The 53,315-nt window shown below is 66.4% G+C and carries 68 protein-coding genes (2 of these 68 running past the window's edge); 47 read left to right on the top strand and 21 right to left on the bottom strand.

Annotated features, from left to right (window positions below; all coding sequences use genetic code 11):
* The 5 genes from SMN802W_RS16540 to SMN802W_RS0105990 form a co-directional block, all read right to left on the bottom strand.
* On the bottom strand, positions 1 to 202 hold the 5' portion of the coding sequence (locus tag SMN802W_RS16540; RefSeq protein WP_051083487.1) for a hypothetical protein. 1,256 nt of this gene lie to the left of the window's left edge; only the first 202 of its 1,458 coding nucleotides appear in the window; it begins with the start codon at positions 200 to 202; its stop codon lies off the left edge, out of view.
* Between the two features lie 95 nt (positions 203 to 297).
* Complete coding sequence (lpdA, locus tag SMN802W_RS0105975) at positions 298 to 1,692, bottom strand: dihydrolipoyl dehydrogenase (RefSeq protein ID WP_019515989.1); 1,395 nt, start codon at positions 1,690 to 1,692, stop codon at positions 298 to 300.
* A gap of 93 nt (positions 1,693 to 1,785) precedes the next feature.
* Positions 1,786 to 2,133: an acyl-CoA thioesterase gene (locus SMN802W_RS0105980; protein WP_037523426.1), complete on the bottom strand. Its 348-nt coding sequence runs from the start codon at positions 2,131 to 2,133 to the stop codon at positions 1,786 to 1,788.
* Between the two features lie 32 nt (positions 2,134 to 2,165).
* Positions 2,166 to 2,378 carry a hypothetical protein gene (locus SMN802W_RS0105985; RefSeq protein WP_019515991.1) on the bottom strand — a complete coding sequence of 71 codons (213 nt, stop codon included), beginning with the start codon at positions 2,376 to 2,378 and terminating at the stop codon, positions 2,166 to 2,168.
* A gap of 10 nt (positions 2,379 to 2,388) precedes the next feature.
* Positions 2,389 to 3,750 (bottom strand): pyruvate dehydrogenase complex dihydrolipoamide acetyltransferase, encoded by a 1,362-nt coding sequence (locus SMN802W_RS0105990; RefSeq protein ID WP_026325806.1) that lies wholly within the window; start codon positions 3,748 to 3,750, stop codon positions 2,389 to 2,391.
* Between the two features lie 144 nt (positions 3,751 to 3,894).
* Between SMN802W_RS0105990 and SMN802W_RS0105995 the strand changes: the two genes are divergently transcribed.
* Both SMN802W_RS0105995 and SMN802W_RS0106000 read left to right on the top strand, forming a co-directional pair.
* On the top strand, positions 3,895 to 4,347 hold the full coding sequence (locus SMN802W_RS0105995) for a universal stress protein (RefSeq protein WP_019515993.1): 453 nt from the start codon (positions 3,895 to 3,897) through the stop codon (positions 4,345 to 4,347).
* 56 nt (positions 4,348 to 4,403) lie between these two features.
* Complete coding sequence (locus SMN802W_RS0106000) at positions 4,404 to 5,708, top strand: M20/M25/M40 family metallo-hydrolase (RefSeq protein ID WP_019515994.1); 1,305 nt, start codon at positions 4,404 to 4,406, stop codon at positions 5,706 to 5,708.
* Positions 5,709 to 5,801: 93 nt separating this feature from the next.
* Here SMN802W_RS0106000 and SMN802W_RS16545 read toward each other — a convergent pair whose 3' ends face one another.
* Together SMN802W_RS16545 and SMN802W_RS0106010 are read right to left on the bottom strand one after the other, a co-directional pair.
* Positions 5,802 to 6,983, bottom strand: coding sequence for an RcnB family protein (locus tag SMN802W_RS16545; RefSeq protein ID WP_019515995.1), 1,182 nt, complete (start codon positions 6,981 to 6,983; stop codon positions 5,802 to 5,804).
* A 144-nt stretch (positions 6,984 to 7,127) separates the two neighbouring features.
* Positions 7,128 to 7,622, bottom strand: a complete 495-nt coding sequence (locus SMN802W_RS0106010) for a GAF domain-containing protein (RefSeq protein ID WP_026325807.1) — start codon at positions 7,620 to 7,622, stop codon at positions 7,128 to 7,130.
* A 97-nt stretch (positions 7,623 to 7,719) separates the two neighbouring features.
* On the opposite strand from SMN802W_RS0106010, the gene SMN802W_RS16550 reads away from it, so the two are divergent.
* Positions 7,720 to 8,940, top strand: a complete 1,221-nt coding sequence (locus SMN802W_RS16550; protein ID WP_019515997.1) for a hypothetical protein — start codon at positions 7,720 to 7,722, stop codon at positions 8,938 to 8,940.
* Between the two features lie 3 nt (positions 8,941 to 8,943).
* Here SMN802W_RS16550 and arfB read toward each other — a convergent pair whose 3' ends face one another.
* Complete coding sequence (arfB, locus tag SMN802W_RS0106020) at positions 8,944 to 9,342, bottom strand: alternative ribosome rescue aminoacyl-tRNA hydrolase ArfB (RefSeq protein WP_019515998.1); 399 nt, start codon at positions 9,340 to 9,342, stop codon at positions 8,944 to 8,946.
* Positions 9,335 to 9,985 (bottom strand): RluA family pseudouridine synthase, encoded by a 651-nt coding sequence (locus SMN802W_RS0106025; RefSeq protein WP_026325808.1) that lies wholly within the window; start codon positions 9,983 to 9,985, stop codon positions 9,335 to 9,337. Before SMN802W_RS0106025 ends, arfB begins: the two co-directional genes overlap by 8 nt.
* Positions 9,986 to 9,988: 3 nt before the next feature.
* Between SMN802W_RS0106025 and SMN802W_RS0106030 the strand changes: the two genes are divergently transcribed.
* Both SMN802W_RS0106030 and SMN802W_RS0106035 read left to right on the top strand, forming a co-directional pair.
* Positions 9,989 to 10,768: a M15 family metallopeptidase gene (locus tag SMN802W_RS0106030; protein ID WP_026325809.1), complete on the top strand. Its 780-nt coding sequence runs from the start codon at positions 9,989 to 9,991 to the stop codon at positions 10,766 to 10,768.
* 102 nt (positions 10,769 to 10,870) lie between these two features.
* Complete coding sequence (locus SMN802W_RS0106035; RefSeq protein WP_156818739.1) at positions 10,871 to 11,158, top strand: hypothetical protein; 288 nt, start codon at positions 10,871 to 10,873, stop codon at positions 11,156 to 11,158.
* Positions 11,159 to 11,251: 93 nt separating this feature from the next.
* Here SMN802W_RS0106035 and wrbA read toward each other — a convergent pair whose 3' ends face one another.
* Entirely contained in the window at positions 11,252 to 11,851 is a 600-nt protein-coding gene (gene wrbA / locus SMN802W_RS0106040) for an NAD(P)H:quinone oxidoreductase (RefSeq protein ID WP_019516002.1), read from the bottom strand.
* Positions 11,852 to 11,935: 84 nt separating this feature from the next.
* A complete protein-coding gene (locus tag SMN802W_RS0106045; protein ID WP_026325810.1) occupies positions 11,936 to 12,658 on the bottom strand; it encodes a pirin family protein in 723 nt (240 codons plus the stop codon).
* 95 nt (positions 12,659 to 12,753) lie between these two features.
* Between SMN802W_RS0106045 and SMN802W_RS0106050 the strand changes: the two genes are divergently transcribed.
* On the top strand, positions 12,754 to 13,641 hold the full coding sequence (locus SMN802W_RS0106050; RefSeq protein ID WP_019516004.1) for a LysR family transcriptional regulator: 888 nt from the start codon (positions 12,754 to 12,756) through the stop codon (positions 13,639 to 13,641).
* On the opposite strand, the gene SMN802W_RS0106055 is transcribed toward SMN802W_RS0106050, so the two are convergent.
* Together SMN802W_RS0106055 and SMN802W_RS17540 are read right to left on the bottom strand one after the other, a co-directional pair.
* The gene (locus SMN802W_RS0106055; protein ID WP_019516005.1) at positions 13,638 to 14,300 is read right to left on the bottom strand and encodes an HPP family protein; all 663 of its coding nucleotides are present in this window, start codon (positions 14,298 to 14,300) and stop codon (positions 13,638 to 13,640) included. The two genes, SMN802W_RS0106050 and SMN802W_RS0106055, sit on opposite strands and share 4 nt — an antisense overlap.
* An 83-nt stretch (positions 14,301 to 14,383) precedes the next feature.
* The gene (locus SMN802W_RS17540; protein ID WP_156818740.1) at positions 14,384 to 14,944 is read right to left on the bottom strand and encodes a hypothetical protein; all 561 of its coding nucleotides are present in this window, start codon (positions 14,942 to 14,944) and stop codon (positions 14,384 to 14,386) included.
* 251 nt (positions 14,945 to 15,195) lie between these two features.
* Between SMN802W_RS17540 and rpsL the strand changes: the two genes are divergently transcribed.
* The 41 genes from rpsL (at position 15,196) to SMN802W_RS0106270 (ending at position 44,794) form a co-directional block, all read left to right on the top strand.
* A complete protein-coding gene (gene rpsL, locus SMN802W_RS0106065) occupies positions 15,196 to 15,567 on the top strand; it encodes a 30S ribosomal protein S12 (RefSeq protein ID WP_019516007.1) in 372 nt (123 codons plus the stop codon).
* A 45-nt stretch (positions 15,568 to 15,612) separates the two neighbouring features.
* Positions 15,613 to 16,083 carry a 30S ribosomal protein S7 gene (rpsG, locus tag SMN802W_RS0106070; RefSeq protein ID WP_019516008.1) on the top strand — a complete coding sequence of 157 codons (471 nt, stop codon included), beginning with the start codon at positions 15,613 to 15,615 and terminating at the stop codon, positions 16,081 to 16,083.
* 236 nt (positions 16,084 to 16,319) lie between these two features.
* Positions 16,320 to 18,413, top strand: coding sequence for an elongation factor G (gene fusA / locus SMN802W_RS0106075; protein WP_019516009.1), 2,094 nt, complete (start codon positions 16,320 to 16,322; stop codon positions 18,411 to 18,413).
* 220 nt (positions 18,414 to 18,633) lie between these two features.
* Entirely contained in the window at positions 18,634 to 19,830 is a 1,197-nt protein-coding gene (gene tuf / locus SMN802W_RS0106080; RefSeq protein ID WP_019516010.1) for an elongation factor Tu, read from the top strand.
* Positions 19,831 to 20,036: 206 nt separating this feature from the next.
* Positions 20,037 to 20,345 carry a 30S ribosomal protein S10 gene (rpsJ, locus tag SMN802W_RS0106085; RefSeq protein ID WP_019516011.1) on the top strand — a complete coding sequence of 103 codons (309 nt, stop codon included), beginning with the start codon at positions 20,037 to 20,039 and terminating at the stop codon, positions 20,343 to 20,345.
* A gap of 295 nt (positions 20,346 to 20,640) precedes the next feature.
* The gene (gene rplC / locus SMN802W_RS0106090; protein WP_019516012.1) at positions 20,641 to 21,393 is read left to right on the top strand and encodes a 50S ribosomal protein L3; all 753 of its coding nucleotides are present in this window, start codon (positions 20,641 to 20,643) and stop codon (positions 21,391 to 21,393) included.
* 2 nt (positions 21,394 to 21,395) lie between these two features.
* Positions 21,396 to 22,010 (top strand): 50S ribosomal protein L4, encoded by a 615-nt coding sequence (gene rplD, locus SMN802W_RS0106095; RefSeq protein ID WP_019516013.1) that lies wholly within the window; start codon positions 21,396 to 21,398, stop codon positions 22,008 to 22,010.
* Positions 22,003 to 22,317, top strand: coding sequence for a 50S ribosomal protein L23 (locus tag SMN802W_RS0106100; protein WP_019516014.1), 315 nt, complete (start codon positions 22,003 to 22,005; stop codon positions 22,315 to 22,317). The genes rplD and SMN802W_RS0106100 overlap by 8 nt, the downstream gene beginning before the upstream one ends.
* Position 22,318: 1 nt before the next feature.
* Entirely contained in the window at positions 22,319 to 23,152 is an 834-nt protein-coding gene (gene rplB, locus SMN802W_RS0106105) for a 50S ribosomal protein L2 (protein ID WP_019516015.1), read from the top strand.
* Positions 23,152 to 23,427 (top strand): 30S ribosomal protein S19, encoded by a 276-nt coding sequence (gene rpsS, locus SMN802W_RS0106110; RefSeq protein WP_019516016.1) that lies wholly within the window; start codon positions 23,152 to 23,154, stop codon positions 23,425 to 23,427. Before rplB ends, rpsS begins: the two co-directional genes overlap by 1 nt.
* A complete protein-coding gene (rplV, locus tag SMN802W_RS0106115) occupies positions 23,427 to 23,804 on the top strand; it encodes a 50S ribosomal protein L22 (protein WP_019516017.1) in 378 nt (125 codons plus the stop codon). Before rpsS ends, rplV begins: the two co-directional genes overlap by 1 nt.
* Positions 23,804 to 24,511, top strand: a complete 708-nt coding sequence (gene rpsC / locus SMN802W_RS0106120) for a 30S ribosomal protein S3 (RefSeq protein ID WP_019516018.1) — start codon at positions 23,804 to 23,806, stop codon at positions 24,509 to 24,511. Before rplV ends, rpsC begins: the two co-directional genes overlap by 1 nt.
* Positions 24,512 to 24,526: 15 nt before the next feature.
* Positions 24,527 to 24,961: a 50S ribosomal protein L16 gene (rplP, locus tag SMN802W_RS0106125; RefSeq protein WP_019516019.1), complete on the top strand. Its 435-nt coding sequence runs from the start codon at positions 24,527 to 24,529 to the stop codon at positions 24,959 to 24,961.
* Between the two features lies 1 nt (position 24,962).
* Positions 24,963 to 25,175 (top strand): 50S ribosomal protein L29, encoded by a 213-nt coding sequence (rpmC, locus tag SMN802W_RS0106130; protein WP_019516020.1) that lies wholly within the window; start codon positions 24,963 to 24,965, stop codon positions 25,173 to 25,175.
* A gap of 13 nt (positions 25,176 to 25,188) precedes the next feature.
* Positions 25,189 to 25,461, top strand: a complete 273-nt coding sequence (gene rpsQ, locus SMN802W_RS0106135) for a 30S ribosomal protein S17 (RefSeq protein WP_019516021.1) — start codon at positions 25,189 to 25,191, stop codon at positions 25,459 to 25,461.
* 251 nt (positions 25,462 to 25,712) lie between these two features.
* Positions 25,713 to 26,081, top strand: a complete 369-nt coding sequence (gene rplN / locus SMN802W_RS0106140) for a 50S ribosomal protein L14 (RefSeq protein WP_019516022.1) — start codon at positions 25,713 to 25,715, stop codon at positions 26,079 to 26,081.
* Positions 26,081 to 26,404 carry a 50S ribosomal protein L24 gene (gene rplX, locus SMN802W_RS0106145; protein WP_019516023.1) on the top strand — a complete coding sequence of 108 codons (324 nt, stop codon included), beginning with the start codon at positions 26,081 to 26,083 and terminating at the stop codon, positions 26,402 to 26,404. Before rplN ends, rplX begins: the two co-directional genes overlap by 1 nt.
* The gene (gene rplE / locus SMN802W_RS0106150) at positions 26,397 to 26,984 is read left to right on the top strand and encodes a 50S ribosomal protein L5 (protein WP_026325811.1); all 588 of its coding nucleotides are present in this window, start codon (positions 26,397 to 26,399) and stop codon (positions 26,982 to 26,984) included. Before rplX ends, rplE begins: the two co-directional genes overlap by 8 nt.
* 18 nt (positions 26,985 to 27,002) lie before the next feature.
* Entirely contained in the window at positions 27,003 to 27,308 is a 306-nt protein-coding gene (gene rpsN / locus SMN802W_RS0106155) for a 30S ribosomal protein S14 (protein ID WP_026325812.1), read from the top strand.
* A gap of 11 nt (positions 27,309 to 27,319) precedes the next feature.
* On the top strand, positions 27,320 to 27,715 hold the full coding sequence (gene rpsH / locus SMN802W_RS0106160) for a 30S ribosomal protein S8 (RefSeq protein WP_019516026.1): 396 nt from the start codon (positions 27,320 to 27,322) through the stop codon (positions 27,713 to 27,715).
* Positions 27,715 to 28,248, top strand: a complete 534-nt coding sequence (gene rplF, locus SMN802W_RS0106165) for a 50S ribosomal protein L6 (RefSeq protein ID WP_019516027.1) — start codon at positions 27,715 to 27,717, stop codon at positions 28,246 to 28,248. The genes rpsH and rplF overlap by 1 nt, the downstream gene beginning before the upstream one ends.
* A complete protein-coding gene (gene rplR / locus SMN802W_RS0106170) occupies positions 28,245 to 28,601 on the top strand; it encodes a 50S ribosomal protein L18 (protein ID WP_019516028.1) in 357 nt (118 codons plus the stop codon). Before rplF ends, rplR begins: the two co-directional genes overlap by 4 nt.
* A 3-nt stretch (positions 28,602 to 28,604) precedes the next feature.
* Positions 28,605 to 29,417, top strand: a complete 813-nt coding sequence (rpsE, locus tag SMN802W_RS0106175; protein ID WP_019516029.1) for a 30S ribosomal protein S5 — start codon at positions 28,605 to 28,607, stop codon at positions 29,415 to 29,417.
* Positions 29,418 to 29,423: 6 nt separating this feature from the next.
* Positions 29,424 to 29,603: a 50S ribosomal protein L30 gene (gene rpmD / locus SMN802W_RS0106180; RefSeq protein WP_019516030.1), complete on the top strand. Its 180-nt coding sequence runs from the start codon at positions 29,424 to 29,426 to the stop codon at positions 29,601 to 29,603.
* A gap of 99 nt (positions 29,604 to 29,702) precedes the next feature.
* Complete coding sequence (gene rplO / locus SMN802W_RS0106185; protein ID WP_019516031.1) at positions 29,703 to 30,221, top strand: 50S ribosomal protein L15; 519 nt, start codon at positions 29,703 to 29,705, stop codon at positions 30,219 to 30,221.
* A 186-nt stretch (positions 30,222 to 30,407) separates the two neighbouring features.
* On the top strand, positions 30,408 to 31,772 hold the full coding sequence (gene secY, locus SMN802W_RS0106190) for a preprotein translocase subunit SecY (protein WP_026325813.1): 1,365 nt from the start codon (positions 30,408 to 30,410) through the stop codon (positions 31,770 to 31,772).
* Between the two features lie 43 nt (positions 31,773 to 31,815).
* Entirely contained in the window at positions 31,816 to 32,463 is a 648-nt protein-coding gene (locus SMN802W_RS0106195; RefSeq protein WP_019516033.1) for an adenylate kinase, read from the top strand.
* A gap of 427 nt (positions 32,464 to 32,890) precedes the next feature.
* Entirely contained in the window at positions 32,891 to 33,124 is a 234-nt protein-coding gene (locus tag SMN802W_RS0106205; RefSeq protein ID WP_026325814.1) for a membrane protein, read from the top strand.
* Positions 33,125 to 33,298: 174 nt separating this feature from the next.
* Positions 33,299 to 33,667, top strand: a complete 369-nt coding sequence (gene rpsM / locus SMN802W_RS0106210; RefSeq protein WP_019516036.1) for a 30S ribosomal protein S13 — start codon at positions 33,299 to 33,301, stop codon at positions 33,665 to 33,667.
* 122 nt (positions 33,668 to 33,789) lie between these two features.
* Positions 33,790 to 34,179: a 30S ribosomal protein S11 gene (rpsK, locus tag SMN802W_RS0106215; RefSeq protein ID WP_019516037.1), complete on the top strand. Its 390-nt coding sequence runs from the start codon at positions 33,790 to 33,792 to the stop codon at positions 34,177 to 34,179.
* A 91-nt stretch (positions 34,180 to 34,270) separates the two neighbouring features.
* Positions 34,271 to 35,335, top strand: coding sequence for a DNA-directed RNA polymerase subunit alpha (locus SMN802W_RS0106220; protein ID WP_026325815.1), 1,065 nt, complete (start codon positions 34,271 to 34,273; stop codon positions 35,333 to 35,335).
* A 221-nt stretch (positions 35,336 to 35,556) separates the two neighbouring features.
* On the top strand, positions 35,557 to 35,979 hold the full coding sequence (gene rplQ / locus SMN802W_RS0106225) for a 50S ribosomal protein L17 (RefSeq protein WP_026325816.1): 423 nt from the start codon (positions 35,557 to 35,559) through the stop codon (positions 35,977 to 35,979).
* A 158-nt stretch (positions 35,980 to 36,137) separates the two neighbouring features.
* Positions 36,138 to 36,767: a LysE family translocator gene (locus SMN802W_RS0106230; protein ID WP_019516040.1), complete on the top strand. Its 630-nt coding sequence runs from the start codon at positions 36,138 to 36,140 to the stop codon at positions 36,765 to 36,767.
* 145 nt (positions 36,768 to 36,912) lie between these two features.
* The gene (gene guaA / locus SMN802W_RS0106235) at positions 36,913 to 38,469 is read left to right on the top strand and encodes a glutamine-hydrolyzing GMP synthase (RefSeq protein ID WP_019516041.1); all 1,557 of its coding nucleotides are present in this window, start codon (positions 36,913 to 36,915) and stop codon (positions 38,467 to 38,469) included.
* A gap of 107 nt (positions 38,470 to 38,576) precedes the next feature.
* Positions 38,577 to 39,404: a subclass B3 metallo-beta-lactamase gene (bla, locus tag SMN802W_RS0106240; protein WP_026325817.1), complete on the top strand. Its 828-nt coding sequence runs from the start codon at positions 38,577 to 38,579 to the stop codon at positions 39,402 to 39,404.
* Complete coding sequence (locus tag SMN802W_RS0106245) at positions 39,401 to 39,766, top strand: ArsC family reductase (RefSeq protein WP_019516043.1); 366 nt, start codon at positions 39,401 to 39,403, stop codon at positions 39,764 to 39,766. Before bla ends, SMN802W_RS0106245 begins: the two co-directional genes overlap by 4 nt.
* Before the next feature lie 88 nt (positions 39,767 to 39,854).
* Positions 39,855 to 40,733, top strand: coding sequence for a 3-methyl-2-oxobutanoate hydroxymethyltransferase (gene panB / locus SMN802W_RS0106250; protein ID WP_019516044.1), 879 nt, complete (start codon positions 39,855 to 39,857; stop codon positions 40,731 to 40,733).
* Positions 40,734 to 40,814: 81 nt separating this feature from the next.
* Positions 40,815 to 41,525, top strand: a complete 711-nt coding sequence (locus SMN802W_RS0106255; protein ID WP_019516045.1) for a tetratricopeptide repeat protein — start codon at positions 40,815 to 40,817, stop codon at positions 41,523 to 41,525.
* Entirely contained in the window at positions 41,522 to 42,859 is a 1,338-nt protein-coding gene (locus SMN802W_RS0106260; protein ID WP_019516046.1) for an outer membrane protein assembly factor BamB family protein, read from the top strand. The genes SMN802W_RS0106255 and SMN802W_RS0106260 overlap by 4 nt, the downstream gene beginning before the upstream one ends.
* Positions 42,860 to 42,919: 60 nt before the next feature.
* Positions 42,920 to 44,287: a ribosome biogenesis GTPase Der gene (gene der, locus SMN802W_RS0106265; protein WP_026325818.1), complete on the top strand. Its 1,368-nt coding sequence runs from the start codon at positions 42,920 to 42,922 to the stop codon at positions 44,285 to 44,287.
* 96 nt (positions 44,288 to 44,383) lie between these two features.
* Positions 44,384 to 44,794 (top strand): Hpt domain-containing protein, encoded by a 411-nt coding sequence (locus tag SMN802W_RS0106270; RefSeq protein ID WP_019516048.1) that lies wholly within the window; start codon positions 44,384 to 44,386, stop codon positions 44,792 to 44,794.
* Here the strand turns inward: SMN802W_RS0106270 and SMN802W_RS0106275 are convergent.
* The 8 genes from SMN802W_RS0106275 to aroQ form a co-directional block, all read right to left on the bottom strand.
* Positions 44,791 to 46,002 carry a DUF418 domain-containing protein gene (locus SMN802W_RS0106275; RefSeq protein ID WP_019516049.1) on the bottom strand — a complete coding sequence of 404 codons (1,212 nt, stop codon included), beginning with the start codon at positions 46,000 to 46,002 and terminating at the stop codon, positions 44,791 to 44,793. The two genes, SMN802W_RS0106270 and SMN802W_RS0106275, sit on opposite strands and share 4 nt — an antisense overlap.
* 5 nt (positions 46,003 to 46,007) lie before the next feature.
* Complete coding sequence (locus SMN802W_RS0106280; RefSeq protein ID WP_026325819.1) at positions 46,008 to 46,805, bottom strand: enoyl-CoA hydratase/isomerase family protein; 798 nt, start codon at positions 46,803 to 46,805, stop codon at positions 46,008 to 46,010.
* A 66-nt stretch (positions 46,806 to 46,871) separates the two neighbouring features.
* Positions 46,872 to 49,088 carry a phosphoribosylformylglycinamidine synthase subunit PurL gene (gene purL / locus SMN802W_RS0106285; protein ID WP_026325820.1) on the bottom strand — a complete coding sequence of 739 codons (2,217 nt, stop codon included), beginning with the start codon at positions 49,086 to 49,088 and terminating at the stop codon, positions 46,872 to 46,874.
* A gap of 73 nt (positions 49,089 to 49,161) precedes the next feature.
* Positions 49,162 to 50,589: a phospholipase D-like domain-containing protein gene (locus SMN802W_RS0106290; RefSeq protein ID WP_019516052.1), complete on the bottom strand. Its 1,428-nt coding sequence runs from the start codon at positions 50,587 to 50,589 to the stop codon at positions 49,162 to 49,164.
* Positions 50,586 to 50,906, bottom strand: a complete 321-nt coding sequence (locus SMN802W_RS0106295; protein WP_019516053.1) for an ArsC/Spx/MgsR family protein — start codon at positions 50,904 to 50,906, stop codon at positions 50,586 to 50,588. Before SMN802W_RS0106295 ends, SMN802W_RS0106290 begins: the two co-directional genes overlap by 4 nt.
* A 140-nt stretch (positions 50,907 to 51,046) precedes the next feature.
* Positions 51,047 to 52,399 (bottom strand): acetyl-CoA carboxylase biotin carboxylase subunit, encoded by a 1,353-nt coding sequence (gene accC, locus SMN802W_RS0106300; protein WP_019516054.1) that lies wholly within the window; start codon positions 52,397 to 52,399, stop codon positions 51,047 to 51,049.
* Between the two features lie 6 nt (positions 52,400 to 52,405).
* A complete protein-coding gene (accB, locus tag SMN802W_RS16560; RefSeq protein WP_037523443.1) occupies positions 52,406 to 52,891 on the bottom strand; it encodes an acetyl-CoA carboxylase biotin carboxyl carrier protein in 486 nt (161 codons plus the stop codon).
* A 43-nt stretch (positions 52,892 to 52,934) separates the two neighbouring features.
* A protein-coding gene (gene aroQ / locus SMN802W_RS0106320; RefSeq protein ID WP_019516058.1) for a type II 3-dehydroquinate dehydratase crosses the window boundary here: on the bottom strand, positions 52,935 to 53,315 show its 3' portion. The gene runs 66 nt beyond the window's last position; the window shows 381 of its 447 coding nt (coding positions 67–447); the start codon falls outside the window, past its right edge; the stop codon is at positions 52,935 to 52,937.

The raw sequence follows: 53,315 nt of genomic DNA on the forward strand, positions 1-53,315 counted from the left end.
CGAGCGGGTGCAGCCATGCCCATAACCACACCATGACGGGCGGGTGCCAGTCGTCGATCTGTCCCGACAGCATCTGATTGAACTGCGCGACGGTGTCGTATTGTGCGTAGCCCGGCGCGAACACCAGCAGCGTCGCAGCCGCGAACACACCTGCGACGATCAGCGGCGGTCTGGCCAGACGAGGAGCAGGAGCGGACGACATGACGGCGGATCATCGCCGCTGCGTGTTGCAGCGTCCAGTGCCACCCGATCAGACGCAAGAGCGCGCACCCGCATTGCTGCGGGTGCGCCAAAGCGTCAGATGTGGATCGGCCGATCGTAGGCGGCGAGGACGCTCTCGTGCATCATCTCGGAAAGGGTCGGATGCGCGAATACCGTCTCCTGCAGCTCGGCCTCGGTGGTCTCGAGCTGGCGCGCGATGACGTAGCCCTGGATCAGCTCGGTCACCTCGGCCCCGACCATGTGCGCGCCGAGCAGCTCGCCCGTCTTCGCATCGAACACCGTCTTCACGAAGCCGTCCGCCTCGCCGAGCGCAATCGCCTTGCCGTTGCCGATGAAGGGGAATTTGCCAACCTTGACGTCGCGGCCGCTTTCCTTCGCCTTTGCTTCGGTTAGGCCAACGGAGGCGACCTGCGGACGCGAGTAGGTGCAACCGGGGATGTTCCACGTCTCGAACGGGTGCGGCTTCTCGCCCGCGATTGCCTCGACACAGACGATGCCCTCGTGGCTCGCCTTGTGCGCGAGCCACGGCGCACCGGTCACGTCGCCGATTGCGTACACGCCCTCGACGTTGGTGCGGCCGTAGCCGTCGACCTTGATCTGGCCACGCTCGGTCGTGACGCCGAGTTCCTCGAGTCCCAGGTTCTCGGTATTGGGAACGATGCCGATCGCGACAATGACGTGGCTGTAGTCCTCTGCCGTCGACTTCCCGTCCTTGCCCTTGATCGTCGCCTTTGCGCCGCTGCCTGCGGTGTCGATCTTCTCGACGCCAGCGCCGGTGACGATGCGGATGCCCTCCTTGGTCAGGCGCTTCTCCATGAACGCGCTGACTTCCTCGTCCTCTACGGGAAGGATACGCGGCAGCATTTCGACCACGGTTACCTCGGCGCCCATGTCGTTGTAGAAGCTGGCGAACTCGATCCCGATCGCGCCCGATCCGATGACGAGCAGCTTGGTCGGCATGACCTCGGGCACCATCGCGTGGCGATAGGTCCAGATGCGCTGGCCATCTGTCTTGGCAAACGGCAGGTCGCGCGCGCGTGCGCCGGTCGCGATCATGATGTGCTTGGCAGCCAGCTCGGTTGTCTTGTCGCCCTGCGTGACGGTCAGCTTACCCTTGCCCGAAAGCTTGCCGACGCCTTCGTGCACCGCGATCTTGTGCTTCTTCATCAAGCCCTTGACGCCGGCATTGAGCTGCCCTGCCACCTTGCGGCTGCGCTCCACGATCTTGCCGAGGTCGAAGCCGATGTTGTCGGCCTTGAGTCCGTAATCGGCGGCGTGAGCCATGTAATGGTAGACCTCCGACGTGCGCAGCAGCGCCTTGGTCGGGATGCAGCCCCAGTTGAGGCAGATGCCGCCGAGCCGCTCGCGCTCGACGATCGCGACCTTCATGCCCAGCTGCGACGCGCGGATCGCGGACACGTAACCGCCCGGACCCGAGCCGAGCACGATGAGGTCATATTGGTCAGCCATTCTTGTAAACTCCCGGGCTTGTCGCCCTGTTCGCTCGCAGCGCCAACCTGGGCGCTACCGTTTAGTCCGATATAGGGTGCGCGTGGGCCGCAGTCAGGCGTCTACCGGGCGCGGGCGGCGGTCGCGGTCGATCGCGACGAAGGTGAAATGCGCCTCGGTCACCTTGCGCGTCGTCTCGCGGTGGCGGTCGCGCGCGTGCGCCTCGACCGCGATGGTAAGCGAGGTGCGCCCGACCTTGACGACATCGGCATAGACGCTGACCTCGTCGCCGACGTGGACGGGGGCGTGGAACTTCATCCCCTCCATCGCGATCGTGACCGCGCGGCCCTTGGCACGGCGCGCGGCGACGAGGCCAGCGGCCGAGTCCATCAGGCTCATCAGCCAGCCACCGAAGATGTCGCCGTACGCGTTGGTGTCGGCTGGCATCGCGGTGACGCGCATCGCGGGGTCGCGGAATGCCGGGCTGGTGTCACTCACCCGCGCACCCTCCACACCTCGCGCGCGCTCAGCACGCCCATCGCCAGCATCGTGCCCGCGCCGACCAGCCAGATCGTCCAATAGCCTTGGGGATAGCTCCATGCTGCGCCCCAGAAGACGAGCGCGGTGACGCCGAGGCCGAGCAAACCCCAGGCGATCTCGCGGATCACCGGATCGATCTCCAGCGGGGTGATGTAGGGACGCGTCATCGTTGCCGGCTCAGGCGAGCATGCCGAGCGGGTTCTCGACCAGCCGCTTGAATGCCTGCATCAGCTCGGCACCGTCGGCGCCGTCGATCGCGCGGTGATCGAAGCTGCCTGTCGCCGATATGATCGTAGCAATGCTGAGCGAGCCGTCCTCCATCACCCACGGGCGCTTCTCACCCGCGCCGATCGCGAGGATCATGCCCTGCGGCGGGTTGATGACGGCCTCGAACTGCTTGATCCCGAACATGCCCATGTTGCTGATCGACGCGGTGCCGCCGGTGAATTCCTCCGGCTTCAGCTTCTTGTCGCGCGCGCGGGCGGCCAAGTCCTTCATCCGGGTCGAGATGCTCGACAGGCTGGCAGTGTCCGCCTCGGTGATGACCGGCGTGATGAGCCCTTCGGGCGTCGACACCGCGACCGAGATATCGGCGCGCTTGAAGCTGACGAGCTCGTTCGGCGTGAACATGACGTTGCACTTCGGCACTTGGATCAGCGCGGCGGCGAGCGCCTTGATCATCAGGTCGTTCACCGACAGCTTGACCCCGCGCGCCGACAGGCTGGCGTTCAGGTCGCCGCGAAGCGCCAGCAGTTTGTCGAGCTGCACGTCGACCGTGAGGTAGATGTGCGGCACCTGCTGCTTCGACTCGGTCAGGCGGCGCGCGATCGTCTTGCGCATGTTGCTGAGCTTGGTCGTATCATGCGGCACGTTGGGAATCTGCGGTGCTGCGGTGGGAGCAGCCGGAGCCGCTGCGGTCGTCGCGGGCTGCGTTGCCTCCGACTTCGGCGCAGGTGCCGCGCCCGGCTTCGCTTGCTCGACGTCGGCTTTGACGATGCGGCCGTTGGGGCCGCTGCCCTGAAGCTGCGAGAGGTCAAGGCCCTTGTCGGCGGCGAGGCGGCGCGCGAGTGGGCTTGCCTTGACGCGGTCGCCGTCGTTGTGCGCGGGCGCTGCAGTGCCGGCGTTCGGCTCGTCCTTCGCGACCTGCGCATCCGCCGGCTTGCCGTGATCGCGGTCGTCCTCCGGTGCGGGCTGTGCCTCGCTGCCGGTCTTGTTCGGGTCCTTGGGCGAGGGATGCGCCTCGCTCTCCTTCGCGGCGGGCTCGGGCGTCGAGCTGCCGACGGCACCGGCGTCCTCACCCTCGCCGGCGAGCAGCGCGATCACCGCGCCGACCTTCACGCCGTCGGTACCCTCGGGCACGGTGATCTTCGCGATCGTGCCCTCGTCGACCGCCTCGAACTCCATCGTCGCCTTGTCGGTCTCGATCTCGGCCATGATGTCACCCGAGCGCACGGTGTCGCCTTCCTTCACCAGCCATTTGGCGAGCGTGCCTTCCTCCATTGTCGGGGAAAGGGCAGGCATCTTGATCTCGATCGGCATGGCAAACCTTTGCGCGAATGCTTTCCTGGGGATGCGCGCGTCTCTCGCCCCCCGGCACCGTAGCGTCAAGCCCGCGACTTGATCGGCGTCGCTTGGCGGCTCCGTGAAAGCCTAGTAGATCGGGGGAAGAAAGGTCGTTTCCCGATGCGCATCTACCTGACCGTGATCGACGACACGCCCGAGGCGCAGATCGCGCTACGCTTCGCTGCGAGGCGCGCGGTGAAGACCGGGGGAGGGGTGGAGATCCTTGCGCTGATCCCGCCACAGGAGTTCATCGCCTTCGGCGGCGTGCAGGCGACGATCGAGGACGACCAGCGCCGCCATGCCGAGGGGCTGGTGCAGCGCGCGGCGGGTACGCTGCTGGAGGAATCGGGGCTGCGCCCGTCGTTGACGGTGCGAAGCGGCGACGGGCCCAAGGTGATCCGCGAGCTGATCGCCGCCAATCCGCAGATCGCCGCGCTGGTGCTGGGTGCTGCCGCGAGCGGCGCGCCGGGCGAGCTGGTCGGGCATTTCGCCGCCGACGTCGGCAGCCTGTCGGTGCCGCTGATGATCGTGCCCGGCGGGCTCGACCGCGAGGCGATCGACCGCCTGAGTTGATGGGCACGCGGTAACAGCGGCTTGAGCGCGAACGCGTTCGCGGTCACACTGGCCTGATGAACCGCTCGCTCCTGCTCGCCGCGCTCCCGCTCGCCTTTGCTCATCCTGCCGCCGCGGCACCGCGCGACGCAGTGTCGAAGGAGCGGATGCGCGCGACGGTTGAGAAGCTGGTCTCATTCGGCACGCGCCACTCGCTGTCGTCGGCGACCGATCCGGTGCGCGGGATCGGTGCGGCGCGCAACTGGACTGCGGCGCAGTTCGCCGCGCTGTCCCGTGATTGCGGCGGGTGCATCACGACCGAGCGGCTGTCGCGCCGCTTTACCGGGCCGCGCGCGCCGGACGGCGTCGTGATCGAGGACGTGCTGGGAATGCAGCCGGGCAGCGAGCCGGGCCGCTACGTCATCGTCGGCGCGCACATCGACAGCCGCGTCACCGACGTGATGAACGTGACCAGCGACGCGCCCGGCGCGAACGACGATGCGTCTGGCGTCGCGCTGGTGCTGGAGGCGGCGCGCATCCTGTCGAAGAGCAAGTTCAAGGCGACGATCGTCTACGCGGTCTTTTCGGGCGAGGAGCAGGGGTTGTGGGGCGCGACCTTGCTCGCCGACACCGCGAAAGCGCGCGGGTGGCAGGTCGACGCCATGCTCAACAACGACATCGTCGGCAATTCGGTCGGGCAGGGCGGGGTGGTCGATGCCAATCGCGTGCGCGTCTTCTCCGAAGGGATACGCTCGAGCGAGTCGCTCGCCGAGGACATGGACCGCCGCGCGATCGGCGGCGAGGATGACGGGCCCAGCCGCGCGCTTGCCAAGGCGATCGACGGCATCGCTGATGCGCTGCCGGGCAAGTTCGATGTCATGCTCGATCGCCGTCCCGATCGCTTCGGGCGCGGCGGCGACCACGAGCCGTTCCTCAAGCTCGGCTTCCCGGCGGTGCGCTTCTCGGTCGGAGCGGAGAACTGGGATCGCCAGCATCAGGATGTGCGGACCGAGAACGGGCGGGTGTTCGCCGACACGATCGACGGGATGGATTTCGACTATTTGGCGAAGGTGACCGCGATCAACGTCGCGACGATCGCGCGCATCGCCGCCGCACCCGCTGCCCCGGCGAATGCGTCGATCGCGGGCGCGTTGACGCGCGATACGACGGTCAAATGGGCAGCGGTGCCGGGCGCGCGATCCTACCGCGTGCGCTGGCGCGCCAACGACCGGCAGGCGTGGAGCGACGAGCGGGTCGTGATGGGGGCGACGACGACGCTGTTGAAGAACGTGCCGGTCGACGACCATTTCGTCGGCGTCAGCGCGGTCGGAGCGGACGGCGCGGAGAGCCTGGTGACGTTCGCCGGGCGTGATCGCGGCTAGCGTTGCGCATCGCCGCGGATCGGCGCCAGATACGACAACACCGCCCCGCCATGACCGGCGAGGCGGCGCTCTGCGCAATGATCGATCAGCGGGTCAGCAGTTGCACTTGCCCTTGTAGCGATAGCCTTTGTAGCGCTGGCCCTTGGCGTGGCCGTAGGACGCGTCCTCGTACACCTCTTCCTCGACTGCGTTCGAACCGCCGTTGACGGTGACCGTCGTGATCGTGGTGCCGGGATAATACCAGCCGTTGGCGTAATAGCCGGGTGACCCTGCGGTGCTCGACGTGGTGACGACCGCGCCGTTGCTCGCGACCACCGACGGTGCCGGATAGGCGATCTGCGGACCCGGTGCGTAGCCGCGCGGCGGAGGCGGACCATAGCCCGCGCCTTCGGTGCCGTAATAGGTCACGCCCGAATAGGTCGTGCCGGCATAGTCGCCGCCGTAGTGACCCTGCTGGTAGGCGACGGTCGGTGCCCCGGGGGCGCTGCGGCCGCCCGGCGCGGGGTAGGGCGCTCCGTAGCCCGGGCCCGGCCCGACCGGCGGCGCGACGGGCACGCGGCCGGCGCGATCGTTGCGGTCGATCTCGCGGCCGACCAGCGCACCAGCGCCCGCACCGATCGCAGTGCCGAGCAGGCGATTGCCGCGCCCGGCGATGACGTTGCCGGCAACGCCGCCCGCAACCCCGCCGATCACGGCGCCACCAAGCCCACCGTCGCGGTCGCGCGTCGCGTACGGTCCGGCGCCGTAGCTTGCGCCGTAACCCGGGTAGCCGCCGTCATCGCGATAGGTGTAATCGACACCCTGGCCGTCGAACTGATCCCAGCCGATGCCACCGACGCTGTCGTAAACCGATCCGCGTCCGTCGACGAGCACCGCGTCGTCATAATAGCGCGACCAGCTGTATCCTGCCGGGGGCGCGTACAGGCCGTAATTGGACCAGTCATTGACATACCAGTTCGGCGAGACCCAGTAGCCCGGCAGCACGAAGCCGCGCACCGGCCGGCGATAGGCGCTCCAGCCTCCCGGCGCGCGCATCCCGCCCCACCAGCGGTTGCTGATATGACCGCCCCAGCGTGGGCGGCAGCCGCCGAGGCAGGAATTGCCGCCGATCGGGCGTGGACCGTTCCAACTGCCTGGTCGCGGTGCGTTCCAGCCGCCCTGCTTCGGTCCGCTCCAGCCTCCCGGCCGCATCGGGGCCATGCCGCCGCGCGGATCGGCATCGGCGGGCACGGCCATCATGGTGGCGGCGGTGGCGGCGATCATCAGCATGCGCATGGCCGTTCATTCCCCTGTAAGGTGCATTGCGCGATCGAACGCGCTTCACGTTTACCGGTTGCTTACCAAGCGCCAGATCGTCTCGCCACTGCAACGACCGTCCCGAAGTGGTGCAGGCGCGCAGACGGACATCAACCCTGTTCGTTAGGCAGCCGCACCTGCGATCCGCGGCGCGAGCAGCGTCATCAACCGCTCGCACCCCGCTGCATCCTGCTCATCAAAACGGCCGGGTGACGGACTGTCGAGATCGAGCACCCCGATCAACCGGTCGCCGAGCGTGATCGGCACCACCAGCTCGGACGCACTCGCCGCGTCGCAGGCGATATGGCCGGGGAAGGCATGCACGTCGTCAACGCGCTGCGTCGTCCGCGTCGCTGCTGCCGCGCCGCACACGCCCGCACCCATCGCGATGCGGATGCACGCCGCCTTGCCCTGAAACGGACCCAGAACGAGACCGCCGTCGACCATGCGGTAGAAGCCCGACCAGTTGAGATCCGGCAGATATTGCCAGATCAGCGCCGCGGCATTCGCCATGTTCGCGATCGCATCGGGCTCGTCGGCGGTCAGCGCGTCAAGCGCGGCGTACAGGTCGTGGTAGAGCTCGTCCTTGGAGCCGGCGGACACGTCAAAGGCATACATGTGCGCGATGTAGAAGCGCGGTCGCGCAGATGCCAGCGGCTGCGGGCAGGAAGGAACGGCGCTGGCGTTCGCATGCGACGCTTCGTAGCATCGCACCATGACTCTTCTCTGCACCCGCCTGCCGCTGCTGGCGCTCACCGCATCGCTCACGCTCGGTATGGCACCGCCCTCCGAGGATAACAGCGACGTCACGTTGTTGCCTGGACCGGTCGTGGCGCAAGCTGATGCGCCACCCAGCATGAAGAACAAGTTGGCCGATTTGGCGAACGTCGATCCGGTGGCGATCCTGCCGGTGAGTGCCGCAGAGTCGATGCAGACGATGGGCGACATACAGGCACTTAGTCTGTTCGGTCGCGAAGATCTGATCGCCGAGCGCAGCAGCAACTATCACGCGAACGGATGTGCCGCCCTGATCGACGGGGGCGATGTGCTGGATGAGATCGCCCGGCGCGCGAAGCTGACAAGAATAGTCATCGTCAACGAAAGCCATGAGCGATCGGAACATCGCGGCTTTACCGCCGAGGTTGCGGCGTTGCTGCGTCCACTCGGCTACGACATCTTTGCGGCGGAGACATTCTCGAACCCAGAGCCGGGGCAACAAGGCTTCCTGCCCTCGTTCATCACGCAACCGGGGCAAGCCTATCTTTCGGACGGAGATGGTTATTATACGACCGAGGCTGGCTATGGTCGGCTGACAAGACGTGTGAAGGCGCTTGGCTATCGACTGCTCCCGTTCGAGATCACTTTTGATAAATTGACGAAGATCAAAGGCGGGCGCGATGAACAGGTTGCGGTGCGCGAGGAGGAAGAGGCGACCAACCTCGCCGCGATCATCAAGGCAAATGCAAACGCGAAGCTGCTCGTTCACGTCGGATATTCCCACGCTGCTGAAACGCCGCGAAAAAATGGCGAGCGCTGGATGGCCGCACGGTTGAAGGCGAAGACCGGCATCGATCCGCTGACGATCTCGCAGACGACCTGCCGCGGGGGTGGTGCGACGCGCCGGCTGGCGGCGCTACCGGCGGACGAGCCCGCGGGCACGTTCGATCTCGTGGTCGATCACCCGACCGCCACCTTCGTGCGCGGGCGACCGACCTGGCGGCAGCGCGCGGGCGACCGCGTGGTGACGATACCGGCCGAGCTCAGGCCAAGCTCGGGCTGGCGCGTGATCGAGGCGCGTCCGGTCGGCGAGCCGGTGACCTCGATTCCGATGGACCGGGTTGCGATCCGCGCGGACGAGGATGTCGCGCTGATGCTGCCGCCCGGCCGCTATCAGCTGCGCGCGATCGACGTGCCGTACGTCAAGCCGGCGGCTTGAAGCTCAGTCCAGCCGGACCTTGCCGCGGCCGGCCTTGACCGCGCTGCGGCCCTTCTTCTCGTCGACGCGGCGAGCCTTGGCGGCGCGGGTGGGCTTAGTTTTCACCCGGCGAGCCTCGCGCTTCTCTGCCTCGGCGAGCAGCTCAGCCAGTCGTTGGCGCGCGTCCTGCCGGTTCGCCTCCTGCGTACGATAGCGCCGCGCGACGAGCACCAGCGTTCCGCTCGCGGTCAGGCGGCTGCCCGCCAGCACCTTCAATCGGCGGTAGGTCTCCGGCGACAGGCCCAGGCGGAACACGTCCACGCGCAGCTGGCACGCGGTCGCGACCTTGTTGACGTTCTGCCCGCCGGGCCCGGTCGCGGCGAGGAAGCGCTCGTCCAGCGCGTCCTCCGGCACTTCAACCATCGAAGCCCAGCGCACGGAAGCGGTCGGGCCATGGTGCGGCTGCGACGATCGGCTCCTTCGTGCCGCGCGGCACCGTCAACGCCGCCGCGTGAAGCATCGTGCCGCCCTTGTGCGCGGTGCCATAGGTCGGGTCGCCGGTGACGGGGAGCCCGAGCCCTTCGAGTGCGTGGACGCGGATCTGGTGCGTGCGCCCGGTCTCGGGCCGGAACTCGACGAGCGCGCGGCCGTCGTGCGTGCCGAGCAGCGTCCAGGCGGTGCGCGCAGCCTTGCCTTTCGCGTCACCCGTCATCCACCAGCCGCGTTCCGCGGTCGAGCGCTTGGCGAGCGGGAGGTCGATGATGCCTTGCGTCCCTTCCGGCACGCCGTCGAGGATGGCAAGATAGCGCTTCTCCACCGTGCCGGCCTCGAACGCCTGCTGGAACCGCGCGTGCGCCTTGGGGTTGCGTGACAGAAGCAGGCAGCCACTGGTGTCGCGATCGAGCCGGTGGACCGGCTGCGGCCAGCGCTGGAAGCCGAAGGTCAGGGAGTTCAGGTGATTTTCAAGGCTGATCGCGCCATCGCGCGGCCGATCGACAGGAAGCCCGGCGGGCTTGTCGATCACCAGCGCCTCGCCATCCAGAAACAATACGCGTTCACCAAGCATGGTGTGCGCTCTGCCACCGCGCGGGCGCGGCGGCTAGTGCTGGCGACCGCGGTCATGGTGATCGCGCTGCCTGCGAGCGCGGAGGTCTGCAATGGCGCGCCGCCGGCGATTGCGGGCGATGGTCGCGTGCTGGGGCATCTGCCCTACGGCGACGCGCCGCCCGATGAGCTGGTCGCGGTGCCGGCCGATCTGGCCGTGAGAGGGTGCGCGGTACGGCGCGACGTGCTGCCCGATCTCGAACGTCTGCTGCACGCGGCGGCGATCGACCCGGCGGTGGGCGGGCGCATCCTGGCGCTATCGTGTCACCGCACGCTGACGCGGCAAGGCGGCGTGTTCTGTCGTGAGCCGTCGACCGAGGCCGGGACTCGCGCCGTGTCGGTCGCACCCCCGGGACATAGCGAGCACGCGACCGGCTACGCGCTCGACTTCGCCTTTCGTCCGCGCGTCAACGATTGTCCCGACGCGGAGGCGTGCATCGCCGCCACGCCCGCCTTCCGATGGTTGCGGGCGAACGCGCCGCGCTACGGGTTCGAGATGTCGTTCCCGGTCAGCAACGCACAGGGCGTGAAGTGGGAGCCGTGGCACTGGCGCTGGGTCGGCACCAGTGCTGGCGAACCGGGAGCAGCGCGCGCACGAGCGCTGTTCGCGACCGCGCGGCGTCGCTTTCCCGCCTCTCCGGGGATCGATACCGCAATCGAGGTCGCGAACGTGACGCCACCCCCGACCTACCTGTCACTGCCTCCCTTTACCGACGCGCGAGCGAAACGGCGGCGGCGTCGCTGATTAAAGCGGATGGGTCGGGCGCGTGACTACACGTAAGGAACAACGGATCGACAGACCGACTGAAAGGTGGAAAGGTAACCCAAGCTGACACAGGAGGCATAAATGCGTAAGGTTCTGCTCGCGGCCGCTCTCTCGATGCTGGGATATGGTTCGGCGATGGCGCAGGTGATCGCTTCGCCGCCGGAGGCGTTTCCGAACACCACCACGATGCCGCCGCAGGTCGCGTTCAACTTGTACAAGGCAAGCATGCTGAAATTGCGCGACGAAGCTCGCGCGCTACAGCGGGCCGATGGCGGCACGCTGTCGGCGGAACATGACGCCGAAATCCAGCGCAAAATCGACCGCGCGACCATCACCTTTCACCGGCGCGTCGGCGGTTTGTCGTTCTGAGACGAAGAGCGGTGAACGTCCGGTAAACGCGCGTTGGTACGATAATTCAACAGATAGTGAGGGGGAGCAGACGGCGCCGCTCCCCCCGACCGATCACTTCAACTTTGCAGCCATCTCGGCGATGCGCTTGCCCTGGTAGCGTGCGCCCTCGAGCTCGGTCTGATGCGGCTGACGGCTGCCGTCGCCATCGGCGATGGTCGATGCGCCATATGGGGTACCGCCGAGGACTTCGGTCACACCCATCTGGCCCTTGAAGCCGTAGTCGAGCCCGACGATCACCATGCCGTGATGCAGCAGGTTGGTCAGGATCGAGAACAGCGTCGTCTCCTGCCCGCCGTGCTGGCTGGCGGTCGAGGTGAACGCGCCGCCGATCTTGCCGACGAGCGCGCCGCGCATCCACAGTCCGCCGGTGGTGTCCCAGAACGCGGCCATCTGGCTCGGCATCCGGCCGTAGCGCGTGGGCGCGCCGACGATGATGGCGTCATAGTCGGCGAGTGCGTCGGGCCCCTCGATCTCGGGATGCGCGGTGTCGGTCTTGAAGTGCGCGGCCGTCACCACCTCGGCCGGTGCGGTTTCGGCGACGCGGCGGATGTCGACCTCCGCACCGCCCGCGCGCGCGCCCGCGGCGACCGCGTCGGCCATCTGCTCGATATGGCCGTAGGAAGAATAATACAGCACGAGTACCTTCGTCATGGCGCTTTCCTTGGTGTTGATGGTCAGAGAAACGGTCCCGGCGACAATGCCGGGCGCGGGTGTCGGTTCAGTAGGCACGGTCGATCAGAGCGAGTCGACCAGCACCAGTTCGGCGTCGTCCAGCGCGGTGATGGTGATCGTCTGTCCGCCAGAGATCGCAAGGCCATCGCGCGCCGGGTAGCGTTCGCCGTCGATCTCGATCGTGCCGGTGGCGGGAACCAGGTAGGCGTGGCGACCCGCAGCGACCTCGTGGCTGACCTGCTCGCCCGCTCTCACGGTCGCGGCGAGCACGCGCGCTTCCGCGCGGATCGGCAGGGCGTCGCCGTCGTCGGCGAAGCCGCTGGCGAGCGTCACGAAGCGCCCGGACCGTTCTCCCTTCGGGAAGGGCTTGGCACCCCACGACGGGCTGCCACCGGTGCGCGTCGGCTCGATCCAGATCTGGAACAGCGTCGTCGGCTCCGCCTCGAGGTTGTATTCGGCGTGGCGAACGCCCGAGCCGGCGCTCATCACCTGCACGTCGCCCGCGGCGGTGCGGCCGGTGTTGCCCATCGAGTCCTTGTGCGTGATCGCACCCGAGCGGACGTAGGTGATGATCTCCATGTCGCGGTGCGGGTGCGGCGGAAAGCCGCTGTTCGGCGCGATCGTGTCGTCGTTCCACACGCGGATCGCGCCCCAGCTCATGCGATCGGGATCGTAGTAGTTCGCGAAGGAAAAATGGTGTCGCGCGTCGAGCCAGCCATGGTCGGCATGACCGAGCGATGAGAAGGGACGGCGCTCGATGCGGGCCGCAACTGCTGTGTCGGTCATGATGGCCTCCGTTGTTGCCGCCAAGATAAGCGGACGATACACACGCTAAAACCGAAACGATCGAAACAGATCGTTTCATCATCAACTGAGGCGTGATGCGCTTACCCGATCTTGAGGCCTGGGCGATTTTCGCCGCAGTGGCCGAGCATCGTTCGTTCAGCGGTGCGGCCGACGCGATCGGGCTGAGCAAGGCGACGGTGTCGAAGGCGGTGTCGCGGCTGGAGGCGCAACTGGGCCAGTCGCTGTTCCACCGCACCTCGCGCCGGCTCGCGCTGACCGAGGCGGGGCGGCCGCTTGCCGAGCGCGCCGCGCGGATGGTGGCGGAAGCGCGCAGTGCGGAGGAGGCGGCGCGCGACGCGGCATCGGCGCCGGCCGGGCGGGTGCGGCTGGCGGCGCCGGCATCGTTCGGCATCCGCAACGTCGCCCCGCTCGTCGCCGAGTTCCTGTCTGCGCATCCCAGAATCGAGATCGAGCTGCATCTGTCAGACGCGCGCGTCGAGATCGTCGCGGAAGGGTTCGACGTCGCGCTCAGGATCGCCGACCTGCCCGACTCGTCGCTCCGCGCGCGCCGGCTGTGCACGGTCGCGGCGCATCTGGTCGCCGCGCCATCGTATCTGGCGGCGCACGGAACGCCGACGCACCCGGCGCAACTGGGAGAGCACCGCCTGCTCGGCTATACCAACATCACCGGCCCTTGGCGCTTTCGTGGGCCGGGCGGCGCGGATGTGTCGGTCAAGGCGGAGGGGCCGCTGTCGGCGAATTCGGGCGATGCGCTGGTGCCGGCGCTGGTCGCCGGGCTCGGCATCGCGCGCCTGCCGGCGTTCATCCTGGGCGACGCGCTGACCAGCGGGGCGGTGGTGCCGATCCTGCCGGAGTGGATGCCGCCGGGCGTTGCGCTTCATCTGCTGACGCCGCCCAGCGCATTGCGACCGGCGCGGGTCGAGGCGCTGATCGCTTTTCTGGTCGAACGGTTGCGCGACTAGGCGCGGGTGCGCCGCTCGGCATGAGCGACGGCAGTGCGGACCAGCAGATCGAGATCATCACGCGAGACATCGAACGTCTCACCCATCTCTTGCAAGGCGCGATCGATGTCTTCGGGATGCGGCGGCAAGGGGGCAAGCGGAGCGGCGGCCTTGGCGCGGTGCGGGTAACTGTGCCCGGACAGGCGGTGGAACAGCACGCCGGCGAGCACGAGGATGGCGGCGTTCGCTGCGACGGGCATGAACGCGAAGCTCCAGCCCTGTGCCTGCACCGCGCCGCCGCCCAGTACCGCGAGCAACGACGCCGCGCCGCCCGGCGGATGGAGCGAGCGGGTCAGCGACATCAGCGCGATCGCACCGCCGACCGCGATGCCGGCCGCAAGCGCGGGCTCTTGTACGATCCGGGCAACCGCGATGCCGACAAGTGCCGACAGCAGGTTGCCGCCGATCACCGGCCATGGCTGCGCCAGCGGGCTGGCGGGAACGGCGAAGACGAGCACCGCGGATGCGCCCATCGGCGCGACCAGCAGTAGCACGGGCCCATGCGGCAGCAGCGCCGTGCAGATCGCGGCGGTCAGCGCGATGCCGACCAGCGCACCGACCGCGGCGATCATCCGGTCGCGCAGGTTCGCGCCGGCGAGAAGCGGGGTGAACGGTCGCATCGGGTTCGCGCTATGCGACGCCGCTAGCGGGCGCAATCAGGCATGACGCGCTGCTTCGGCTCGGCAGCGCAGCGCCGAACCACTCAGTCGCGTGCCGAGTAGTTGGCAAGACGCACCGGTGGGTGGCTGGGCAGAGCAAGAGCAACGGGTGCAGGCCGACTTCCAACACGTGCATTGTCGTTGGCTGCCCGGACCCGACGACATCGTGATGCGGCGAACCAGCTTAGTAACGCGATCGTCAGGGCTTGAAACGGCGACAACGGTCCAGCGACCAGCGCGACGAGCGCCGCCATTCGCGCCACGTCCCGCTTGCTCCGACGCATCGCCACACTCCACGCCGCCGAGGCCGCGACCGTGCCGATCAGCAGCGCGGACCATGGCCCGGCCAGCGCGGGCAGATAGGAAGAGAGCGCGACGAGGTCGATCCACCTGAAGCCGACCATCAGCCAGCCGAGCGTCGCGACGATCGCCCACGCCCTTGCGCGCGCCTGCCACGCCCGCGCGATTAGCAACGGTGAAAGCGCCCAGCCGATCGGCGTCATCACGCCCGCAAGTATGACAGCGAACGAAATCCCCACGGCCCGACGGCGGGCTCGCAAGCCTCGTTCGGCGACGGGGGAAGGAATTTGCGGCAGGCGGTACACGACCGCCGCAATGGCACGTCGCTGCTTTTTACCCGGTTAAGATGCTCGCAGCCGCTCCCATTGACGCTGCGATGGCGGGTGCGTATACGCGCCGACGTTCGACGGGAGGAGACTCCCGTTTGGGCAAGCTTGAACATTGCTGGATGCTTGAGGGACCACGAGGGCCGTTGTCGGCTTCTCCTTGGTCCTTTTCGTATTCCAAGTGCTGTTATGGCTCCAGCAAAGTAACCTATGGAAAGGTGAAGGCTTCAATGCCGACGATCAACCAGCTGGTCCGCAAGGGCCGCGACCCGCAGAAGGCCAAGTCGAAGGTCCCTGCGATGGAGCAGAACCCGCAGAAGCGCGGCGTCTGCACCCGTGTCTATACCACGACCCCGAAGAAGCCGAACTCGGCGCTGCGCAAGGTGGCCAAGGTCCGCCTGACCAACCAGCGCGAGGTCATCAGCTACATTCCGGGCGAAGGCCACAACCTGCAGGAGCACTCAGTGGTGCTGATCCGCGGCGGGCGTGTGCGCGATCTTCCGGGTGTGCGTTACCACGTGCTGCGCGGCGTGCTCGACACGCAGGGCGTCAAGGACCGCCGTCAGTCGCGGTCGAAGTACGGTGCGAAGCGGCCGAAGTAATTCGGCCCTACCGTTTCTTTTACAGCTGATTGAAAGGTCTTCCTCATGGCGCGTCGTCGTCGTCCAGAAAAGCGTGAAATCCTGCCCGATCCAAAGTTCGGTGACATCACGCTGTCCAAGTTCATGAATTCGGTGATGCTCGACGGCAAGAAGTCCGTCGCGGAGGGCATCGTCTATGGTGCGATGGAAACCGTCGAGACCCGCGCGAAGCGCGAGCCGATCGGCGTGTTCCACGACGCGCTGAACAACATCAAGCCGGGCATCGAGGTCCGGTCGCGCCGCGTCGGCGGTGCGACCTACCAGGTGCCGGTCGAGGTCCGTCCCGAGCGTGCGCAGGCGCTGGCGATCCGCTGGCTGATCGCGGCGGCACGTGCGCGCAGCGAGAACACGATGGCCGCACGCCTGTCGGGTGAGCTGCTCGACGCGTCGAACAACCGCGGCAACGCGGTCAAGAAGCGCGAAGACACGCACCGCATGGCGGAAGCGAACCGCGCGTTCAGCCACTACCGCTGGTAAGCGCTGGCGCCGGCAATCGTCGGCGCCGGTAAGTGGTTGCGAACGCTGGCCGACCGGTTGGCGTTCGCGATAACATAGACTATATCGGTTGAGCGGGTTCGCCCGCACTCCCGATCGCTGTTCCCTCCATGATGGAGGTGTAGGGCCGAGCTTGGACAAGCTCGGCCCGAACGGCTAGGGGGCGACCTCGCAAACGTTGGCATCGCCGGGCTGATCCGGCACAGGAGTGAAGCATCATGGCCCGCAGCCATCCGCTCGAACTTTATCGCAACATCGGCATCATGGCGCACATCGATGCCGGCAAGACGACGACGACCGAGCGTATCCTTTATTACACCGGCAAGTCCTACAAGATCGGCGAAGTGCACGAAGGCACCGCGACGATGGACTGGATGGAGCAGGAGCAGGAGCGCGGCATCACGATCACGTCGGCCGCGACGACGTGCAAGTGGCGCGCCGAAGAGGGCAAGGGCCCCGAGCACCTGATCAACATCATCGACACGCCGGGTCACGTCGACTTCACGATCGAGGTCGAGCGTTCGCTGCGCGTGCTCGACGGCGCGGTCGCGTGCTTCGACGGCGTTGCCGGCGTTGAGCCGCAGTCGGAGACCGTGTGGCGTCAGGCCGACAAGTACGGCGTGCCGCGTATGTGCTTCGTCAACAAGCTCGACCGTACCGGCGCTGACTTCTACTTCTGCGTGCAGTCGATCATCGATCGCCTGGGTGCGAAGCCCGCGGTGCTGTACCTGCCGATCGGCATGGAGGGCCAGTTCAAAGGCCTGGTCGACTTGGTCGAGAACCGCGCGATCATCTGGCTTGAGGAATCGCTGGGCGCGAAGTTCGAGTATCAGGACATTCCCGCCGACCTCGCCGACAAGGCTGCGAAGTATCGCAGCGACCTGATCGAGCTCGCGGTCGAGCAGGACGACGACGCGATGGAGGCGTATCTGGAGGGCAACGAGCCCGACACCGCCACGCTCAAGAAGCTGATCCGCAAGGGTACGCTCACCATGGCGTTCGTGCCGGTCGTCTGCGGCTCGGCGTTCAAGAACAAGGGTGTCCAGCCGCTGCTCGACGCGGTGGTCGACTATCTGCCGAGCCCGCTCGACGTGCCGGCGATCAAGGGCGTCAAGCTCGACGGCGAAACGCCGGACGAGCGTCCGTCCTCGGACGAGGCTCCGTTCTCGGCGCTCGCGTTCAAGATCATGAACGACCCGTTCGTGGGTTCGCTCACCTTTGCCCGCATCTACTCGGGCGTCCTCACCAAGGGTGGTTACCTGAACTCGGTGAAGGACAAGAAGGAGAAGATCGGCCGCATGCTCCTGATGCACGCGAACTCGCGTGAGGACATCGACGAGGCGCGCGCTGGCGACATCGTCGCGATCGCAGGGTTGAAGGAGACGACGACGGGCGACACGCTGTGCGATCCGGCGCACCCGATCATCCTTGAGCGGATGGAATTCCCCGAGCCCGTGATCGAGCTGTCGGTGGAGCCGAAGACCAAGGCCGACCAGGAGAAGATGGGCATCGCGCTCAATCGTCTGGCCGCCGAGGACCCCTCGTTCCGCGTATCGACCGATCACGAATCGGGTCAGACCATCATCAAGGGGATGGGTGAGCTCCACCTCGAGATCCTGGTCGACCGCATGAAGCGTGAGTTCAAGGTCGAGGCCAATGTCGGCGCCCCGCAGGTCGCGTATCGCGAGTACCTGAAGAAGGCGGTCGACATCGACTACACGCACAAGAAGCAGTCGGGCGGTACCGGTCAGTTCGGGCGCGTGAAGGTGAAGCTGACGCCGGGCGAACGCGGTGCGGGCATCGTTTTCAAGGACGAGATCAAGGGCGGCAACATTCCGCGCGAGTACATTCCCGCGATCGAGAAGGGTTTCCGCGAGACCGCGGCGACCGGTTCGCTGGTTGGCTTCCCGATCATCGACTTCGACATCACGCTGTACGACGGCGCGTACCACGACGTCGACTCGTCGGCGCTGGCGTTCGAAATCACTGCGCGCGGTGCAATGCGTGAGGCGGCGCAGAAGGCCGGCATCACGCTGCTCGAGCCGGTGATGCGTGTCGAGGTCGTGACGCCCGAGGATTACCTCGGCGACGTGATCGGCGACATGAACAGCCGTCGTGGCCAGATCCAGGGCACCGACACGCGCGGCAACGCGCAGACGGTCGAGGCAATGGTTCCGCTGGCGAACATGTTCGGCTACGTGAACGCGCTCCGCTCGTTCACCCAGGGCCGCGCCAGCTACTCGATGCAGTTCTCGCACTATGACGAAGTGCCGCAGAACGTCGCAGACGAGGTGAAGGCCAAGCTCGCCTAAGGTGCACGGGGGGCAGGGTAACCTGCTCCCGAGACACCGCAGGCCGGCCGACCTCGGGTCTGCCCGAGGATCGACGACGCGGAATTCACTTCCGCGTCGCCCCGCGACTGGGAGCATCCCGGCCAAGGGGTTTGCGCAACACGAATTCAGCCGCTATGGGGCCGCCTTCACCGCGGGTCCTGCGTGCGGCTCCAGTGACATCCAAGAAGGTAGGGAAACAATGGCTAAGGCTAAGTTTGAGCGGACCAAGCCGCACCTGAACATCGGCACCATCGGTCACGTCGACCACGGCAAGACCTCGCTGACAGCGGCGATCACCAAGGTGCTGGCGGAGAACGTTGCGGGTAACGCAGCGGTTGACTTCGCGAACATCGACAAGGCTCCGGAAGAGCGCGAGCGCGGCATCACGATCTCGACCGCGCACGTCGAGTACGAGACGGCGAACCGCCACTACGCGCACGTCGACTGCCCGGGTCACGCCGACTACGTGAAGAACATGATCACCGGTGCCGCCCAGATGGACGGCGCGATCCTGGTCGTCTCGGCGACCGACGGCCCGATGCCGCAGACCCGCGAGCACATCCTGCTCGCGCGTCAGGTCGGCGTGCCGGCGATGGTCGTGTTCATGAACAAGGTCGACCTGGTCGACGATGAGGAAATCCTCGAGCTCGTCGAGCTGGAGATTCGCGAGCTGCTGAGCTCGTACGAGTTCCCAGGCGACGACATTCCGATCATCAAGGGTTCGGCCACCTGCGCGCTGTCGGGTTCGGATCAGAAGCTCGGCACCGACGCGGTGATGGAGCTGATGAAGAACGTCGACGAGTACATCCCGCAGCCCGAGCGTCCGCTCGACAAGCCGTTCATGATGCCGATCGAGGACGTGTTCTCGATCTCGGGTCGCGGCACCGTGGTCACCGGCCGCGTCGAGACCGGCATCGTCAAGGTCGGCGAGGAAGTCGAGATCGTCGGTATCCACCCGACCGTCCGCAAGACGACCGTCACCGGCGTCGAGATGTTCCGCAAGCTGCTCGACCAGGGCCAGGCTGGCGACAACGTCGGTGCGCTGATCCGCGGCGTGGCGCGTGACGAGGTGGAGCGCGGCCAGGTGCTGTGCAAGCCGGGCTCGATCAAGCCGCACACCGACTTCGCGTCGGAAGTGTACGTGCTGTCGAAGGACGAGGGTGGCCGTCACACGCCGTTCTTCGCCAACTATCGTCCGCAGTTCTACTTCCGCACGACCGACGTGACCGGCACCGTTGAGCTGCCTGAGGGCACCGAGATGGTGATGCCGGGCGACAACGTCGCGCTGGGTATCAAGCTGATCGCGCCGATCGCGATGGACGTCGGCCAGCGCTTCACCATCCGCGAGGGCGGTCGTACCGTCGGCGCAGGGGTTGTCAGCTCGATCGACAAGTAATATAGGCGCCAGCCTTACGAAGGGTGGTGGTTCGACCATCGGCCTTCGGCAAGCGGCCCGCACCGGCGACGGTGCGGGCCGTTCGCTTTTAAGTAGGGACACTTTCACGCCGCGGCTTCGGTCGGGCGTGCTCGCGTCCAGTCGCAAGCGTATTAAACCAGCAAGAGCCGCTCGCCGCGGCCCGCTCTTTCGCATCGGTAGGGAACATGGACACCAACATCCGCATCCGCCTGAAAGCATTCGATCACCGCGTGCTTGACCAGGCGACCGGCGACATCGCCGACACCGCTCGCCGCACCGGCGCGCTGATCCGTGGCCCGATCCCGCTTCCGACCCGCATCGAGAAGTTCACCGTCAACCGCGGCCCGCACGTCGACAAGAAGAGCCGCGAGCAGTTCGAGGTGCGCACCTACAAGCGTATGCTCGACATCGTGCAGCCAACCCCGCAGACCGTCGACGCGCTGATGAAGCTCGACCTCGCGGCCGGTGTTGACGTCGAGATCAAGCTGGCCTAATGCGCCGGCTCCCGCGGTTGACACCAGCTTGGTGAGTCCCGCGGGTTTGTCGTTTTCGTCTTGCACGATCACGACCGTGACAACCCCGCTCTGGCTGGGTTCGCCACAACGTTGAGATACCGCCGGCGGCAACGCCTCCGGGACAGCGTCTCCCGTCACGTTCCTGCAAGGGAGCGACCAGCCCGGGACGGGGGCACGCTTCGCTTATCCGGGCTGACCCGTCGTCCTCGCGAGAGGGCGGCACAAGCACCTTCGGGATGGGCCCGCGGGTGCCTCTGTCTAGGAGCACAAGATCATGCGCACTGGCGTGATCGCGAAGAAAATGGGCATGACGCGCCTGTTCCAGGATGATGGCCGGCACGTGCCCGTCACCGTCCTGCAACTCGAAGGCTTGCAGGTCATCGCCCGTCGCGAAATGGATCGTGACGGCTACACCGCCGTCCAGCTTGGTGCAGGCAGCGCCAAGGCTAAGAATGTCGCCAAGCCGCAGCGTGGTCACTTCGGCAAGGCCGAGGTCGAGCCGAAGGCGGTCGTTGCCGAGTTCCGCGTGACCGAGGACAACCTCCTCGACGTCGGTGCCGAGCTCGCCGCAGACCATTATGTCGCCGGCCAGTACGTCGACATCCAGGGTCGTACGCAGGGCAAGGGTTTCGCCGGCGCGATGAAGCGCTGGAACTTCGGCGGTCTGCGCGCCACGCACGGCGTGTCGGTCAGCCATCGCTCGCACGGTTCGACGGGTAACCGTCAGGATCCGGGTCGCGTCTTCAAGAACAAGAAGATGGCCGGTCACATGGGCGACAAGAACCGCACGCAGCAGAACCTCGAGATCGTCGGCACCGACGTCGAGCGTGGCCTGATCTTCGTCAAGGGCTCGGTACCCGGCTCGAAGGGTGGCTGGTTGTTCGTCAAGGACGCGGTCAAGCTGCCCCGCCACGAGACCGCACCGTTCCCCGCCAGCCTGAAGCAGGCTGCCACCAACAACACCGCCGCTGACACGCCGGCCGACATTTCGGCCGACACGCAGGCGACCGACGGCCAGGAGGGCTGAACGTGAAGGTCAAGGTTTCCTCCTTTGCCGGCACCGACGCTGCAGAGATCGAGCTCAACGACGAGGTCTTCGGCCTCGATCCGCGTGCCGACATTCTGCACCGCGTCGTGACCTGGCAGCTTGAGAAGCGTCGCGCCACCGCGCGCGGCACGCGTGAGCGCGCCGACGTTGCCCGCTCGGGCAAGAAGTTCGGTCGCCAGAAGGGCGGCGGTACGGCTCGTCACGGCGATCGCCGCGCTCCGGTGTTCATCGGCGGTGGTAAGGCGCACGGCGCCCGTGTTCGCGACTTCAATCCGTCGCTGAACAAGAAGGTTCGCGCGCTGGGTCTGAAGATGGCGCTGTCCGCGCACGCGAAGAACGGTTCGCTGATCGTGCTCGATGGCTTTTCAGTCGCCAAGACGACCGAGCTCAAGGGCCATTTTGCGACGCTCAACACCGGCAAGCGCACGCTCGTGATCGACGGTGACGCAGGCGAGGGCTTCCGCGCCGGTCGCAACCTGGTCGGCGTCGACATGCTCCCCGCGGTGGGCGCGAACGTCTACGACATCATCAAGGCTGACACGCTGGTCCTGACCCGCGCGGCGGTCGAGAAGCTGGAGGCTCGCTTCAATGGCTAAGCAGGCAAAGGCGATCGACAACCGTCACTATGACGTGATTGTCGCGCCGCACATCACGGAGAAGGCGACCCTTCTCTCCGAGCAGAACGCCGTTGTGTTCAAGGTCGCCAACAAGGCGACCAAGCCGGAGATCAAGGCAGCGGTCGAGGCTCTGTTCGACGTGTCCGTGAAGAGCGTGAACACGATCGTGCAGAAGGGCAAGACCAAGCGCTGGAAGGGTGCGCCCTACCAGCGGTCTGACATGAAGAAGGCGATCGTCACCCTCACCGAGGGTCAGTCGATCGACGTCACCGAGGGGGCCAAGTAAGATGGCACTCAAGCATTATAACCCGACGTCGCCCGCGCAGCGCGGCCTCATCCTCGTCGATAAGTCGTCGCTGTGGAAGGGGAAGCCCGTCAAGGCGCTGACCGAGGGCAAGAACAAGACCGGCGGCCGAAACAACAAGGGTCACGTGACCAGCCGCGGCATCGCGGGCGGCCACAAGCAGAAGTACCGCTTCATTGACTTCAAGCGTCGCAAGTGGGACGCCGAGGGTACGGTCGAGCGGCTCGAGTACGATCCCAACCGCACCGCGTTCATCGCGCTGGTGTCGTATGCGGACGGCGAGCAGGCCTACATCATCGCGCCGCAGCGTCTCGCGGTCGGTGACAAGGTGATCGCGGCGAAGAAGACCGACACCAAGCCCGGCAATGCGATGGAGATCGGCCAGGTCCCCGTCGGCACCATCGTCCACAACGTGGAGATGAAGCCGAACAAGGGCGGGCAGATTGCGCGCTCGGCCGGCACCTACGTGCAGGTCGTGGGTCGTGACCGCGGCATGGTGATCGTTCGCCTGAACTCGGGCGAGCAGCGCTACATCCGTGCCGAGTGCATGGCGACGGTCGGCGCGGTGTCGAACCCTGACAACCAGAACACGAACCTCGGCAAGGCCGGTCGTTCGCGCTGGATGGGTTCGCGTCCGCTGACACGCGGTGTTGCGAAGAACCCGGTCGACCACCCGCACGGCGGTGGTGAAGGCCGGACCTCGGGCGGCCGTCATCCGGTCACGCCGTGGGGCAAGCCGACCAAGGGTGCGCGCACCCGCCACAACAAGTCTACGGACAAGATGATCATCCGTAGCCGTCACGCGAGGAAGAAGTAATGGCGCGCTCCGTCTGGAAGGGCCCGTTCGTCGAACTGAGCCTTCTCAAGAAGGCCGAAGCCGCGCAGGACGCGGGTGGCCGTGCGCCGATCAAGACCTGGTCGCGCCGCTCCACCATCCTGCCGCAGTTCGTTGGTCTGACGTTCACCGTCTACAATGGCCGTAAGTTTGTGCCCGTCTCGATCAACGAGGACATGGTCGGCATGAAGCTCGGCGAGTTCGCGCCGACCCGGTATTTTCCGGGTCACGCGGCTGACAAGAAGGGTAAGCGCTGATGTCGAAGCCAGCATCCCCTCGCAAGGTCGGCGACAAGGAGGCCTTGTCGGTCGGCACGCAGATCCGCGGATCGGCGCAGAAGCTTAACCTGGTCGCGGGCCTGATCCGCGGCCGCAAGGTCAGCGATGCGCTCAACATCCTGCAGTTCTCGACCAAGGCGATGGCGGTTGACGCACGCAAGGTGCTCGCCTCCGCGATCGCCAACGCCGAGAACAACCACAACCTCGACGTCGACGCGCTCGTCGTCGCCGAGGCGTCGGTCGGCAAGTCGATCACCATGAAGCGGTTCGCCACGCGCGGCCGCGGCAAGTCCACGCGCATCCTCAAGCCGTTCTCACGGCTGCGGATCGTCGTGCGCGAGCAGGAAGAAGCCTAATGGGTCACAAGAGCAACCCGATCGGTCTGCGCCTGCAGATCAACCGCACCTGGGACAGCCGCTGGTTCGCGGAAGGCCAGGATTATGGTCGCCTGCTGCTGGAAGATCTGAAGATCCGCCAGTACATCATGGACACGCTGCCCCAGGCGGCGATCTCCAAGGTGGTGATCGAGCGTCCGGCCAAGCTGTGCCGCATCTCCGTCTTTGCGGCGCGCCCGGGCGTGATCATCGGCAAGAAGGGTTCGGACATCGAGAAGCTTCGCAAGAAGCTCGGCACGATGACCGCCTCGGACGTGTCGCTGAACATCGTTGAGATCCGCAAGCCCGAGGTCGACGCCAAGCTCGTCGCGCAGGGCATCGCCGATCAGCTCGAGCGTCGTATCGCCTTCCGTCGTGCTATGAAGCGCGCGGTGCAGTCGGCGATGCGCCTGGGTGCCGACGGCATCCGCGTCGCGTGCGGTGGTCGCCTGGGCGGCGCCGAGATCGCGCGTTCGGAGAGCTATCGTGAGGGCCGCGTGCCGCTGCATACGCTGCGCGCCAACCTCGACTATGCCGAAGCGCAGGCGCACACCGCTTATGGTGTCTGCGGCGTCAAGGTGTGGGTCTTCAAGGGCGAGATTCTGGGCCACGATCCGATGGCGCAGGACCGGCTGATGATGGAGGCTCAGACCTCCGGCGTGCGCCCCGCGCGCGACGATCGCCGCTAAGGCACAGGACAGAACATGCTGCAACCAAAGCGCACCAAGTTCCGCAAGGCGTTCAAGGGCCGCATCCACGGCGACGCCAAGGGCGGCACGGCTCTGAACTTCGGCTCGTACGGGCTGAAGGCGATGGAGCCGGAACGCATTACCGCGCGCCAGATCGAGGCGGCTCGCCGCGCGATCACGCGCCACATCAAGCGCCAGGGCCGTCTCTGGATCCGCATCTTCCCGGACGTCCCCGTCTCGTCGAAGCCGGCCGAAGTCCGCATGGGCTCGGGCAAGGGTTCGCCCGAGTTCTGGGCCGCCCGCGTCAAGCCGGGCCGGATCCTGTTCGAGCTCGACGGCGTCGAGGGCAAGATCGCCGCGGAAGCGTTCGAGCGCGCAGCGATGAAGCTGCCGATCAAGACCAAGGTCGTGGCGCGTCTGGGCGACACGTCGCACCTGGGAGGCGAGTGAGATGGCTAAGGGTAAGACCAAGACCGATTTCGTCGGCCAGACCGACGACCAGCTCGGCGAGAGCCTGGGCCAGCTGAAGCGCGAGCAGTTCAACCTGCGCTTCCAGGCGGCGACCAACCAGCTCGAGAAGCCGAGCCGCGTCCGCGAGGTCCGCAAGGACATCGCGCGCATCAAGACCCAGCAGGCGCAGCGCAACGCTGCTGCTGGCAAGTAAGAGGACGAGAGACATGCCGAAGCGCGTGCTGACCGGGGTGATCGTCTCGGACAAGGGCGAGAAGACGGTGGTCGTCAACGTGGAGCGCAAGGTCAAGCACCCGCTCTACGGCAAGATCATCCGCCGTTCGAAGAAGTACCACGCCCACGACGAAGCGAACGAGTACAAGCAGGGCGAGACCGTGCGCATCGAAGAGACGGCGCCGATGTCGAAGCTCAAGAACTGGAAGGTGGTCGAGCGGGTCAACACCCACGCGACGCCGGAACGGGTCGACGTCGACGCGTAAAGCGTCGGGTGTGAGAGCCCTTCCACCGTTTCGTGCAGGGTCTGCCTGATCGCAGAGACCACATGAGCGAGGGAGGGGGCGACGTAGCGACACAGGCGCAGGTTCCGCAGCGGACTTGCGTTTCGTCGCCGGGGCGGTTACCGGACCGCTCCCCCTGGTGCAGCACCGTGCAAACGGTCGCCCGCGCCGGGGGTCGTTATTTTAGGCGGGGTTGGGTCGGTATCCACCCCATTGGATAAGGACACGGATCAATGATCCAGATGCAGTCGAACCTCGACGTCGCTGACAACAGCGGCGCGAAGCGCGTGCAGTGCATCAAGGTGCTGGGCGGCTCCAAGCGTCGCACGGCCGGCGTGGGCGACATCATCGTCGTTTCCGTCAAGGAAGCACAGCCGCGCGGCCGCGTGAAGAAGGGCGACGTTCACCGCGCCGTCATCGTGCGCACCGCCAAGGACATCCGCCGCGCCGACGGCTCGGTCATCCGCTTCGACGGCAATGCCGCGGTGCTGGTCAACAAGAACGAGGAGCCGATCGGCACTCGTATCTTCGGTCCGGTGGTGCGTGAGCTGCGCGGACGTGGCCACATGAAGGTCATCAGCCTGGCGCCGGAGGTGCTGTGATGAGCAACGTCAAGATGAAGATCAAGAAGGGCGATCAGGTCATCGTCCTGTCGGGCAAGGACAAGGGCAAGACCGGCACGGTCACGCTCGCCAGCCCGCGCGATCAGAAGGTCGTCGTGGGCGGCGTCAACGTTGCGACCCGCCACCGCAAGCCGAGTCAGGCGCAGCCGCAGGGCGGCCTGGAGCGCGTCGAGGCACCGCTGCACGTCTCCAAGGTCGCGCACGTGACCGCCGACGGCAAGCCGACGCGCGTTCGCTACGAGACGCAGGACGGCAAGAAGGTCCGCGTCGCGGTCAAGACCGGGAGCAAGATCGATGGCTGATTACAAGCCCCGCATGAAGTCGATGTACGACGACTCGATCGCGAAGGCGATGACCGAGAAGTTCGGGTACAAGAACGTGCTCGAGGTTCCGCGGATCGAGAAGATCGTGCTCAACATGGGCGTCGGTGAGGCGACCCAGGACAAGAAGAAGGTTGAGCAGGCAGCGTCCGAGATGGAGCTGATCGCCGGCCAGAAGCCTGTCATCACCAAGGCGAAGAAGTCGATCGCGCAGTTCAAGCTGCGTGAAGGCATGCCGATCGGCGTCAAGGTGACGCTGCGTCGCGAGCGCATGTACGAGTTCCTCGACCGCTTCATCACGATCGCGCTGCCGCGCGTTCGCGATTTCCGTGGTCTGAACCCGAAGAGCTTCGATGGTCGCGGCAACTACGCCTGCGGCATCAAGGAGCAGATCGTGTTCCCCGAGATCAACTATGACCGCATCGACAAGGTGCGCGGCATGGACGTGATCGTGACGACCAGCGCGAAGACCGACGAGGAGGCGCGCGAGCTCCTCCGTCTGTTCGGCTTCCCGTTCCCGCAGGCCGAGGACGAGGCCGATGCGCCGCGTCAGGCCGCGTAACAAAGAGAGCTTAAGTCCATGGCGAAACTGAGTTCCGTGAACAAGAACGAGCGTCGCAAGAAGCTCGTGAAGCAATATGCCCCGAAGTTCGCAAAGCTGAAGGCGATTGCCAACGACGAGTCGCTTGACGAGACCGAGCGTCTCATCGCGCGTCTTAAGATGTCCGAGCTGCCGCGTAACGCCAACCCGACCCGTATCCGCAATCGCTGCGAGATCACCGGGCGCCCGCGCGCTTATTACCGCAAGTTCCGTCTCGCACGTGTGATGCTGCGTGATCTGGCCAACAAGGGCCTGATCCCGGGTCTCACGAAGTCGAGCTGGTAAGGACACGACAGATGGCAGTGACCGATCCCCTGGGTGACCTGCTCACCCGCATCCGCAACGGACAGCGCGCGCGCAAGGACAGCGTCCTTTCGCCCGCCAGCAAGCTGCGGACCCGAGTGCTCGACGTGCTTCAGCGCGAAGGCTACATTCGTGGCTACAGCGAAGAAGAGATGGGCCCCGCCAAGGGCGTCCGTATCGAGCTTAAGTATTACGAAGGCCAGCCCGCGATCAAGCACGTGGCGCGCGTCTCGAAGCCGGGCCGCCGTGTCTACTCGGGTAGCCAGGAGCTTCCCCGCGTGATGAACGGCCTTGGCATTACCATCGTCTCGACGCCGCGCGGCGTGCTCTCGGATGCCGAGGCACGCGAGCAGAACGTCGGCGGCGAAGTGCTGGCGGAGGTGTTCTGATGAGCCGCATCGGAAAGAAAGCAGTGCCGGTTCCGGCCGGCGTGACTGCCGACATCGCCGGGCGCGTGCTGAGCGTGAAGGGTCCCAAGGGCACTCTGTCGATGCCGCTCGCCGACGACATCACCTATGACGTGCAGTCGGACGGCATCTCGGTGCAGCCCGCGAATGACACCAAGCGCGCACGCGCGTTTTGGGGCATGCAGCGCACGCTGGTGCAGAACCTGGTGACGGGCGTGACAACGGGCTTTTCCAAGAAGCTGGTCATTACCGGCGTCGGCTACCGCGCCGCGGCGCAGGGCCGTAACCTGAAGCTGCAGCTCGGCTACAGCCACGACGTCAACATCGACGTGCCTGAGGGCATTGAGGTGAAGACGCCGGACGCCACTACCGTCGAGATCAGCGGTTCGGACAAGCAGAAGGTGGGTCAGCTCGCCGCCGAGATCCGCCGCTGGCGCAAGCCGGAGCCGTACAAGGGCAAGGGCATCAAGTACGACGGCGAGTTCATCTTCCGTAAGGAAGGAAAGAAGAAGTGACCAAGGGCCTTTCGCTTTTCGAGAAGCGGCGTCGCCGCAACCGCACCGCGCTGCGCGCTCGTGCGGGCGCGCGTCCGCGCCTGTCGGTTCACCGGTCGGGCAAGCACATCTACGCGCAGGTCATTGACGACGAAGCCGGCCGCACGGTCGCTTCGGCCTCGACGCTGGAGCAGGATGCGCGTGGCACCTCGGGTGCCAACGTGTCGGCCGCGACCGAGGTCGGTCGTCGCGTTGCCGAGAAAGCCAAGGCGGCGGGTGTGACGCAGGTCGTGTTCGATCGTGGCGGCTTCCTCTTTCACGGCCGGGTAAAAGCGCTGGCTGAAGCCGCGCGCGAAGCCGGACTGGAGTTCTAAGACATGGCAGACGAGAACCAGCAGGCAGAGGCGAACACCGCCGCGCCGCAGGAAGCAAGCCAGAACGCGGGCCAGAGTGGCGGCGGTCAGACCGGTGGTGGTCAGGGCGGCGGTTTCGGTGGTGGCCAGGGCGGCGGCTATCGCGGCGGTCAGGGCGGCGGTCGCGGTGGCCCGGGTGGCGGTCGCGGTCGCGGTGGCCCCGGCGGCAATCGTGGTGGCCGTGACGGCAACCGCGGCGGGCGTCGTGACGATCGCCGCGGCGGGCAGGACGATGGCGGCGAGGAGCTGATCGAGAAACTCGTCCACATCAACCGCGTGTCGAAGACGGTGAAGGGCGGCAAGCGCTTCGGCTTCGCGGCACTCGTCGTCGTCGGCGACGGCAAGGGCCGCGTCGGCTTCGGTCATGGCAAGGCGCGCGAGGTGCCGGAGGCGATCTCGAAGGCGACTGCCGCGGCGAAGAAGAAGATGCTGCGCGTGCCGCTGAAGGAAGGCCGCACGCTGCACCATGACGGCAACGGTCACTTTGGTGCCGGTCGCGTCACGGTCCGTTCGGCGCCGCAGGGCACCGGGATCATCGCGGGTGGCCCGATGCGCGCCATCTTCGAAAGCCTGGGTGTGCACGACGTCGTGACCAAGTCGGTCGGCACGTCGAACCCGTATAACATGATCCGCGCGACGTTCGAGGCACTGGGCGAGCAGACCTCGCCCAAGGCGGTCGCACAGCGCCGTGGCAAGAAGATTGCGGATCTGCTCGGTCGTGGCGCCGGCGCTGATGCGCAGACCGCCGAGGCCGAAGCCGCGGCGATCACGGAGTAACGATCAATGGCTATTATCAAGGTCAAGCAGACCGGATCGCCGATCCGCCGTACCAAGGATCAGCGCGCGACGTTGATCGGTCTCGGCCTCAACAAGATGCACAAGGTCTCGGAGCTGCAGGACAGCCCCGACGTCCGCGGCATGATCCGCAAGGTGCACCACCTGGTCGAGGTGCAGGAGGGCTGAGCCTTCCGCATCTTCACGGGTGACAAATATGGGGAAGGGGGCTAAGCGGCCCCCTTCCTTTTTCAATCAGCGCGACAAAAGCGAAAGCGAGTGCATATCATGAAGCTGAACGAACTCCGCGACAACGAAGGTGCCCGCAAGTCCCGCATGCGCGTGGGCCGTGGTATCGGCTCGGGCAAGGGCAAGACCGCAGGCCGTGGCCAGAAGGGCCAGAAGAGCCGCGAAGGCGTCTCGATCGCCGGCTTCGAGGGCGGCCAGATGCCGCTCCACATGCGTCTGCCGAAGCGCGGCTTCAACAACATCTTCGCCAAGGACTACGCCGAGGTTAACCTGGGCGCGATCGACAAGGCGATTGCGTCGGGCAAGCTGACCGGCACCGATATCGATCATGCGGCGCTCAAGGCGGCGGGTCTCGCACGCGGTGGCAAGGACGGCGTGCGTCTGCTCGGCAAGGGCACGCTGTCGTCGAAGCTGAACTTCACGGTTGCGGGCGTCTCGGCGTCGGCGCGTGAAGCGGTTGAGAAGGCTGGCGGCTCGGTCACCGTGCCGGAGATCGTTCCGGCCGCGGACAAGGCCAAGGCCAAACACCGCACCGGTCGCGCGGCACCGCGCGCCTGATCGCATAACTGTGGCGCGTCGGCCACAACGCCGACGTGTGCACGGTGTGATCAAACCCGTGCCATTAGACAGGGCGTTTAATACGCCTATATGAGCGGCGGGGGCGGGTTGACGCTTCCCGCCGCTTTTGTTTGGTGCGCGCGACGCGCTCGCGCGACCAGTTCCGTTTCAGGATTCGCGAAAACGATGGCATCCGTAGCCAACAACATGGCCTCCAGCATCAGCCTCGCGAAATTCGCGCAGGCGACCGACCTGAAGAAGCGTCTGTGGTTCACGATCGGCGCGCTGATCGTCTTCCGCCTGCTCAGCTACGTGCCGCTGCCAGGCGTCGACGCGACCGCGCTCGGCCTGCTCGCCGACCAGACCAAGGGCGGCGTGCTCGACTTCTTCAACACCTTCTCGGGCGGTTCGCTCAGCCGGATGAGCCTGATTGCGCTGGGTGTGATGCCGTACATTACCGCCTCGATCGTGGTGCAGCTCGCGACGTCGCTGTCGCCGCAGCTCGCCGCGATCAAGAAGGAAGGCGAGAGCGGTCGCAAGAAGCTGAACCAGTACACCCGCTATGGCACCGTCGCGCTGACTGCGGTGCAGGGTTATTTCATCGCGGTCGGGCTCGAAACGCTCGGCGCCAATTCGGGCATCCAGGCGGTGGTCGAGCCGGGCATGCTGTTCCGCATTAACGCGGTCGTGTCGCTCATCGGTGGCACGATGTTCCTGATGTGGATCGGCGAGCAGATCACCAGCCGCGGGATCGGCAACGGCGTGTCGCTGATCATCATGGCGGGCATTGTCGCGCACCTGCCGACGACGATCGTCAACCTTCTGGAAGGTGGCCGGTCGGGGTCGATGAGCGCGTTCGTGCTGATCGCGATCATCGCGGTGGTCGTTGGGCTCGTGCTCCTCATCTGCTTCATGGAGCGGGCGCAGCGCCGCATCCTGATACAATATCCCAAGCGCCAGACGCAGCGTGGGATGCAGGCCGACCGCAGCCATCTGCCTCTCAAGATCAATACCGCGGGCGTAATCCCGCCGATCTTCGCCTCGTCGCTGCTACTCATGCCGCTGACGATCACCCAGTTTGCGGGCAACCGGGTCAAGGGTGACAGCTGGTGGGGCGATGCGATCATCAGCCTGAACCAGTATCTGCAGCATGGTGCGCCGCTCTACATGGCGCTCTATGCGGCAGGCATCATCTTCTTCTCGTTCTTCTACACGGCGGTGGTGTTCAACCCGGAGGAGACCGCGGAGAATTTGAAGCGCTATGGTGGGTTCATTCCCGGTATCCGTCCGGGCAAGAACACCGAGACCTACTTCGACTATGTGTTGACGCGCATTACCGTCATCGGCGCGGCATACCTGACGTTCATCTGCGTCGTGCCGGAATATCTCGTTTCGGCGCTGTCGATCCCGTTCTATCTCGGCGGGACCAGCCTGCTGATCGTCGTCAACGTCACGATGGACACAGTGACGCAGATCCAATCGCATCTGCTGGCGCATCAATATGGTGACCTGATCAAGAAGTCGAAGCTGAAGGGGGCGCGTCGCCGCTGATCTGCGGTGACGTCGGCTTGAGAATGAACGGGAGATCGCGCGCGTGAACATCATCCTGCTGGGGCCGCCGGGTGCGGGCAAGGGCACGCAGTCGGAGCGGCTGGTCGCCGAGCACGGCATGGTGCAGCTCTCCACCGGCGACATGCTGCGCGCCGCGGTAAAGGCGGGAACCCCGGTCGGCGTTCAGGCGAAAGCGGTGATGGATGCGGGCGAGCTTGTCTCCGACGCGATCGTCTCCGCGCTGATCGGCGAGCGGATGGATGCAGGGACGGGCGCGGGTGCGATCTTCGACGGCTACCCGCGCACCGCGGCGCAGGCTGACGCGCTTGACCTGCTGCTCGCCGAGCGCGGGCAGACGCTCGATCACGTGATCGAACTTGAGGTCAACGAGGACGCGCTGGTTGAGCGCATCGTCGGCCGTTTCACCTGCGCCAATTGCGGCGCGGGCTATCACGACACGTTCAAGCAGCCGCGCAAGGCTGGCGTCTGCGACGTGTGCGGATCGACCGAGTTCAAGCGCCGTCCCGACGACAACGAGCAGACCGTGCGCACGCGCATGGCGGAGTACCGGGCGAAGACCGCGCCGATCATCCCGATTTACGAAGCGCGCGGGCTTGTTCGCCGCGTCGACGGCATGGCCGACATCGCGGTCGTGACTGCCTCCATTGAGGCGATTCTCAGCGCTCGCTGACCTGCGCCGCGACGACGATCGCGACGCTGCCCGCAGGATCATCAAGATGCCATGCCGGCCGCAACGCGGCCGCGCGGCGTGACCGTTTGCTTCGCGCGCAACCCACGGCGCCGATCCGCCCGCGTTACGCTGCTGCCGGTCGTGACAGGCCGGGTGCAGGCCGGCACAGGCTGTTCTTGTCGGCGTGAGATGACGAAGAGTTCATGCGCGGGTCACCGCCGACGCGCATCTGGTTGGCTAGAGACGGGGCATCGGATCGCCGATCGCGATACCGGGCACCACCCCCGCCTGGTACTCCCGCGGCTCTGACTACCCGCCGCCCACACTCCCGGTGGCGTCGGGTTCGCCGGCGGGGGCCTTGCGCTCTCGCCGGCGCTTTTATGTCTGCGGCTCGACAATCGACATGCCGCGGCGCAGGGACGTCGTGATGGATGCGCTTACCCTGTTCGGCTTCGCGGCGGTGTTGTTCATGCTCGTCTGCTACATGCTGGAGGACCGCGCGCCGTTCTGGACCTTGCTGTTCGCGCTCGGTTGCGTCGCGAGCGGAGTATACGGGTTCCTTCAGGGTGCGTGGCCGTTCGCGATGGTTGAGATCATCTGGACCGCGGTCGCGTTGCAACGCTGGGTCAAGCTGAAGCGGCGTACGGAACCTCGCGCTTGACTCGGCGTTTGCGCGCGCCTAACTGCACGACCTTCCGATAGACCGGTCCCGGTGGCGCTTTGTTGCGTGCGCCGCGCTTTTGCGTCAGGACAGGTCGAACCGGAAGTGGAATGCGACGAGATGGGGCGCGTGGCAGCCATGCCGCACCCCGTGGAGCACAGGAGAACGAATTTCATGGCACGTATCGCGGGTGTCAACATCCCGACCAACAAGCGCGTGATCATCGCGCTGACCTACATCCACGGCATCGGCCCGGCACATGCCAAGGCGCTGACGACCAAGCTGAACATCGCGGACGACCGCCGCGTGCAGGACCTGACCGATCAGGAAGTGCTGCAAATTCGTGAGGCGATCGACGCTGATTATACCGTTGAGGGTGATCTTCGTCGCGAGACAGCGATGAATATCAAGCGTCTTATGGATCTCGCCTGCTACCGCGGCCTGCGTCACCGCAAGGGCCTGCCAGTCCGCGGCCAGCGCACGCACACCAACGCGCGCACCCGCAAGGGCAAGGCAAAGCCGATCGCCGGCAAGAAGAAGTAAATCGTCCGGGGGGACGATTTTCTCCGGCGGAGGCAGCTATCCCGGCAGCGCAACTTCGTTTTGCGCTCCGGTTGATCGGCTCCAGGCCGGCGTCACTTGGAATATAGGTCAGGAACTACCACATGGCTCAGGCACCGCAGCGCATTCGTCGGCGCGAGCGCAAGAACATCACCGCGGGCGTCGCACACGTGAACGCCAGCTTTAATAACACCATGATCACCATCACCGACGCGCAGGGCAATGCCATCAGCTGGTCCTCGGCCGGCATGATGGGTTTCAAGGGCTCGCGCAAGTCGACCCCGTACGCGGCGCAGGTCGCGGCCGAGGACGCTGGCAAGAAGGCCGCCGAGCACGGCGTCCGCACACTCGAGGTCGAGGTGAAGGGTCCGGGTTCGGGCCGCGAGTCGGCGCTGCGTGCGCTGCAGGCGGTCGGTTTCCAGATCACGTCGATCCGCGACGTGACCTCGATTCCGCACAACGGCGTTCGCCCGTCGAAGCGTCGCCGCGTCTGATGCTCTCGCGCCGCCGCTGACGAGCGGCTGCGTATCTTACCAGGCGGTGTCGCGTGCGCACGCGCTCCGCCCAACCCCAGGGGACGAGATCTTGTCTGTCAACGCAAAGAACTGGCAGGAACTGAAGAAGCCCAGCGGCCTCGAGAAGAAGAGCGGCGACGGGAAGCGCAAGGCGACGTTCATCGCCGAACCACTCGAGCGCGGCTTCGGCCTGACGCTCGGCAACGCGCTCAGGCGCGTGCTGCTGTCGAGCCTGCAGGGCGCGGCAGTGACCTCGATCAAGATCGAGAACGTGCTGCACGAGTTCAGCTCGCTGGCCGGCGTGCGCGAGGACGTGACGGACATCGTCCTGAACGTGAAACAGATCGCGATCCGCATGCAGGGCGAAGGCCCGAAGCGGCTTCAGCTTTCCGCCACCGGTCCGGCCGAGGTGAAGGCCGGCGATATCGCGGTGTCGGGCGACATCGAGGTGATGAACCCCGAGCTGGTGATCTGCCACCTCGATGAAGGTGCGACGCTCAACATGGAGCTGACCGCCGATACGGGTAAGGGCTATGTCGCGGCGACCGCCAACCGTCCGGCCGACGCGCCGATTGGGCTGATCCCGGTCGACGCGCTCTACTCGCCGGTGCGGCAGGTGTCGTACAAGGTCGACCCGACCCGCGTTGGTCAGGACCTTGATTACGACAAGCTGACGCTGACGATCGAGACCGATGGTACGGTTACGCCGGAGGATGCGGTTGGTTATGCCGGTCGTATCCTACAGGACCAGCTCGCGCTGTTCGTGCACTTCGACGATTCGCTGGTCACGCGCTCGGCACCGATCGGCGTCGCGGCGCCGGCGGCGAGCACGGGCGAGGTCACCGGCGACACCGCGCAGATCAACCGTTACCTGCTCAAGAAGGTCGACGAGCTCGAACTGTCGGTGCGTTCGGCCAATTGCCTCAAGAACGACAACATCATCTATATCGGCGATCTGGTCGGCAAGACCGAAGCCGAGATGCTGCGCACGCCGAACTTCGGCCGCAAGTCGCTCAACGAGATCAAGGAGGTGCTCTCCAGCATGGGGCTGCGCCTCGGCATGGAGATCCCCGGCTGGCCGCCCGAGAACATCGAGGAAATGGCCAAGAAGCTCGAGCAGGAGATCATGGGCTGACGCGCAGGCGAGTAGCGACGCTACTCGCCAGACGCGACGGCTCCGGCCGGCGGATCGGCCCAGCCGATCCTTTCGACGTAGAGACGCGGGACTTGCTCCCGCGGCCCGGTCGCAACGAAAAGGGCTCCCCAACAGGAGCGACGGACATTCGGGTGGCCACCGTCCCACCTGTCCCGGGGTTCCGTGAAACGGCCCCCTGACGAACGAGAAGGAAGCACATCATGCGTCACCGTGTAGGCGGTCGTAAACTCCAGCGTACCTCGGCGCACCGCCAGGCGCTGTTCCGCAACATGTCGGCCGCGCTGATCAAGCACGAGCAGATCACCACCACGCTCGCCAAGGCGAAGGAACTTCGTCCGTACATCGAGAAGCTGATCACGCTCGGCAAGAAGGGCGGCCTGTCGAACCGTCGTCTGGCGCATGCGCGGTTGCTCGACGATGCGCAGCTGGTGAAGCTGTTCGACACGCTGGCGACCCGCTACGCGTCGCGCAACGGCGGTTACACCCGCGTCATCAAGGCAGGCATCCGCGCGTCGGACGCGTCGCCGATGGCGATCATCGAGTTCGTCGATCGCGACGTGTCGGCCAAGGGTCAGGACTCTGGGCCGGTCATGGCTGACGAGGATTATGACGACGCCGCATGAGCGCACGTGAGTAGCGTAAGCTAGTCACGAGACGCTCAAGGCCGGCCAGCGGTGCACGGCGCCGACTGACGACGCGGCTTAGCCGCGGCAGAGACAGCGAGACAAGGAGCCGCTCCAGCAATGGGGCGGCTCTTCTCGTATCGAAACAGAGGTTCGAGATGACGCTTCACACCTGGTGGCTGTTCGTCGTCGCGGTGTTCCTGCTGTGCGGTACGCCCGGTCCCAACATGCTCCACATCCTGTCGCGGAGCGTCGAGGTCGGCGTACGCCGCACGACCTTCGCGATGGCGGGATGCCTGTCGGCGATGCTGATTGTCCTCGCCGCCGCCGCGGCCGGGCTGACGACGCTGCTGCGCGCGATGCCAGGCGCCTTCGACGTGCTGCGTTATGTCGGCGTGGCTTACCTGATCTACCTCGGCATCAAGGCATGGCGGAGCAAGGAGGTGCCGCTCGGTGTCGGCGCGGGCACGCTGCCGCGCGCGGTGCCGAAGCGCGCATTGTTCCGCGGCGGCTTCGCGATCGGCATCAGCAATCCCAAGCTGATCCTGTTCGCCGCGGCCTTCCTGCCGCAGTTCGTGTCGCGCAGCGCGCCCGAGGGTCCGCAGTTCGCCATCCTGGTCGTCACCTTCGTGGCAATGGAGTGTGTGTGGTACGCGGTCTACGCGCTCGGCGGACGGTCGCTGTCGCGCTACATCGCACGTCCGCGTGTGCGGCGCGTGTTTGACCGCGTGACGGGTGCGATCTTCGTCGGGTTCGGCGTGGCGTTGTTCACGGCGCGGCTAGCTTAGCGGCGGAGCTGTCGTTCGGCGTCTCCGCTCGCCGTTGCTCCTCGCATCGCTTCCCGGTCGTATGATTTCGCCCATGCGCGCACCTGCATAGGATGTAGCCTTTGCGACCTTCCACGCGCGCGATGCAGTCGCTACACGCGCGCGGATGGAGCATCCCGACAGTATCCTCATCGTCGATTTCGGCAGCCAGGTGACCCAATTGATCGCGCGCCGCGTACGCGAGGCGGGTGTCTATAGCGAGGTCGCGCCGTTCAACGCCGCCGCGGAAGCGTTCGAGCGGATGCAGCCAAAGGGCATCATCCTGTCGGGTGGCCCGTCGTCGGTGACGCTGGAGCACAGCCCGCGCGCGCCGCAGCACCTGTTCGAGGCGGGCGTGCCGATCCTCGGCATCTGTTACGGCCAGCAGCTGATGAGCACGCAGCTGGGCGGCAATGTCGTGATCTCGGGCGACGGCGGCGAGTTCGGCCACGCGATGCTCGACGTGAAGGCAGAGTGCGCGTTGTTCGACGGCCTGTGGGAGGTCGGCTCGCGCCATCAGGTGTGGATGAGCCACGGCGACAAGGTCGACGCGCTGCCGCCCGGCTTCGTGCCCGTCGCGACCTCGGAAGGCGCGCCGTTCGCGATGGTCGCCGATGAGGAGCGCCGCTTCTACGGCGTGCAGTTCCACCCCGAGGTCGTCCACACCCCCGATGGCGCCAAGCTGATCGCCAATTTCGCGCGTCACGTCTGCGGCCTCGCCGGCGACTGGACGATGGCCGAGTTCCGCGAGACCAAGATCGCCGAGATCCGCGCGCAGGTAGGGAGTGGCCGTGTCATCTGCGGTCTGTCGGGCGGCGTCGACTCGGCAGTCGCGGCGGTGCTGATCCATGAGGCAATCGGCGACCAGCTGACCTGCGTCTTCGTCGATCATGGCCTGATGCGCAGCGGCGAGGCCGAGCAGGTCGTGTCGCTGTTCCGGGAAGCGTACAACATCCCGCTGGTGCACGTGGACGCGGAAGCGCTGTTTATGGGCGGGCTGGCCGGCGTCACCGATCCCGAGGCGAAGCGCAAGTTCATCGGCAAGACCTTCATCGAAGTGTTCGAGGACGAGGCGAAGAAGATCGGCGGGGCCGATTTCCTGGCGCAGGGCACGCTCTATCCCGACGTGATCGAGAGCGTCAGCTTCACCGGCGGTCCGTCGGTGACGATCAAGAGCCACCACAATGTCGGCGGGCTCCCCGAGCGCATGAACATGAAGCTGGTCGAGCCGCTTCGCGAACTGTTCAAGGACGAGGTGCGCGCACTCGGGAGCGAGCTGGGGCTTCCAGAGCATTTCGTCGGCCGTCACCCGTTTCCCGGACCCGGCCTCGCGATCCGCATTCCGGGTGAGGTGACCAAGGAGCGCTGCGACATCCTGCGCAAGGCCGACGCGATCTACCTTGAGGAAATCCGCAACGCCGGGCTGTACGATGCGATCTGGCAGGCATTTGCGGTGCTGCTGCCGGTGCGATCGGTCGGCGTGATGGGTGATGGGCGAACCTACGATTCGGTGCTGGCGCTGCGTGCGGTCACCTCGACCGACGGGATGACCGCGCAGGCGTTCGAGTTCCCCGGCGGCTTCCTCGCGCGCGTCTCGACGCGGATCGTCAACGAGGTGAGGGGGGTCAACCGGGTGACTTACGATTATACCTCCAAGCCGCCGGGTACGATCGAGTGGGAATGAACCGGAAATCGCGAGCAGCCGGGGGCTGCTCGCCCGGTTCATTCGGCTGCGTAAGCGGCCGGGAGCGGCGAGACGAAACCCGCGCGAAGAGCCTGCTGCGCCGCGCGGTGATCGCTGGAACGACGCTCGTCGCGCCCGCACTCGCCTCCGCCGCGACCCCGAACCCGCCAGCCTGGACGCGACCCGCTGCGCCGATCCATCTGGTCGGCCCGATCTGGTATGTCGGCAGCGAAGGGCTCGCCAGCTACCTCATCAAGACTCGCGATGGCGCGATCCTGCTCGATGCGACGATGGCGGAGAACGTTCCCGCGATCGAGCGCAACATTAGCGCGGTCGGCGTGCCGCTCGACCGGGTCAGGCTGCTGCTCGTCAGCCACGCGCACTTCGACCATGCGGCGGGTGACGCGGCGTTGGTGCGTGATACCGGCGCGCGGGTGGTCGCGGGTGCCGGTGACGTAGCCGCGCTGGAGAGCGGCATTCCGCCGGGTGAAACGAGCTACGGCGTGATCCGCTTTTCGCCGGTCAAGGTGTCGCGAGCCATCCGCGACGGGGACCGTGTGACGCTTGGCGGCGTCACCTTGCGCGCGATCGCGACGCCGGCGCACACGCCGGGCTGCACGAGCTGGTCGACCCGCGTGGTCGAGCGCGGCCGCTCGCTGACCGTGCTGTTCCCGTGCAGCGTCTCGGTCGCGGGCAACCGCCTGATCGGCAACGGCCGCTATCCCGGCATCGTCGCCGACCTGCGTGGCAGCATCGCCCGGTTAGCGCGAGAGCGGGCCGATGTTGTGCTGCCGTTCCATCCCGAACAGGCCGACGTGCGCCGGCGTGCGGCCGAACATCAACTGGTCGCGCCGACCCTGCTTCCCGCGATGATGCGAACCGCAAGCGCTGATTTCGAGCGCGAACTGACGCGGCAGACGAAGGAGGCACGATGACGGCGGCAAAGACCGGCCCGGCGACGATGTACGGCATCCCGAATTGCGACACGATCAAGAAGGCGCGTAGCTGGCTGGCCGACCACGATGTTGCCTTCATCTTTCACGATTACCGGAAGGATGGTCTCGATCGTGCATTGCTCGACAAGCTGATCGAGCGGGCGGGGTGGGAGACGCTGCTCAACCGTGCGGGCACCACCTTCCGCAAGCTGCCCGAGCAGGACCGCGTCGACCTGAACCGTGAGCGCGCGACCGCGCTGATGCTGGCGCAGCCGGGCATGATCAAGCGACCGGTGCTGTTGACGAGCACCTCGACCGAGGTCGGCTTCAAGCCCGAACGCTACGCCGCGCTGTTCGGCTGATTGCGCGCTACCCCGATCTGACGGCGCCATCGCCTTCCGATCGGTCCATGCTGCTGGATCGGTCCCGCAACCGCGCCTAAGAAGGTGCATGTCCACGACCTTCACGATCGACACCTCGACCAGCCGCGCGACGCCCGTTGCTGCACCGATGAAGCGCCTGACCGTCCCGGCGCTCCGCGCGCGCAAGGCGTCGATCGCGGCAGGCAAGGGCGAGCCGCTCGTCATGCTGACTGCCTATACCGTGCGGATGGCGCAGTTGATGGACCCGCATTGCGACATGCTGCTGGTCGGCGACAGTCTGGGGCAGGTCATCTACGGCCTGCCCTCGACCGTGCCGGTGACGCTCGCGATGATGGCGGCGCATGGTGCGGCAGTGGTGCGTGGCAGCTACCATGCGGTGGTCGTCGTCGACATGCCGTTCGGCAGTTACGAGGCATCGCCGCAGCAGGCGTTCGAGAGTGCGGCCTATCTGCTCAAGGAAACGGGAGCCGCTGCGGTCAAGCTGGAGGGAGGGGCCGCGATGGCGTCGACCGTCGCCTTCCTGTCCGAACGCGGCATTCCGGTCGTCGGCCATGTCGGATTGACGCCGCAGGCGGTCAACGCGCTCGGCGGCTATGGCGCGCGCGGACGCTCGGAGGCGGAGGCTGAGAAGATCGTCTCTGACGCGAGCGCCATCGCTGCGGCGGGTGCCTTCGCGGTCGTGATCGAGGGCGTGGTCGAGCCGATCGCGCAGGCGATCACGCGTGCAATCGACGTGCCGACGATCGGCATCGGCGCATCAGCCGATTGCGACGGGCAGGTGCTGGTGACGGAGGACATGCTGGGCCTGTTCGAGCGGACGCCCCGCTTCGTCAAACGCTATGGCGACATGGCGGGCTATGTGTCGGAGCGCGTCGAGACCTACGCCGCCGAGGTGCGCGCGCGGACCTTCCCGACCGCCGAGCAGACCTACGCGCCGAAGGGGTGAGCGGCCGGGTCGGCCGCGCCCCTTTCGTTTCGGTCGCTACCGGGTTAAGGCGCGGCGACTTTCCATCAGGTGGAGCAAGACGTGGCCCTGACGCCGCAAAACAACGAGGCGTTCCTGCGCGAGGTCGACGAGGAATATCGTCGCGAGCAGATGATCGGGGCCTGGCAACGCTATGGCCGCTGGATCGTGGTCGCGGTGGTCGCGCTGCTGGTCGCCTTCGCCGGCTTCCTGTTCTGGCAGCACCGCGAGCGTGTCGCGGCGGAGAAGGAAGGCGAGACGCTTCAGACCGCTTACGATTATCTCGGTGCCAACGATTTCAACGGCGCGGCCAAGCCGCTCGCGGAGCTGGCGCAGTCGAGCCGTGACGGATACCGCGTCCTTGCCCTGTTCTCGCAGGCCGATGTGCTGTTGTCGAAGAATGACCTGAAGGGCGCTGCGGCCAAGTTCGCCGGGGTCGCCAATGACGCGGGCGTCGCCAAGCCGTTCCGCGACCTGGGGCTAATCCGCCAGACCGCGGCCGAGTATGACACGCTTAAGCCCGACGTGGTGATCCAGCGGCTGAGCCCGCTTGCGGTGCAGGGCAACGCGTTCATGGGCAGCGCGGGCGAGATGGTCGGCGCGGCGTATCTGGCGCAGGGCAAGCGCGACCTTGCCGCGCAGACCTTTGCGCGGGTCGCGCGCGACAAGACGGTGCCGGCCTCGCTGCGTCAACGTGCGGTTCAGATGGCGGGCGTATTGGGCGTGGACGGACTGCCGCAGGACATCGCGGCCAGCAGGGGCATGACGGAATGAAGGTTGGCAAGGCGGCGCGGGTTGCGCTCGGCCCCATCGCGCTCAGCATTGCGCTGACGCTCGGTGGGTGCGGCATCTTCAAGGGTGCGCCCAAGAAGACGCCGACGGTCGGCAACCGCGTCTCGATCCTGACATCGGAGAACAAGGCGGAGGTCGACCCTTCGCTCGCCAGCGTGCAGGTGCTGCTGCCGACGCCAGAGACGAACACCGACTGGTCGCAGTCGGGCGGCAGTGCGGACAAGTCGATGGGGCATCTGGCGCTCGCCGCCTCACCGACGCGCGCATGGACGGCGCAGATCGATGGCGGCTCGAACCGTCAGCGGCTGGGCGCGGCACCCGTTGTCGCCGACAACAAGCTGTTCGTGGTTGATGTCGACGCGACTGTCCACGCCTTCGCCGCCGACACGGGCGCAAAGTTGTGGACCGCAGCGGTGCCCGAGGGCGACAACAACCGCGCCGCGCGTTTTGGCGGCGGGGCGAGCTACGACGACGGCAAGGTCTATGCGACCGACGGGCTGGGCGACGTGGTCGCGATCAACGCCGCGGATGGCAAGCTGATCTGGCGCGCGAAGCCGGGCGGCCCGTTACGCGGTGCGCCGACGGTCGCCAACGGCCAGCTCTACGTGCTGAGCCAGGACAATCAGATCTTCGCGCTCAACCAGACCGACGGCAAGGTGGTGTGGACGCAGAGCGCGAGCCTCGAATCGCAAGGGCTGTTCGGCGTCGCCGCGCCGGCGGCGAGCGCGGGCACGATCGTCGCGGGCTTCTCCTCGGGCGAGTTGAACGCCTATCGCTACGAGAACGGCCGGAATCTGTGGCAGGATGCGCTGTCGCGCACCGCGATCTCGACCTCGGTGTCGAGCCTGGCCGACATCAACGCCGATGCGGTGATCGAGGACGGCCGCGTCTATGCAATTGGGGAGGGCGGCCGCATGGTGTCGCTCGATCTGGGCACCGGCCAGCGGTTGTGGGAACAGAATTTTGCCGGCATCTCGACGCCGTGGCTTGCGGGCGAGTGGCTGTTCGTCGTCACCGACGACGCGCGCGTCGTCAGCCTGTCGCGCGCGAATGGCAAGGTGCGCTGGATTGGACAGCTGCCCGCGTTCAAAAACGAGAAGAAGCGCGAGAACGCCTACACCTGGTTCGGCCCGGTGCTGGCGGGCGAGCGGTTGTGGCTGACCAACTCGCGCGGGCAACTCGTCGCGGTGTCGCCGGCGGACGGCAGCCAGCAGGCGGTGATCGAGGCGGGCGACGCCTTCTCGCTGCCGCCGATCGTCGCCAACAAGACGCTCTACGTGCTCGACGACAAGGGTCAGCTCTCGGCTTATCGCTGAGAAGACGCTGACAGCAGTTAGGTGACGGCAAGGCCATGATGCGCTAGGCGATGGCGCATCATGTCCCGTTTACCTGTGGTCGCGATCGTCGGCCGTCCCAACGTCGGCAAGTCGACGCTGTTCAATCGCCTTGTCGGCAAGAAGCTCGCGCTGGTCGACGATCGTCCCGGCGTGACGCGCGACCGTCGTGAGGGCGACGCTAGCCTGCTCGGGCTCGATTTCCGCATCATCGATACCGCAGGCTACGAGGACGAGGACCCCGACACGCTGCCTGGCCGCATGCGCCGCCAGACGCAGGCTGCGGTCGACGGCGCGGATGTCGCGCTGTTCCTGATCGATTCGCGCGCGGGCATCGTGCCGCTCGACGAGGAGATCGCGCGCTGGCTGCGCGGTGCCAACACCCCGATCGTGCTGGTCGCCAACAAGGTAGAGGGCCGCAGCGGTGAGCAGGGCGTGCTCGAATCGCTCGCGCTCGGCTTCGGCGATCCGGTGCAGATGTCGGCCGAACACGGCGAGGGCGTCGCCGACCTGTTCGAGGCGCTGCGCCCCTTCATCGATCGCGAAGACGACGCCTTCGAGGAGGAGCAAGAGGACGACAGTCCTGACGCGCCGCTCAAGCTCGCGATCGTCGGCCGTCCGAACGCGGGCAAATCGACGTTGATCAATCGGATGCTCGGCGAGGACCGGATGATCACCGGGCCGGAAGCCGGGATCACGCGCGATGCGATCGCGGTCGACTGGGAATGGCTCGGCAGCCCGATGGGTCCGCGCAAGGTGCGGCTGATCGATACCGCGGGGATGCGCAAGCGCGCCAAGGTGCAGGACAAGCTGGAGAAATTGTCGGTTGCCGACGCGCTCCACGCGGTCGATTTCGCCGAGGTCGTCGTGCTGCTGCTCGATGCGACATTGGGGCTCGAATCGCAGGATCTGCGCATTGCAGACCGCGTGCTGGAGGAAGGCCGCGCGCTCGTCATCGCGCTCAACAAATGGGACGTGTCGGAAGAACCATCCAAGACCTTCAACGGCGTCAAGGCGGCGCTGGAGGAAGGATTGGCGCAGGTGAAGGGGGTGCCGCTGCTGACCGTGTCGGCGGCGACCGGCAAGGGGATCGATCAGTTGATCGTTGCCGCGTTCGAGACGCGCGACGCCTGGTCGCACCGCGTCGGCACCGGCGAGCTCAACCGCTGGTTCGAGCGCGCGGTGGAGGCCAACCCGCCGCCCGCGCCCGGCGGCAAGCGGATCAAGCTGCGCTACATCACGCAGGCGAAGACCCGCCCGCCGGGCTTCGTCCTGTTCGGCACGCGTGTCGATCAATTGCCGATGAGTTATCAGCGCTACCTCATCAACGGCATCCGCCGCGAACTCGGTTTCGGCGCAGTGCCGGTCCGACTGACGCTGCGCGCGCCGAAGAATCCGTTCGACAGCTGACGCGATTGTAGAAAATCGCAGGCGTTTCGTTACCGGGCGTTTACCAACTCGCGCCTACGCTCAGCGGACGTTTGATCGGGTGCGAAGGGAACAGCGGTGGGGTTCGAAGGGGAGGGGCTGGTCGACCGCGCCGTGCTGGCGCGCGCGCGCGCCGAACTCGGCAGCGACCTGCCGCGCATCCTTGGTTACTTTCGCGAGGATGGCTTGAAATCGGTCGACGCGATCGAGGCGGCATCGCGTGATGAGAATGCGACCGCGCTGATCCTGCCCGCGCACACGCTGAAGGGCGAGGCACGGCAATTCGGCGCGACCCCGCTCGCGGCGATGGCGGAGAAGCTGGAAAACCTGGCGCGCGAATGCGTCGAGCTGCACACCAGCCCGGTCGAGTGCGTGCCCGACGTGCTCGACCTGCGCCCGCTGTTCGAGGCGACGCTGGCCTTCCTCGAACGCGAGGTGGCGGCGATGCCGCAGCGCCGTGTCGGCGGCTTCGGGCGGCGCATCGCCTAGCGGCGCGCGCGGACCGAGCGTCCGTGCACGAGGCTGCGCCACACCCATTCGAGCGGACCGTGGCGAAATCGTGCGAGCCACGCGGGTGACCAGCATAGCATCATCGCCCAGACGACCGGTACGATCGCGTAAAGCCAGGCCCGCCCGATCATCCCGAACAGTCCCAGCCCCCAGCCGGTGAAGACCAGGTCCATCAGCAGCGTCGTGCCAAGGTAATTGCTGAACGCCATCCGACCCGCCGCGGCGACCCGCATCGTCCACGCGCCGCCCAACCCGAGCAGCAGGATGACGAGCGCGGCATAACCGATATAGCCGATCGTCCGAAACGGCTCGCTCAGCACCAGCGAGCCGGTATAGACCCAGCGTTGATCGAACCCGGTCGACAGCGTGTGCCATCCGATCAGCGCGTAGGCGAGCAGCGACACCGGCACGCATAGCCACGCGACCCCACGATAGGCGTACCGCGACCATTCGCCCAATACGAAGCCAGAGCGAAGCGCCGCCATGCCGAGCAGCATCGCGCTGAGCGTCTCCGCGCCGCCAATTGGTAGGAAGGTCAGCGGGCTCATCGCATGGTCCCACCGCCACGCCGCCGCCGTGCCGAAACAACCGCGCATTGCTGCGATCTGCGCCAATGACTCGGCATGTGGCGGAACACCGAATGCGCTCGCGAAGGCGTTCCAGGTCGCAACGTCGGCGCTGGTCGTGCGAGCGGCAGCCGCGAACAGCGCAACGGCCGTCGCGGCGTTCAAGAGGATCGACAGAAGCAGCAACGCGGCAGACAGGATGACGAGCGTCCGCGCGCCTTGCCGGCAGAAGAACAAGGCGATCACGCCGACCAGCGCATAATGCGCCAGGATGTCGCCCCACCAGAACAGGTAAAGGTGTGCGCATCCGATCAGGAACAGCCAGAACATGCGCCTGAGATGCAAGGCGGCGCCATTCTCCCCGGCTGCATCGGCGCGTTCGATCACCAGCAGCATCGACGCGCCGAACAGGAACGAGAACAGACCGCGAAAGCGTCCCTCGACGAACACGAAGTTGAGGAACCACGCGGTCTTCTCCGCGGCGCCCGACCCACCCCAGGCCAGCGGTGAGAAATACGCTGCCTCGGGCAGCCCGAACGCGACGATGTTGGCAAGCAGGATGCCCATCACCGCCACCCCGCGGATCGCGTCGAGCGATACGTAACGGACGCTTGCCTCCACGTGGGTCAACGCCCGTTGAAGCTGGCCGGGCGCTTTTCCAGAAACGAACGCATTCCCTCCTGAAAGTCGTCGGAGGCGAATAGTGGTAGCAGTTGCAGATAGACGTGCTGAACGTGCGTCTCGAAGGTCTCGTTCAGCCCCATGCGCATCATCCGTTTCGATGCCTGCACCGCGAGTGGCGCGTTTGCCGCGATCTCGCGCGCGATCCGCTCCGCCACTGCCACGACCTCAGCGTCAGGGACGACATGATTGACGAGGCCGAGCGACAGGCTTTCCGCCGCGTCCAGCGTCCGCCCGGTGAAGATCAGCTCCGCCGCCTTTGCCCAGCCGATCATGCGCGGCAGCAGCCACGTGCCGCCCGATTCGGGCACGATGCCGCGCTTGACGAACGCCGGCGCTAGCTTCGCGCCCTCCGCCATGATGCGGATGTCGCACCCGATCGCCAGGTCCATGCCGTAGCCCGCGGCCGAGCCGTTCAATGCGCAGATCACCGGCTTGTCCATGGCGAACAGCACCGTCGGCGGCGCGCTGCGCAGATCGATCGTCGGCGGGTGTCTGGTACCACTTGCGCCGATGCCGTCGCCATCGACCGCCTCGTTCAGGTCGAGCCCGGCGCAGAAGGCGCGTCCGGTCGCGGTGAGGATGACGACACGCACCGCCGCGTCGGCGTTCGCGCGCGTCAGCATGGACGCGAGCCGATCGAGCATCGCGTGCGAGATCGTGTTCATCCGCTCGGGCCGGTCGAGCGTCAGCGTCGCGATGCCGTCCGCCACCGCGTAGCGCACGTCTTGTTCGTCACTCATCGACTTATCCTCCCCCCGTTCTGCCGGCAGTGTGCGGCAGGTCGGGGCGGAGGTACAGCGCGAGGTTCAAAGCGCGGCCTGGGTCGCCATCAGCTTGGGGAAGAAATCCTCGTGCGCGCGGCGCAGGTCGGTGAGCGAGACGGCGTGATCGCCCTCGCGCAACTCAAAGATCACGCGGGTGCCGATCGCGCGGCCGAGCGGCTCGGCCTCGACGCCTGCATCGAGCGCGGATTGCAGAAAGTCGAGCAGCGCGTGGTCGTGGACGGTTGCGACATAGACGCCCTGGTCCTCCGCGAACAGCGACGCGGCGGTGTCGAACGGCAGCGCGCGGTCGATCATCGCGCCGATGTTGCCGGCGAGCGCCATCTCCGCGATCGTCACCGCAAGGCCGCCGTCGGAGACGTCGTGCACCGCGGAAAGCTGCCCCGCGTCGATCGCGCGACGGACGAAGTCGCCGGTGCGGCGCTCCGCATCAAGGTCGACGCGCGGCGGTGGCCCTTCTTCGCGACCGTGGAGCTCACGCAGCCAAAGCGACTGGCCAAGGTCGCCGCGACGACGCCCGATGACGATGATGATGTCGCCCGCCTGCTTGAACGCGATCGTTGCGCTTTTATCCCAATTTTTGAGCAGCCCGACGCCGCCGATCGCGGGCGTCGGCAGGATCGCCGAGCCGCCGCCGGTCGCCTTCGATTCGTTGTAGAGCGACACGTTGCCCGACACGATCGGGAAGTCGAGCGCGCGGCACGCCTCGCTCATCCCCTCGAGGCAGCCGACGATCTGCCCCATGATCTCGGGCCGCTGCGGGTTGGCAAAGTTGAGGCAGTTGGTGACGGCGAGCGGCGTCGCGCCCACCGCGGTCAGGTTGCGCCACGCCTCCGCGACCGCCTGTTTGCCCCCCTCGACTGGATCGGCGTAGCAGTAGCGCGGGGTGCAGTCGGTGGTCATCGCCAGCGCCTTGTCCGTCCCGTGGACGCGCACCACCGCGGCGTCGCCGCCGGGGCGCTGCAGCGTGTCGGCGCCGACCATGTGGTCGTATTGCTCCCAGATCCAGCGGCGCGAAGCGATGTCGGGCGAGCCCATCAGCGCGAGCAGGTCGGCGGCCGGATCGCGGCACTCCGGCACGTTCACGAGCGCCCTCGCGGGCGGGGTTGGGACGTGCGGGCGATCGTACAGCGGCGCGTCATCGGCAAGCGGGCCGAGCGGAATGTCGCACACCGTCTCGCCGTGCCATTTCAGCACCATACGCCCGGTATCGGTCACGTGGCCGATGACCGCGAAATCGAGCTCCCACTTCTCGAAGATCGCCTGCGCGAACGCCTCGCGGCCGGGTTTCAGCACCATGAGCATGCGCTCCTGGCTTTCCGACAGCATCATCTCGTACGGCGTCATGCCGGTCTCGCGCTGCGGCACGTCGTCCATCACCAGCTCGATCCCAACGCCGCCTTTCGAGGCCATCTCGACCGAGGATGAGGTGAGCCCCGCCGCGCCCATGTCTTGGATCGCGACGATCGCGTCCGACGCCATGAGTTCGAGGCACGCCTCGATCAGCAGCTTTTCGGTGAAGGGATCGCCGACCTGAACGGTCGGGCGCTTCGCATCGGCATCCTCGCCGAAGTCAGCCGAGGCCATCGTCGCGCCGTGGATGCCGTCGCGTCCGGTCTTCGATCCGACATAGACGATCGGATTCCCGACGCCGGAGGCGGCCGAGTAGAAGATCTTGTCGGTGTCGGCGACGCCCACCGTCATCGCATTGACCAGGATGTTCCCGTCATAGGCGGGGTGGAAGTTCACCTCTCCGCCAACGGTCGGCACGCCGACGCAATTGCCGTAGCCGCCGATGCCGTGGACTACCCCTGAGATCAGGTGGCGCATCTTCGGGTGATCGGGCCGGCCAAAGCGTAGTGCGTTCAGGTTCGCGACCGGACGCGCACCCATCGTGAACACGTCGCGCAGGATGCCGCCGACGCCGGTCGCGGCGCCCTGGTACGGCTCGATGTACGACGGGTGGTTGTGCGACTCCATCTTGAAGATCGCCGCCTGTCCGTCGCCGATGTCGATCACGCCCGCATTCTCGCCCGGACCGCAGATCACCCACGGCGCTTGCGTGGGCAGCTTCTTCAGGTGGATGCGGCTCGACTTGTACGAGCAATGCTCGCTCCACATTACCGAGAAGATGCCGAGTTCGACCAGGTTCGGCTCGCGCCCGAGCGCATTGAGTACGCGGTCGTACTCTTCGGGCGACAGGCCGTGTTCGGCGACGATCTCGGGCGTGATAGCGGTCATGTGCGCGCGCATAGCGGCGGTGGCGCGCCGATGCCAGCAGCCAAGCGTCCGCTGCGTGAAAGCCGGCGTCTGCTTACCGCCGCCGGCGGCGGTGCTTCAACCGGCGCAACAGTCCGCGCTTCTCGAACGACTCGAACATCTCCGCCGGGCCTTCGGGATCGAGCACCTCGTTCTCGGCCAGCCACGCTTCCACACCGTTCAGGTCGGGCGCCTCGTAGGGGATCAGCGTCTTGCCGCTGCCGCGCAGCCGCTCGATCGTGGCGATTAGCCCATCGCGCCTCACGCCCTCGCTGACCTCAGCGATCTCGACGCCCAGATGCTCGGCGAGCAGGTCGTCGCGGATCGCGGCGATCCGTGGGCCGTCATCGGCGATCGTCACGTCGCATTCGGTGTCGAGCCGCAGCGAGCGGTTGTTGAAGTTCGACGAACCGATGCGGATCACATCGTCGTCGATCACCAGTACCTTGGCATGGCAATAGATGCCGGTGCCGTCAGTCGTGACCGGATGATACAGGCGGAAGCGCCCCGCATGGTCGCGGTGCTGCAATTCGGTGACCAGCCGTGCGCGTGCGGTGTCCATCGCGATCGGCTCCAGCCATCCTTGCGCGGTGGTGGGATTGACGATGACGATCTCGGGCGGTTCCGCCTCGATCAGCCGCTTGGCGATCGCCTCAGCGATCCGGCGCGAGGCGAAATACTGGCTCTCGGCGTAGATGCGACGCTTCGCCCGCGCGATCAGGTGGAGGTAGAGTTCCTCGATCTCGTGAACTTCATCCTGCCCGTCGTGAAGCGGTTGTGAGCGCGAGATCGCGACGTCAACATCGCTGAACTCGACCGGCAGGCTTTCGGGCCAGCATTCGTGCGTTGCGGAGGGCGCGGGCACCTCATCACCGCCCGCGATCTTCCACCGCCAGCGACACAGCTCGCCAAGCGCGCGTGCAACCGGGCCTTGCAACGCGGTCGTCACATCATGCCATGGCTTGTACGAGAAACCGTTGGGGGAGCGGCGGCGCTCGTCGTCCGCGACATGGTCGCGCGTGTCCCAGCGCTCGTCGGTCATGTCGATCCCGCCGCAGAATGCCATGCAATCGTCGATCACGACGATCTTCTGATGCTGCGACGCCGCGGTCGGATGATGCCCGTCGAGTTTCAGGTGGATGCGCTTTTCGCGGAAGCGCCAGCGTGTCAGCATCCACAAGGTACGCCCGCGAAACAGCGTCTTAATCGCGCCCTTGTCCCAGCGCAGGATGTAGACCTGCAACGTCGGCGTGCGCTTCACCAGCCAGTCGATGAAGTCGCCGACCGTGGTCGGCGCCTCGGGATGGTCGTCCGAATAAGCGAGCGTGATGCGCGCGTCGAAGTCCCAGCCGACTAGCATGATCTGCTGCGTCGCGTTCAGCATCGCCTCACGCGCGACGCGGAAGTAAGCGTCGGCGTCGATGATGACGGCGGCGCGGTTCGCGCGCTCGACCCGCCAACGCGTCTTCTCGGGCAGTGTCACAGGATCTCCCGGATCGCAGCGGGTGGACGGCCGAGGCGGACGCCCTGGTCGGTTTCGACCAGCGGCCGCTCGATCACGGCAGGGTCGCGCGCCATCAGGTCTAGCGCGGCATCATCGTCGGTGACTGGCGGCGCGTCCCGGCGCAGGCCATCGCGTGGCGCGATGCCGGCGCGCGCGTAGAGGCGGGCGAGCTCGTCGCGGGGTGGCGGCGCTTTCAGATATTCGACCACCGAGACCTCGACCCCTGCATCCCGAAGCAGCGCCAACGCCTCGCGCGACTTGGAACAGCGCGGATTGTGGAGGATCGTCGCCTTCATCGCCAAGTCTTCTGCATGAGGCCTTCTACCGTGTGGCTTGGGCGGGTCTAGTGCGCGACTGACCAGAGCGGTCAGGACAAGAAAAAGCCGGGGCAAGCTCAACGACTTGCCCCGGCGATATTCTTTCTCGCTGACGCAGGTTAGCCGTCCTGACGCGCCAGCCAGTCCTCGAGCCACTTGATCGTATAATCGCCGGTCTGGAACTCGGGATCGTCGAGCAGTGCTTGGTGGAGCGGGATGGTGGTCTTCATCCCCTCGATCACGAACTCCTCAAGCGCACGGCGCAACCGGCGCAGCGCACCCTGTCGCGTCGTTCCGTAGACGATCAGCTTGGCGATCATGCTGTCGTAGTATGGCGGTACTTTGTAACCGGCGTAGAGGCCGGAATCGACGCGGACGTGCATACCGCCCGGCGCGTGATATTGCTTCACAAGGCCGGGAGAGGGCGCGAAGGTGCGCGGGTCCTCGGCGTTGATGCGGCATTCGATTGCATGGCCGCGGAAGACGACGTCTTCCTGCCGGAGCGTCAGCGGCTCGCCCTCGGCGATGCGGATCTGCTCGCGCACCAGATCGAGCCCGGTGATCGCCTCGGTCACCGGATGCTCCACCTGCAAACGGGTGTTCATCTCGATGAAGTAGAACTCGCCGTTCTCCCACAGGAACTCGATCGTGCCCGCACCACGATAGCTCATGTCGGCCATCGCGCGGGCGCAGATGCCGCCCATGCGCGCGCGTTCCTCCGGCGTGATGACCGGGGAGGGGGCTTCCTCCAGCACCTTCTGGTGCCGGCGCTGGAGCGAGCAGTCGCGTTCGCCTAGATGGATCGCATTGCCCTTGCCGTCGCCGAAGATCTGGAACTCGATGTGGCGCGGGTTGCCGAGGTACTTTTCGATATAGACGGTCGCGTCGCCGAACGCGGACTTCGCCTCGCTGCCCGCCTGCGCCATCAATGTTTCGAGCTGATCGGGCGAGGTGCACACCTTCATGCCGCGACCGCCGCCGCCAGACGCGGCCTTGATGATGACGGGATAGCCTGCGGCTTCCGCGATCGCCTTCGCCTCGGCCACATCGCTGACCGCGCCGTCCGATCCGGGAACGAGCGGCAGGCCGAGCGCGCCCGCGGTGCGCTTCGCCTCGATCTTGTCGCCCATCGTGCGGATGTGCTCGGGCTTGGGCCCGACGAAGATCAAATTGTGCAGCTCGACGATCTCGGCGAACTTGGCGTTCTCGCTCAAGAAGCCGTAGCCCGGATGGATCGCGTCGGCACCCGAGATTTCGGCGGCCGAGATGATGTTGGGAATGTTGAGGTAGCTCTCGACCGCGGACGGCGGGCCGATGCAGATCGCCTGATCGGCGAGCCGGACGTGCATCGCATCGGCGTCGGCGGTGGAGTGCACCGCGACCGTCTTGATCCCCATCTCGTGGCAGGCGCGGTGGATGCGCAGCGCGATCTCGCCGCGATTGGCGATCAGCAGCTTCTTGATCTGCGGCACGGGTGCTTACTCGACCACCACGAGCGGCTGGTCGAATTCGACCGGCTGGCCGTTCTCGACCAGCACCGCCTTGACCGTACCGGCGGAGGGCGCGGTGATCGGGTTCATCACCTTCATGGCTTCCACGATCAGCAGCGTGTCGCCCGCGGCGACGCTCTGCCCGACGCTCGCGAACGGCTTCGCGCCCGGCTCGGCCGAAAGATAAACGGTGCCGACCATCGGCGAACGTACCGCATTCGCGTCGCTGGGCGCCGACGGTCCGGCGTTGTCGACCTGCGGCGCGGCGGCGGCGGGTGCAGTCGCCGGAGCGGGCGCGGCGGCATAGTGCATCGGTGCGGCGGCGACCGGTGCGGCCTTGCGCGCGACGCGGATCTTGCGGTCGCCGTCCTCGACCTCGATCTCGGTCAGCTGCGTGGTGTCGAGCAGCTCGGCGAGCTGGCGAACGAGGTTCACGTCGACCTGCATCGCACCACCCCCATTTGCTTCGTTCATGTCGGCCATCAGCCTTGATTCCCCTTCAAGGGCGCGCGCTGTGTCAGAACTGTGCCGCCGCTTCAAGCGCGAGGGCGTAGGACAGCGCGCCGAAACCCGCAACCGTTCCGCGGGCGGCGCGTCCGACGAAGGAGGTGTGGCGGAAGTCCTCACGCGTGTGCGGATTGGACAGATGCACCTCGATCACCGGCGTGCGGATCGCCTTGATCGCGTCATACAGCGCGATCGAGGTGTGGGTGAACGCGCCCGCGTTCAGGATCACCGCGCGCGCATCATACGCCTGTGCCTCGTGCAGCCAGTCGACCAGATGCCCTTCGTGGTTCGACTGCCGCATGTCGATGCTCAGCCCGAGTTCCCGCGCGCGGTCCTCCAGCCGCCCGGCGATGTCGTCGAGCGTGTCGTGGCCGTAGATTTCCGGTTCGCG

It is taken from the genome of Sphingomonas sp. Mn802worker (assembly GCF_000382485.1).
GTDB lineage: Bacteria > Pseudomonadota > Alphaproteobacteria > Sphingomonadales > Sphingomonadaceae > Sphingomonas.

Coding starts and splice junctions, on each gene's coding strand:
- rplN (WP_019516022.1), top strand. CDS start 25,713: ATGATCCAGATGCAGTCGAACCTCGACGTCGCTGACAACAGCGGCGCG.
- rpsJ (WP_019516011.1), top strand. CDS start 20,037: ATGGACACCAACATCCGCATCCGCCTGAAAGCATTCGATCACCGCGTG.
- rpsC (WP_019516018.1), top strand. CDS start 23,804: ATGGGTCACAAGAGCAACCCGATCGGTCTGCGCCTGCAGATCAACCGC.
- rplB (WP_019516015.1), top strand. CDS start 22,319: ATGGCACTCAAGCATTATAACCCGACGTCGCCCGCGCAGCGCGGCCTC.
- rpsQ (WP_019516021.1), top strand. CDS start 25,189: ATGCCGAAGCGCGTGCTGACCGGGGTGATCGTCTCGGACAAGGGCGAG.
- rplE (WP_026325811.1), top strand. CDS start 26,397: ATGGCTGATTACAAGCCCCGCATGAAGTCGATGTACGACGACTCGATC.
- tuf (WP_019516010.1), top strand. CDS start 18,634: ATGGCTAAGGCTAAGTTTGAGCGGACCAAGCCGCACCTGAACATCGGC.
- panB (WP_019516044.1), top strand. CDS start 39,855: ATGTCCACGACCTTCACGATCGACACCTCGACCAGCCGCGCGACGCCC.
- SMN802W_RS0106295 (WP_019516053.1), bottom strand. CDS start 50,906: ATGAAGGCGACGATCCTCCACAATCCGCGCTGTTCCAAGTCGCGCGAG.
- SMN802W_RS0105995 (WP_019515993.1), top strand. CDS start 3,895: ATGCGCATCTACCTGACCGTGATCGACGACACGCCCGAGGCGCAGATC.
- SMN802W_RS16550 (WP_019515997.1), top strand. CDS start 7,720: ATGACTCTTCTCTGCACCCGCCTGCCGCTGCTGGCGCTCACCGCATCG.
- rplV (WP_019516017.1), top strand. CDS start 23,427: ATGTCGAAGCCAGCATCCCCTCGCAAGGTCGGCGACAAGGAGGCCTTG.
- rpsK (WP_019516037.1), top strand. CDS start 33,790: ATGGCTCAGGCACCGCAGCGCATTCGTCGGCGCGAGCGCAAGAACATC.
- SMN802W_RS0106205 (WP_026325814.1), top strand. CDS start 32,891: ATGGATGCGCTTACCCTGTTCGGCTTCGCGGCGGTGTTGTTCATGCTC.
- rplC (WP_019516012.1), top strand. CDS start 20,641: ATGCGCACTGGCGTGATCGCGAAGAAAATGGGCATGACGCGCCTGTTC.
- der (WP_026325818.1), top strand. CDS start 42,920: ATGTCCCGTTTACCTGTGGTCGCGATCGTCGGCCGTCCCAACGTCGGC.
- purL (WP_026325820.1), bottom strand. CDS start 49,088: ATGACCGCTATCACGCCCGAGATCGTCGCCGAACACGGCCTGTCGCCC.
- rpsS (WP_019516016.1), top strand. CDS start 23,152: ATGGCGCGCTCCGTCTGGAAGGGCCCGTTCGTCGAACTGAGCCTTCTC.
- SMN802W_RS0105985 (WP_019515991.1), bottom strand. CDS start 2,378: ATGACGCGTCCCTACATCACCCCGCTGGAGATCGATCCGGTGATCCGC.
- SMN802W_RS0106025 (WP_026325808.1), bottom strand. CDS start 9,985: ATGCTTGGTGAACGCGTATTGTTTCTGGATGGCGAGGCGCTGGTGATC.
- fusA (WP_019516009.1), top strand. CDS start 16,320: ATGGCCCGCAGCCATCCGCTCGAACTTTATCGCAACATCGGCATCATG.
- rplX (WP_019516023.1), top strand. CDS start 26,081: ATGAGCAACGTCAAGATGAAGATCAAGAAGGGCGATCAGGTCATCGTC.
- SMN802W_RS0106035 (WP_156818739.1), top strand. CDS start 10,871: ATGCGTAAGGTTCTGCTCGCGGCCGCTCTCTCGATGCTGGGATATGGT.
- rplF (WP_019516027.1), top strand. CDS start 27,715: ATGAGCCGCATCGGAAAGAAAGCAGTGCCGGTTCCGGCCGGCGTGACT.
- lpdA (WP_019515989.1), bottom strand. CDS start 1,692: ATGGCTGACCAATATGACCTCATCGTGCTCGGCTCGGGTCCGGGCGGT.
- SMN802W_RS0106260 (WP_019516046.1), top strand. CDS start 41,522: ATGAAGGTTGGCAAGGCGGCGCGGGTTGCGCTCGGCCCCATCGCGCTC.
- rplO (WP_019516031.1), top strand. CDS start 29,703: ATGAAGCTGAACGAACTCCGCGACAACGAAGGTGCCCGCAAGTCCCGC.
- rplQ (WP_026325816.1), top strand. CDS start 35,557: ATGCGTCACCGTGTAGGCGGTCGTAAACTCCAGCGTACCTCGGCGCAC.
- arfB (WP_019515998.1), bottom strand. CDS start 9,342: ATGGTTGAAGTGCCGGAGGACGCGCTGGACGAGCGCTTCCTCGCCGCG.
- guaA (WP_019516041.1), top strand. CDS start 36,913: ATGGAGCATCCCGACAGTATCCTCATCGTCGATTTCGGCAGCCAGGTG.
- accB (WP_037523443.1), bottom strand. CDS start 52,891: ATGAACGAAGCAAATGGGGGTGGTGCGATGCAGGTCGACGTGAACCTC.
- rplP (WP_019516019.1), top strand. CDS start 24,527: ATGCTGCAACCAAAGCGCACCAAGTTCCGCAAGGCGTTCAAGGGCCGC.
- rpsM (WP_019516036.1), top strand. CDS start 33,299: ATGGCACGTATCGCGGGTGTCAACATCCCGACCAACAAGCGCGTGATC.
- SMN802W_RS0106050 (WP_019516004.1), top strand. CDS start 12,754: ATGCGCTTACCCGATCTTGAGGCCTGGGCGATTTTCGCCGCAGTGGCC.
- SMN802W_RS0106010 (WP_026325807.1), bottom strand. CDS start 7,622: ATGTATGCCTTTGACGTGTCCGCCGGCTCCAAGGACGAGCTCTACCAC.
- secY (WP_026325813.1), top strand. CDS start 30,408: ATGGCATCCGTAGCCAACAACATGGCCTCCAGCATCAGCCTCGCGAAA.
- SMN802W_RS0106045 (WP_026325810.1), bottom strand. CDS start 12,658: ATGACCGACACAGCAGTTGCGGCCCGCATCGAGCGCCGTCCCTTCTCA.
- SMN802W_RS0106245 (WP_019516043.1), top strand. CDS start 39,401: ATGACGGCGGCAAAGACCGGCCCGGCGACGATGTACGGCATCCCGAAT.
- rpmC (WP_019516020.1), top strand. CDS start 24,963: ATGGCTAAGGGTAAGACCAAGACCGATTTCGTCGGCCAGACCGACGAC.
- SMN802W_RS0106230 (WP_019516040.1), top strand. CDS start 36,138: ATGACGCTTCACACCTGGTGGCTGTTCGTCGTCGCGGTGTTCCTGCTG.
- SMN802W_RS0105980 (WP_037523426.1), bottom strand. CDS start 2,133: ATGCGCGTCACCGCGATGCCAGCCGACACCAACGCGTACGGCGACATC.
- SMN802W_RS0106055 (WP_019516005.1), bottom strand. CDS start 14,300: ATGCGACCGTTCACCCCGCTTCTCGCCGGCGCGAACCTGCGCGACCGG.
- SMN802W_RS0106280 (WP_026325819.1), bottom strand. CDS start 46,805: ATGAGTGACGAACAAGACGTGCGCTACGCGGTGGCGGACGGCATCGCG.
- rpmD (WP_019516030.1), top strand. CDS start 29,424: ATGGCTATTATCAAGGTCAAGCAGACCGGATCGCCGATCCGCCGTACC.
- wrbA (WP_019516002.1), bottom strand. CDS start 11,851: ATGACGAAGGTACTCGTGCTGTATTATTCTTCCTACGGCCATATCGAG.
- rpsN (WP_026325812.1), top strand. CDS start 27,003: ATGGCGAAACTGAGTTCCGTGAACAAGAACGAGCGTCGCAAGAAGCTC.
- SMN802W_RS0106100 (WP_019516014.1), top strand. CDS start 22,003: ATGGCTAAGCAGGCAAAGGCGATCGACAACCGTCACTATGACGTGATT.
- SMN802W_RS16545 (WP_019515995.1), bottom strand. CDS start 6,983: ATGCGCATGCTGATGATCGCCGCCACCGCCGCCACCATGATGGCCGTG.
- rpsG (WP_019516008.1), top strand. CDS start 15,613: ATGGCGCGTCGTCGTCGTCCAGAAAAGCGTGAAATCCTGCCCGATCCA.
- SMN802W_RS0106000 (WP_019515994.1), top strand. CDS start 4,404: ATGAACCGCTCGCTCCTGCTCGCCGCGCTCCCGCTCGCCTTTGCTCAT.
- rpsL (WP_019516007.1), top strand. CDS start 15,196: ATGCCGACGATCAACCAGCTGGTCCGCAAGGGCCGCGACCCGCAGAAG.
- SMN802W_RS0105990 (WP_026325806.1), bottom strand. CDS start 3,750: ATGCCGATCGAGATCAAGATGCCTGCCCTTTCCCCGACAATGGAGGAA.
- rpsH (WP_019516026.1), top strand. CDS start 27,320: ATGGCAGTGACCGATCCCCTGGGTGACCTGCTCACCCGCATCCGCAAC.
- rpsE (WP_019516029.1), top strand. CDS start 28,605: ATGGCAGACGAGAACCAGCAGGCAGAGGCGAACACCGCCGCGCCGCAG.